44 protein-coding genes and 9 pseudogenes (1 of these 53 running past the window's edge) are annotated in these 57,671 nt (G+C 69.4%); 31 read left to right on the top strand and 22 right to left on the bottom strand.

Annotated features, from left to right (window positions below; all coding sequences use genetic code 11):
• The 5 genes from G3I41_RS37045 to G3I41_RS24325 all read left to right on the top strand — a co-directional run.
• A protein-coding gene (locus tag G3I41_RS37045) for a DUF6531 domain-containing protein (RefSeq protein WP_239081808.1) crosses the window boundary here: on the top strand, positions 1-1,344 show its 3' portion. It extends 504 nt beyond the left edge of the window; only the last 1,344 of its 1,848 coding nucleotides appear in the window; its start codon lies off the left edge, out of view; the stop codon is at positions 1,342-1,344.
• A 13-nt stretch (positions 1,345-1,357) separates the two neighbouring features.
• Positions 1,358-1,552, top strand: a complete 195-nt coding sequence (locus G3I41_RS37040; RefSeq protein ID WP_239081807.1) for a hypothetical protein — start codon at positions 1,358-1,360, stop codon at positions 1,550-1,552.
• Positions 1,501-2,850, top strand: a complete 1,350-nt coding sequence (locus G3I41_RS37525; RefSeq protein WP_275408444.1) for an RHS repeat-associated core domain-containing protein — start codon at positions 1,501-1,503, stop codon at positions 2,848-2,850. The genes G3I41_RS37040 and G3I41_RS37525 overlap by 52 nt, the downstream gene beginning before the upstream one ends.
• Positions 2,851-2,916: 66 nt before the next feature.
• Complete coding sequence (locus G3I41_RS24330; protein WP_164402516.1) at positions 2,917-3,126, top strand: hypothetical protein; 210 nt, start codon at positions 2,917-2,919, stop codon at positions 3,124-3,126.
• A gap of 415 nt (positions 3,127-3,541) precedes the next feature.
• Positions 3,542-4,141, top strand: coding sequence for an isochorismatase family cysteine hydrolase (locus G3I41_RS24325; protein ID WP_343242219.1), 600 nt, complete (start codon positions 3,542-3,544; stop codon positions 4,139-4,141).
• Between the two features lie 39 nt (positions 4,142-4,180).
• On the opposite strand, the pseudogene G3I41_RS24320 reads toward G3I41_RS24325, so the two are convergent.
• The 3 genes and pseudogenes from G3I41_RS24320 to G3I41_RS24310 all read right to left on the bottom strand — a co-directional run.
• Positions 4,181-6,026 (bottom strand): annotated as a pseudogene (locus G3I41_RS24320) (Helicase associated domain protein); the annotation flags it as partial.
• A gap of 371 nt (positions 6,027-6,397) precedes the next feature.
• Positions 6,398-7,600 carry a teichoic acid biosynthesis protein C gene (locus tag G3I41_RS24315; protein ID WP_239081806.1) on the bottom strand — a complete coding sequence of 401 codons (1,203 nt, stop codon included), beginning with the start codon at positions 7,598-7,600 and terminating at the stop codon, positions 6,398-6,400.
• A 430-nt stretch (positions 7,601-8,030) separates the two neighbouring features.
• Entirely contained in the window at positions 8,031-8,417 is a 387-nt protein-coding gene (locus G3I41_RS24310; RefSeq protein ID WP_239081805.1) for a transposase, read from the bottom strand.
• Positions 8,418-8,494: 77 nt separating this feature from the next.
• Between G3I41_RS24310 and G3I41_RS24305 the strand changes: the two genes are divergently transcribed.
• The 3 genes from G3I41_RS24305 (at position 8,495) to G3I41_RS37700 (ending at position 10,334) form a co-directional block, all read left to right on the top strand.
• Entirely contained in the window at positions 8,495-8,827 is a 333-nt protein-coding gene (locus G3I41_RS24305) for a transposase (RefSeq protein WP_164402514.1), read from the top strand.
• A 43-nt stretch (positions 8,828-8,870) separates the two neighbouring features.
• Positions 8,871-9,443: an IS3 family transposase gene (locus G3I41_RS37705; protein ID WP_203601580.1), complete on the top strand. Its 573-nt coding sequence runs from the start codon at positions 8,871-8,873 to the stop codon at positions 9,441-9,443.
• A 627-nt stretch (positions 9,444-10,070) separates the two neighbouring features.
• A complete protein-coding gene (locus G3I41_RS37700) occupies positions 10,071-10,334 on the top strand; it encodes an integrase core domain-containing protein (protein WP_343242221.1) in 264 nt (87 codons plus the stop codon).
• 28 nt (positions 10,335-10,362) lie between these two features.
• Here G3I41_RS37700 and G3I41_RS24290 read toward each other — a convergent pair.
• Together G3I41_RS24290 and G3I41_RS24285 are read right to left on the bottom strand one after the other, a co-directional pair.
• A pseudogene (locus G3I41_RS24290) lies at positions 10,363-10,557 on the bottom strand (DUF664 domain-containing protein); the annotation flags it as partial.
• 136 nt (positions 10,558-10,693) lie between these two features.
• The gene (locus G3I41_RS24285; protein WP_343242218.1) at positions 10,694-11,956 is read right to left on the bottom strand and encodes an MFS transporter; all 1,263 of its coding nucleotides are present in this window, start codon (positions 11,954-11,956) and stop codon (positions 10,694-10,696) included.
• 215 nt (positions 11,957-12,171) lie between these two features.
• On the opposite strand from G3I41_RS24285, the pseudogene G3I41_RS37020 reads away from it, so the two are divergent.
• Positions 12,172-12,339, top strand: a pseudogene (locus G3I41_RS37020) (transposase); the annotation flags it as partial.
• A gap of 21 nt (positions 12,340-12,360) precedes the next feature.
• Here G3I41_RS37020 and G3I41_RS24275 read toward each other — a convergent pair.
• Complete coding sequence (locus tag G3I41_RS24275) at positions 12,361-12,612, bottom strand: DUF6207 family protein (RefSeq protein WP_164402482.1); 252 nt, start codon at positions 12,610-12,612, stop codon at positions 12,361-12,363.
• A gap of 149 nt (positions 12,613-12,761) precedes the next feature.
• The gene (locus tag G3I41_RS24270; RefSeq protein WP_164402512.1) at positions 12,762-14,861 is read right to left on the bottom strand and encodes a HEAT repeat domain-containing protein; all 2,100 of its coding nucleotides are present in this window, start codon (positions 14,859-14,861) and stop codon (positions 12,762-12,764) included.
• A 566-nt stretch (positions 14,862-15,427) separates the two neighbouring features.
• On the opposite strand from G3I41_RS24270, the gene G3I41_RS24265 reads away from it, so the two are divergent.
• Genes G3I41_RS24265 through G3I41_RS24250 form a run of 4 tightly spaced genes read left to right on the top strand, consistent with a single transcriptional unit; the run spans position 15,428 to position 22,046 of the window.
• Positions 15,428-15,877 carry a hypothetical protein gene (locus G3I41_RS24265; protein ID WP_164402511.1) on the top strand — a complete coding sequence of 150 codons (450 nt, stop codon included), beginning with the start codon at positions 15,428-15,430 and terminating at the stop codon, positions 15,875-15,877.
• Positions 15,874-16,524: a hypothetical protein gene (locus G3I41_RS24260; protein WP_164402510.1), complete on the top strand. Its 651-nt coding sequence runs from the start codon at positions 15,874-15,876 to the stop codon at positions 16,522-16,524. The genes G3I41_RS24265 and G3I41_RS24260 overlap by 4 nt, the downstream gene beginning before the upstream one ends.
• Before the next feature lie 3 nt (positions 16,525-16,527).
• On the top strand, positions 16,528-21,240 hold the full coding sequence (locus G3I41_RS24255; protein WP_164402509.1) for a putative T7SS-secreted protein: 4,713 nt from the start codon (positions 16,528-16,530) through the stop codon (positions 21,238-21,240).
• Positions 21,237-22,046, top strand: coding sequence for a colicin immunity domain-containing protein (locus tag G3I41_RS24250; protein WP_164402508.1), 810 nt, complete (start codon positions 21,237-21,239; stop codon positions 22,044-22,046). The genes G3I41_RS24255 and G3I41_RS24250 overlap by 4 nt, the downstream gene beginning before the upstream one ends.
• A 102-nt stretch (positions 22,047-22,148) precedes the next feature.
• On the opposite strand, the pseudogene G3I41_RS37015 reads toward G3I41_RS24250, so the two are convergent.
• Positions 22,149-22,250, bottom strand: a pseudogene (locus tag G3I41_RS37015) (IS5/IS1182 family transposase); the annotation flags it as partial.
• A 248-nt stretch (positions 22,251-22,498) separates the two neighbouring features.
• On the opposite strand from G3I41_RS37015, the pseudogene G3I41_RS24245 reads away from it, so the two are divergent.
• The 4 genes and pseudogenes from G3I41_RS24245 to G3I41_RS37010 form a co-directional block, all read left to right on the top strand.
• Positions 22,499-22,981, top strand: a pseudogene (locus tag G3I41_RS24245) (class I SAM-dependent methyltransferase); the annotation flags it as partial.
• Between the two features lie 275 nt (positions 22,982-23,256).
• Entirely contained in the window at positions 23,257-23,577 is a 321-nt protein-coding gene (locus tag G3I41_RS24240; protein WP_239081804.1) for a hypothetical protein, read from the top strand.
• Positions 23,578-23,679: 102 nt separating this feature from the next.
• Positions 23,680-24,075 (top strand): hypothetical protein, encoded by a 396-nt coding sequence (locus tag G3I41_RS24235; RefSeq protein WP_164402507.1) that lies wholly within the window; start codon positions 23,680-23,682, stop codon positions 24,073-24,075.
• 967 nt (positions 24,076-25,042) lie between these two features.
• Positions 25,043-26,065 carry an ATP-binding cassette domain-containing protein gene (locus G3I41_RS37010; protein ID WP_343242217.1) on the top strand — a complete coding sequence of 341 codons (1,023 nt, stop codon included), beginning with the start codon at positions 25,043-25,045 and terminating at the stop codon, positions 26,063-26,065.
• A gap of 10 nt (positions 26,066-26,075) precedes the next feature.
• On the opposite strand, the gene G3I41_RS37695 is transcribed toward G3I41_RS37010, so the two are convergent.
• From G3I41_RS37695 to G3I41_RS24210, 4 genes are all read right to left on the bottom strand, one after another.
• Positions 26,076-26,441 carry an NAD(P)-binding domain-containing protein gene (locus G3I41_RS37695; protein WP_164402506.1) on the bottom strand — a complete coding sequence of 122 codons (366 nt, stop codon included), beginning with the start codon at positions 26,439-26,441 and terminating at the stop codon, positions 26,076-26,078.
• 498 nt (positions 26,442-26,939) lie between these two features.
• The gene (locus G3I41_RS24220; RefSeq protein ID WP_164402505.1) at positions 26,940-27,326 is read right to left on the bottom strand and encodes a nuclear transport factor 2 family protein; all 387 of its coding nucleotides are present in this window, start codon (positions 27,324-27,326) and stop codon (positions 26,940-26,942) included.
• A gap of 55 nt (positions 27,327-27,381) precedes the next feature.
• Positions 27,382-27,810 carry an SDR family NAD(P)-dependent oxidoreductase gene (locus G3I41_RS24215; RefSeq protein WP_164402504.1) on the bottom strand — a complete coding sequence of 143 codons (429 nt, stop codon included), beginning with the start codon at positions 27,808-27,810 and terminating at the stop codon, positions 27,382-27,384.
• A 360-nt stretch (positions 27,811-28,170) separates the two neighbouring features.
• Positions 28,171-29,052: a universal stress protein gene (locus G3I41_RS24210; protein WP_343242216.1), complete on the bottom strand. Its 882-nt coding sequence runs from the start codon at positions 29,050-29,052 to the stop codon at positions 28,171-28,173.
• A 181-nt stretch (positions 29,053-29,233) separates the two neighbouring features.
• Here G3I41_RS24210 and G3I41_RS24205 point away from each other — a divergent pair, with 181 nt between their 5' ends.
• Positions 29,234-30,148: a universal stress protein gene (locus G3I41_RS24205; protein WP_164402503.1), complete on the top strand. Its 915-nt coding sequence runs from the start codon at positions 29,234-29,236 to the stop codon at positions 30,146-30,148.
• Entirely contained in the window at positions 30,148-30,858 is a 711-nt protein-coding gene (locus tag G3I41_RS24200; protein WP_164402555.1) for a pyridoxamine 5'-phosphate oxidase family protein, read from the top strand. The genes G3I41_RS24205 and G3I41_RS24200 overlap by 1 nt, the downstream gene beginning before the upstream one ends.
• A 76-nt stretch (positions 30,859-30,934) precedes the next feature.
• On the opposite strand, the gene G3I41_RS24195 is transcribed toward G3I41_RS24200, so the two are convergent.
• Positions 30,935-31,792 carry a universal stress protein gene (locus tag G3I41_RS24195; protein WP_164402502.1) on the bottom strand — a complete coding sequence of 286 codons (858 nt, stop codon included), beginning with the start codon at positions 31,790-31,792 and terminating at the stop codon, positions 30,935-30,937.
• 186 nt (positions 31,793-31,978) lie between these two features.
• Between G3I41_RS24195 and G3I41_RS24190 the strand changes: the two genes are divergently transcribed.
• The 5 genes from G3I41_RS24190 to G3I41_RS24170 all read left to right on the top strand — a co-directional run bounded on the left by G3I41_RS24190 (position 31,979) and on the right by G3I41_RS24170 (position 39,944).
• Complete coding sequence (locus G3I41_RS24190) at positions 31,979-32,908, top strand: universal stress protein (protein WP_164402501.1); 930 nt, start codon at positions 31,979-31,981, stop codon at positions 32,906-32,908.
• A 147-nt stretch (positions 32,909-33,055) separates the two neighbouring features.
• Positions 33,056-33,514, top strand: coding sequence for an Hsp20/alpha crystallin family protein (locus tag G3I41_RS24185; protein WP_164402500.1), 459 nt, complete (start codon positions 33,056-33,058; stop codon positions 33,512-33,514).
• A 42-nt stretch (positions 33,515-33,556) separates the two neighbouring features.
• A complete protein-coding gene (locus G3I41_RS24180) occupies positions 33,557-36,244 on the top strand; it encodes a cation-transporting P-type ATPase (protein ID WP_164402499.1) in 2,688 nt (895 codons plus the stop codon).
• Between the two features lie 118 nt (positions 36,245-36,362).
• A complete protein-coding gene (locus G3I41_RS24175) occupies positions 36,363-37,445 on the top strand; it encodes a zinc-dependent alcohol dehydrogenase family protein (protein WP_164402498.1) in 1,083 nt (360 codons plus the stop codon).
• A 108-nt stretch (positions 37,446-37,553) separates the two neighbouring features.
• Positions 37,554-39,944, top strand: coding sequence for a glycosyl hydrolase family 65 protein (locus G3I41_RS24170; RefSeq protein WP_164402497.1), 2,391 nt, complete (start codon positions 37,554-37,556; stop codon positions 39,942-39,944).
• A 5-nt stretch (positions 39,945-39,949) separates the two neighbouring features.
• Here G3I41_RS24170 and G3I41_RS24165 read toward each other — a convergent pair.
• A pseudogene (locus G3I41_RS24165) lies at positions 39,950-40,942 on the bottom strand (nitroreductase); the annotation flags it as partial.
• Positions 40,943-41,211: 269 nt separating this feature from the next.
• Here G3I41_RS24165 and G3I41_RS24160 point away from each other — a divergent pair.
• The gene (locus tag G3I41_RS24160; RefSeq protein WP_164402495.1) at positions 41,212-42,072 is read left to right on the top strand and encodes a universal stress protein; all 861 of its coding nucleotides are present in this window, start codon (positions 41,212-41,214) and stop codon (positions 42,070-42,072) included.
• A gap of 102 nt (positions 42,073-42,174) precedes the next feature.
• Positions 42,175-43,905 carry a GAF domain-containing protein gene (locus G3I41_RS24155; protein ID WP_164402494.1) on the top strand — a complete coding sequence of 577 codons (1,731 nt, stop codon included), beginning with the start codon at positions 42,175-42,177 and terminating at the stop codon, positions 43,903-43,905.
• A gap of 3 nt (positions 43,906-43,908) precedes the next feature.
• Here the strand turns inward: G3I41_RS24155 and G3I41_RS24150 are convergent, their stop codons facing one another.
• Positions 43,909-44,595 (bottom strand): response regulator transcription factor, encoded by a 687-nt coding sequence (locus G3I41_RS24150; protein WP_164402493.1) that lies wholly within the window; start codon positions 44,593-44,595, stop codon positions 43,909-43,911.
• A gap of 133 nt (positions 44,596-44,728) precedes the next feature.
• Here G3I41_RS24150 and G3I41_RS37520 point away from each other — a divergent pair.
• Positions 44,729-44,881, top strand: a pseudogene (locus G3I41_RS37520) (response regulator); the annotation flags it as partial.
• A 188-nt stretch (positions 44,882-45,069) separates the two neighbouring features.
• Positions 45,070-46,131, top strand: a complete 1,062-nt coding sequence (locus G3I41_RS24140) for an ISL3 family transposase (protein ID WP_164402492.1) — start codon at positions 45,070-45,072, stop codon at positions 46,129-46,131.
• Positions 46,132-46,606: 475 nt separating this feature from the next.
• Here G3I41_RS24140 and G3I41_RS24135 read toward each other — a convergent pair whose 3' ends face one another.
• The 4 genes and pseudogenes from G3I41_RS24135 to G3I41_RS24115 all read right to left on the bottom strand — a co-directional run bounded on the left by G3I41_RS24135 (position 46,607) and on the right by G3I41_RS24115 (position 51,533).
• A complete protein-coding gene (locus G3I41_RS24135; RefSeq protein ID WP_203601589.1) occupies positions 46,607-47,077 on the bottom strand; it encodes a hypothetical protein in 471 nt (156 codons plus the stop codon).
• Positions 47,078-48,005: 928 nt separating this feature from the next.
• Positions 48,006-49,248 (bottom strand): annotated as a pseudogene (locus G3I41_RS24125) (helicase associated domain-containing protein); the annotation flags it as partial.
• Positions 49,249-49,840: 592 nt separating this feature from the next.
• A complete protein-coding gene (locus tag G3I41_RS24120; protein ID WP_164402489.1) occupies positions 49,841-50,662 on the bottom strand; it encodes an alpha/beta fold hydrolase in 822 nt (273 codons plus the stop codon).
• 109 nt (positions 50,663-50,771) lie between these two features.
• The gene (locus G3I41_RS24115) at positions 50,772-51,533 is read right to left on the bottom strand and encodes an SDR family NAD(P)-dependent oxidoreductase (protein WP_164402488.1); all 762 of its coding nucleotides are present in this window, start codon (positions 51,531-51,533) and stop codon (positions 50,772-50,774) included.
• Between the two features lie 189 nt (positions 51,534-51,722).
• Between G3I41_RS24115 and G3I41_RS24110 the strand changes: the two genes are divergently transcribed.
• Complete coding sequence (locus G3I41_RS24110) at positions 51,723-52,595, top strand: helix-turn-helix transcriptional regulator (protein ID WP_164402487.1); 873 nt, start codon at positions 51,723-51,725, stop codon at positions 52,593-52,595.
• 10 nt (positions 52,596-52,605) lie between these two features.
• Positions 52,606-52,753, top strand: a pseudogene (locus G3I41_RS37000) (IS3 family transposase); the annotation flags it as partial.
• A gap of 76 nt (positions 52,754-52,829) precedes the next feature.
• Here G3I41_RS37000 and G3I41_RS24100 read toward each other — a convergent pair.
• The 3 genes from G3I41_RS24100 to G3I41_RS24090 all read right to left on the bottom strand — a co-directional run bounded on the left by G3I41_RS24100 (position 52,830) and on the right by G3I41_RS24090 (position 56,679).
• The gene (locus tag G3I41_RS24100; RefSeq protein ID WP_164402485.1) at positions 52,830-53,177 is read right to left on the bottom strand and encodes a hypothetical protein; all 348 of its coding nucleotides are present in this window, start codon (positions 53,175-53,177) and stop codon (positions 52,830-52,832) included.
• 308 nt (positions 53,178-53,485) lie between these two features.
• A complete protein-coding gene (locus tag G3I41_RS24095) occupies positions 53,486-56,236 on the bottom strand; it encodes a DEAD/DEAH box helicase (protein ID WP_164402484.1) in 2,751 nt (916 codons plus the stop codon).
• Complete coding sequence (locus tag G3I41_RS24090; protein WP_164402483.1) at positions 56,185-56,679, bottom strand: hypothetical protein; 495 nt, start codon at positions 56,677-56,679, stop codon at positions 56,185-56,187. Before G3I41_RS24090 ends, G3I41_RS24095 begins: the two co-directional genes overlap by 52 nt.
• A gap of 360 nt (positions 56,680-57,039) precedes the next feature.
• Between G3I41_RS24090 and G3I41_RS24085 the strand changes: the two genes are divergently transcribed.
• Positions 57,040-57,336, top strand: a complete 297-nt coding sequence (locus G3I41_RS24085) for a hypothetical protein (protein WP_164398569.1) — start codon at positions 57,040-57,042, stop codon at positions 57,334-57,336.
• Positions 57,337-57,671: the final 335 nt, after the last annotated feature.

Below are 57,671 nucleotides of genomic sequence, written 5' to 3'. Positions count from 1 at the left end.
AACTCGCTGGGCGCACCGGCCGGGGCGATGTCCCAGCGGGCCTGGTTCACCTACGAGCGGCGCCTGGACACCTTCTTCACCGACGAGGTCGACTGGTACGACTCCACCGGTGCGACCGTGTCGTTCAAGAAGAAGAGCGACGGGACGTTCACCACTCCGGACGCATACTCGCGGGACCTGGTCAAGAACAGCGACGGCACCTACACGCTGACCGACCGCAAGTCCGGAACGAAGGACACCTACACCTCCTCCGGGACGCTGTCGAAGGTCACCGACCGCAACGGCGGTGTGATCACGGTCGCGTCGCACGGCGAGGGCGCCGGATTCAAGATCACCGAGAGCCGGTCGGGCCGGTGGGTGGACGTCACCAACGACGGCGGCGGCTGGTGGCACGTCACCGACCACACCGGCCGCCAGGTCTCCTACCACCTCGACGACCAGGACCGCGTCCACAAGGTCACCGACACCAACATGGCCACCGTCACCTACGACTACGACTCCTCGGACCGCATCGAACAGGTCACCACCCAGGAAAACCGCGTCACCCGCTTCACCTACGGCAGCGCCAACCGGGTCACCTCCATGACCAGGGCCGCAACCGAGGGCGGCAGCACCGGCCCCACCTGGACCTACGCCTACTCCGCGTCCTCGGCCACAGCAGCCGGGACCACGACGGTCACCGACCCCGAGGGCGACGCCACCAAGTACGTGCACAACGGCGACGGGGAAGTCACCAAGGTCACTGACCCGCTGACCCACTCCCGCTCCACCACCTACCAGGCACACATGGCCACCACCGCCGTCGACGCCATGGGCTCGGGCTCCACGGCTGGGAACACGACGACCTATGGGTGGGATGCCCGCAACAACCCGACCTCCGCGACCCTGCCCAGCGGTGCCACGGCCCAGATGACGGGGTGGCTGACGAAGGCGGGCATGGACGTGCCCGGCACGTTCGAGAGCCCGGACGACAGCAAGACGAACTACTCCTACGACGCGGTCGGCAACACCACCTCCGTCGCCGTCACCGGCACCGGTGGCGGCACGACGACCACGGACTACAACCCGTCCACTCCGACCTGTGGCGGGTTCAAGGGGCAGAAGTGCTCGGTCACCGACGCCCGGGGCAAGAAGACGTCATTCACCTATGACGCGAAGGGGAACCTGACGAAGGTCACCCCGCCCGCCGCGCAGGGCGCGACGACGATCACCTACAACTACGCGGGGCGCCCGGACGTGGTCAAGGACGGCCGCGGCATCCAGACCGTCTACGTCTACGACGACCGCGACCGCGACCGCGCCCAAGGTCTCCTCCACCAACGCCACCGTCCAGTACGCCTATGACGGCGACGGCAACATGACCTGGCGCAAGGACGCCACCGGCGAGACCGACTACGCCTACGACGCCCTCTCCCGCGAGATCTTCCGCTCCCTGCAGGACGACTCCGAGGCGACCCTCGCGTACACAGCGGCCGGCGACCTGGGCACCTACACCGACCCATGGGCGCCACCCACTACACCTATGACGACGCCGGACGTCTCGAATCGCTGAAGGACCCGGCAGGCCGCACCACCACCTACACCTACAACAACAACGACAAGCGCACCCACACCAACTACCCCGGCGGCACGGTCCAGAAGGTCACCCTGGACGAGGACGGCAAACCCACCGCCGTCAAGACCACCAACGGGTCCACCACCCTGGTCGACCTCGCCTACACCTACACGACCGGCGCCAGCGATCCCGGAACGAAGATCTACAGCCGCACCGACACAGCCGCGGGCCGCAAGACCGCCTACAGCTACGACAGCGCCGGACGCCTGTCCTACGCCAAGGAAACGAACACCTCCTCCGGTGCCCGCACCGCGTCCTGGCTGTACTGCTTCGACAAGGCCGGCAACCTCACCCACCAGGACACCATCGCCACCTCCTGCCCCGCCAGCCCGACCTACGGCTACGACGACGCCTCCGCACTCGAATCGCAGAGCGGTTCGACCACTGGCTGGTCCTACGACAAGGCCGGCAACGAAACCGGCGCCGCCCCGGCCGACGGGACTGCCCGCACAGGGGAGTCCTGGTCGGACTACAACCAGCTCACCAGCATCACCGCAGGCGGGACCACCTACCAGGCCAAGCACGCCGGAAGCACCAACGACGAACGCACCAAGCTCGGCGACACCTGGTTCCACCACACCCAGCTCGGCCTCGCCTCCACCACCACCGGATCCACGGACACGGGATTCGTCCGCGAACCCGAGGGCACCCTCAACTCCATGACCCGCAGCGGGAAGAGCTACTACTACCTCACCGACGCCACCGGCAACATCCTCGGCGCCGTCGACCAGGCAGGCACCCGCACCCACAGCTACGCATACACCCCCACCGGCACCACCCGCACTACCCCCGCCGAAGCCGTCCCCCAGCCCTACCGTTTCGCCGGCGCCTACCACGACCCCACCGGCCTCTACAAAATGTGCGCCCGCTACTACGACCCCACCCTCGGCCGCTTCACCCAGCCCGACCCCTCCGGCCAGGAAACCAACACCTACCTCTACGGCGCGGGCGACCCCATCAACCACACCGACCCCAGCGGACTTTTCAGTGTGGGGGATGCGCTCGGCGTTGCCGGCGATGCGATCACGGGCATCCAGCACCTTGATGATGGAGACACACGAGCCCTTTGGGGAGACGTGCTCGGAGTTGTGGCTGGAGGGGTTGCCGGCACGCTCTGCGAATCTGTTGCAGCGGCAAGTGCGCCCGCAACACTCGGTTCATCGCTCAGTGCATCACTGGGATGCTACGCAATCGGCTGGAGCGTTGGATCGATAGCGTCCAATGCTGTCAGTTAGCTTCTGACTTGCAATGGGTTCGGGCGTGCCCCCGAACCCATTGCAACTCCCAATCGAAGGAGCACCATGCCCAACGTTGGATGGACGGTCGAGCAGCGAGCGACCGTGAAGCGCTACATGCTTTTCGCTACGATTCTGTCAATCGTCGGAGTTGCACTTTCGATTATTCTCATCCTCATTGGAAATACTGGAGGCTGGATCGTTCTCGGAATGATTGTTTGCATGTACGGGGCCGCCTACATGTTCATCCGAAGCAAGGCGGAGAACCAACCCTGATCCGGACGCACGGGACACATCTTCGCGAACGCCGCCGACTGGCACGGCGGAGCCTGAGAAGCTGCATCTCAACCGATCATCGAACGTGCAAGTCGAACAGAGTTCCTGATCGGGTGACCTTCCAACCGTGCGTGCATGAAGGCAGGGCCTCCTGACAGCTCGGGGGTGTGGCCCCATCCGAGGGGTTCCGGAGGCCCTGTTGTCGTTGCTTTACGCGCCCGAGCCCCTTCACTGAAGGGCGGCGGCCAGAAGAAGCCGATTCCGCCGGTCGCCTGGCACGCGTTGCACACCTCCTGGGGTGTGGCCCAGACACGGCGGTCCAGGACGTTCTTCTGCAGCAGCGCGAAGAAGCCTCCATGGCCGCGTTGTCACCGGGCGGCATCGACCCGGCCCATCGATCCGATCATGCTGTGACGTGCCCTTCTTCGTCGAGGCGAACCCGTACGTGCGGGGCATCGTGCCGAACATCGGCCGCATCGCTGCAGCGCTGCGCATCGCCGACGGCTTGGTCGCGTGGGTGCTGCCGGTGAGCGAGGCGCCGCTCGGGAGGGTGAGTGGCGAGTTCTACGGTCCGGTCGTCAGTCAGACGTTCGCGGCGACCGGAGGTGAGGGGCCGCCGCGTACGCGTGTGTGGCACGCCTTCGGTGTCCGGCCGGACGACCTGGTGGTCGAGAAGACTGCGTACAGGGCCTTCTTCCCCGGCCGCTGCGTGCTGCCGGAGTTGCTGGCGGAGCGTGAGATCGACACGGTCGTCATCACCGGCGCGCTCACGAACGTCTGCTGCGAGTCCTCGGCCCGGGACGCGGCCACCAATGGCCTGGGCGTGCTGATGGTGGCCGACGCGAATGCGGCTCGGCGCGACCGGGACCACAACGCCACCCTGCACACGATCTACCGGTCGTTCGGCGACGTCCGGACCACGGACGAGGTCCTGGACCTGATCGGCCGTCGGACGCCGGAACTGCCGAACCACCACGGGCGGGGGCGTAAGAGGTGCCACCGGATCCGTGGGTGACGCGCAACAGCGCCCTGGCCCCCGGACCTCCAAGCTGCGTCAAGGTGCGGGAACGTCGTCAAGGGCCTCGCCGGGCACGGCGGCCGCGGGTGTGCCCGCCCACGGGATGCCGAGGTCGGCGAGGGCGGTGAGCGGGTCGGCACCCAGCCGGTCGCGCCGGGAGCGGGTGTTGGACAGCCATACACCCAGCTTGATGGTCACCGGCTCCGTCTCGCCGTCGACGAGGACGTCCACGACGGCGCCGCGCGGGACGGGTCGACCGGTACCCGCGTGCTCCACCCAGCGCGCAAGGGCTGCGAGTCCGCGCTGGAAGGCGGCGTGCGCTTTGCTGCCGATCTTCGCCGGGCCTCTGCTCGTGCGCGACGTCGCCGGGGCGGCCGGCGGCGCGGTGGCGCCCTGGATGCCGAGCTGGGTGAGCCGCTGGCGCTGTTTGGGTAGAAGCTGTGCCCAGGTGCCCGGCTCTTGTTGCCGCCACCGCCACGTACCGATGTCGTCACCCTCGAAGGTGACGCCGGGGGCGAGGTGGGGCAGGTGACCGTCGGCGTCGACGAGGTCAGCGAGGACGCGGTAGTGGCGTTGCCAGTCCAGCGGCCACGGACAGTCCAGTCTGCGTCGATCGCGGCGAGCTGCGCGGCTCGTTTCGCGGTTCGTTCCGGGTCCTTGCCAAGGCCGCCTTTGCGTCGGAGGTTGGCCAGTTGCTGTCCGATGGGTACGGATCCGGTGCCGGCCGGGTTGTCCCAGACCGCGTCCTGCCGCGGTGCGAGATGTCCCACGGCCCGCCGGTAGGACCGCAGCGCGGCGAGCTTGGCCTCCCACGCCTCCGCGCCGGGCTCCCACACCATCCCGGCCTCCGGCGCGTCCAGGAGCTCTTCGCGGTGAGGATTCCCCCACCCGCCGCGATTTCCGCTGCTGATGCACCCAGCGGCCAGGTGGAAACTACTTCGTCGCCCCGACTTCGACCTCGACGTCGTAGCGGACGGCGTGGAGGCCGGTGATCTCGTTCTCCTTCCGCCACCGCAGTAGGGCTTGGTAGCCCTCCAGCCACACCAGCGACTCCGGCCGGCAGACCCGGGTCCGCAGGAACGCCGAAATTGTCGCCGTGCCCCGGGGCTGGAGAAGTACAGTAGCGCGGATTCAGCGGCGGCATCGGTGCCCTTGTCGTGCTCGTGCTCCTCGCCGTCGCTTTCGCCGCCGGTTCCGACGATCCGCCCGGTCTCGTCGCGCTGGACGTGAATGGTGCGCTTGCCGCTGGTGAGGGCGCGGGAGGCGAGCTGCTCGACGAGGTGGGCGTCATGCGAGCGCAGACCCTGGACTACGGCGACCAAGGGGCGGAAGCTGGCGAAGGCGACCATGTCGGTGGGGTCCTCGCCGGGTTCCAGGAGGATCGCGACAATGATCCGGGTCACCTTCGTCGAGCCGTCCTTCTTGAGCCGCAGCGCACGGCCGATGTTCTGGACGATCTCCACCTGGGAGCCGCGGGTGTCCGCGAAGCAGATCGAGTCGACTCCCCGCTCGCCCGTGGTGTCCACCCCCTCGCCGAGGATGCGGCAGCTGGCGAGGAAGGCGCGGTGGACCCGGTGCCCGGTGGCGTCGATGCCGTTGGCGAACTGCCGCAAAGCCTCCCGGCGTTCGGATACGAGGTGGTCTCCGCACAGCCACGCCGACCAGACGCGGTCCGGGAGTACGTGGCGGCCGGCCTCGACGTAAAACTCCGCTTCGGACAGGGGGAGCTTGTCGGCGGCGGCCAGATCGGCGTCGGAGGCGTCGTTGACGTACAGCTCAGCCGCGGTCTCCGGGAACTTGTCCGCGAACGCGCGGACTTCTTCGACCTTCTGGTGGAAGGTCATGTGCGGAGGTTGTGCGCGGCGGCGTGCTCCGGGAGGGCAGCGGCGTTTTCCGCTTCTGTGCTCCTGGCGGTTTCGCCGGCGCGCTGCACCGCCGCGACCGCGACTCGATTGCCGAGGCCGGCCTGGATCGCGGGGAGCAGGTGGCCCGGCGAGACGAGGGACGGATCTCCGGTGCGGCCCCGCCCCCGGGCTGGGGGCAGGACCGACTGCCGAGTCGGAGTGCGGTGGACCGGGATGCGACGTACCTCTCCTGTGCCGGGCCAGGCGACTGGAGAGTAGTAAGCTCGGACCGACAGAAGAAGTACGGCGGGAAGATCTTTCACCGATCATCGCCGGCACGGCCTTCACCCGACGGCCACTTCACCTGCCTGCCTGCCGACGCCGGTGGTGTGCCGGCCGCCGACCCGGATCAGGACGGCTGGATCAGCCCCGCCTTTCCGTAGATCGTCGCCATGCGCGCCCCCGCCTTGCCCGAGGCGAAGCCCATCCCGATCTGGAAGATTCCAGGCTGGGCCGGGTCCGGAATGTACACGCCGAGCCCCTCCGGTTCGCGGTACTCCAGCGAGTAAGCGGCCGCCGTGTGGGCGGGGTTGACGGTCTCCTTGAAGGGGACGGGCGGCGCGGGGTCCAGGGCGCCCGTGGTGAGGTTGACCGAGGTGATGAATGTGTTGCCGACGCCCGGCGGGGAGATGACGACGCTCTCGTCGCCGACCTGCTGGGTAGAGTTGTAGCTGTTGCCGTGTAGCAGATAGAGGTACCGGCCCACGACCGTGTACCCCTGGAGGAATGGACTGCCATACGTGCTGAGCGGCCAGCCGGCCACCGCCGTGAGGCTCGGTTCGCGGAGGCTGGCGAGGGGTTGGGTCCAGACGCCGAGTCGGGCCAGGTCCAGATCGTGGACCTGGAAGACGAACGCCCCGTCGGTGTCGCGGAAACGGATGGCGAGCCGGCCGTAGACCGGGTCCACGGAGGCGGTGTACGTCGAGCTTCCCGGGACCGGTTGATATGTGGCGAGTCCGGCGGACCCGTAGTCGAGGACCTTACCGTTGACGAACGGGAAACGGGCCAGCCGCTGGCCGCGGCTGGTCCACTTTGTGTCGTCGTTCGGGTGCACCGGGTCCTTCGTTTTTTGGCCGTCCGTCTCGGTCCACAGATACGCGGTGCTTCCGACCGGCTCGACGCCGATGCTCATGCCGTGGCCGAAGCCGCGTAGGTACATGTAGCCGAGCGTGTTCCCGGACATGTCCCACTTGGTGATCGTCAGGTCGCCGTTCAGGTTGCGGTCGGCGGCGCTCACGGCAGCGGACTCGCCCGCGAGCTTCAGGCCGCCCTGCGTGACCTGCGCCAGGTAGATGTGCCCGTTGGCGTTGTCGTAGCCGAAGGACTGAAGAATCGTCGCGTCGCGCAGCGGCTTCTCCCGTATCCACTTGTCCGCCGCGCTGTTCAGGTCGAGCCGGGGCGAGGGCACCAGTAGCGCCGAGCCCGGCGTGGGGTGTGTGGCTGCGGAGGCTGTGCCGGTGCCGATCGACACGCAGGCAGCGGTGAGCGCGCCCGCGCCGCTCCATGCGATCAGGGAACGGCGACTGGGGTGGGTGAGTCTGTCGTGGGTCATGGTGCTCATCCAAGCCGGGCACCCGACCGCACTCAACCCACCCCCCGCTCAATTCCACCCAGCCGTCGCTTCCTTGTCGCACATCATCCGCCTGCTGTGGGCCGTCTTCCGAGCGAGTAGATCGGTCCGGTTGGGTCAGACAGCTGGCAGGAGTGGACCTCCAGGCGCAACGCATGGTCCGGCCCCAGTTCCGCCACCACGTTGACTCGATGGGAGGGAGCCCCATCGTCAGGCGGTGGACTGTCACGTAGTGCGACACCTTGCGCGCGGAATCGGTTTCGCAGCATGCTGGCGTCCACCGTGCCAGCCCTCGGCCCCCACTCCTGCGCCGGCTCTTCGACCATTCGATACACCGCGGAGGCATCTTGCTTGGCATCTGCGCGAAGAACCCGATCCTCCAATGGCGAGCATAGGTAGGGATATCGCGTACTCATCTGTTCGGCGGGCTCGACCTGCACGACCAACGAGCTCGTGCATGGTTGGTGGTAGCGCGTCGAGGACTGTGGATCTGCAGTTGTGTTCTCTTTCGCGTACCGCCGGCCTGCTGGTGGGCAAGCAGTCCGGCGACGGCCTGGATGGTGTCGGTCATGTGCTCTCGGCGGCCGTGGAGCCGTGCGAGGGATCGCCAGTTCTTCAGATGGCTGATGCCGTGCTCGTCCCGGATGCGGCGTGAGGAGTGTGCCACGTGCTGCCGCTCGTGCATCTCCTCGTACCACTCGGGAGCGTTCTTCTTGAAGTTGCGGTGCGGTGGTGTCACCACGCGGCCGCCGGTCTGTGCGCCCAGGCTCTGGTGGCTGGCATCGGTCAGGATCTCCACGGCGGGGGAGCCTCCCCCTGAGTGGTGGACACGCTGATACTGGATCTGCTTGATCCGGAGGAAGCGAGAGACCGCCGATGGCGATGAAGGATTACTCGGACGAGTTCAAGGCCGATGCCGTGGCCCTGTACGAGTCCACACCCGGGGCGACGTACAAGAGCATCGCCGCCGACCTGGGCAACAACAGGGCCACCCTGCGCGAGTGGATGCTCAGGGACCGGGAACGCCGAGGCGTCGGCCCGGCCGCCGCCCGAGCCACGCAGGCGACGCAGTCCGCGGACCCGGACGAGCGGATCCGACAGCTCGAGGCCCGGGTGGCCGAGCTCGGGGCGAACGAGCGCAAGCTCGCGACCGAGCGGGACATACTCCGCAAGGCGGCCAAGTATTTCGCCGGGGAGACGAACTGGTGAGGAGCCGCTTCCAGTTCGTCGACGACACCGGGACGCCTTCGAGGTGAAGCGGCTCTGCCAGGTCCTGGAGGTCAACAGGTCCAGCTACTACAAGTGGCGGGCCGGCCAAGAGGCCCGGGCCGCCCGGCAACGGGCCGACCAGCGCCTGGCGGCCAGGATTCGTGAGGTCCACGGCGAGTCCCGCGGCACCTACGGCTCTCCGCGGATGACCACCGAGCTCCGCGACCAGGGCCTGCACGTCAACGAGAAACGCATCGCTCGCGTCATGCGAACGTTCGCCACCACCGGCGTCCGCCTGCGCAGACGCGTCCGCACCACCGTCCCGGATCCGGCCGCCTCCCAGGCTGTGTGGCTCGTAAAGGCATCGCTGCAGGTAGAGCCCGCGGGAGAGGCGTTCGCTGGCGGCTGGGATGCTACGCGGGTGATCATCTCGACGGTGTATCGGATCACTCGTGCGTTGCTATCCGTGCCGGGCGTCCTGCTGCGCCGGCACACGGCCAAGGCGCCGAACTGCTGGTGCTGCGGCATGAGAACGCGGTGCTGCGACGGCAACTCGCTGGTCCGGTCCGTTACGAGCCCGCGGACCGGTTCTGGCCGGCCGCGCTGTCGTCGCTGATACCGCGGTGCGACTGGGGGCGGGTGTTCCCGGTCACCCCGGGGACGCTGTTGGCCTGGCACCGCAGGCTGATCGCGAAACGGTGGGACTACTCCGACCGACGTCGGCGCACCGGCCGCCCACCGACGGCGGCCGCGCTCAAGAAACTGGTGCTGCGTCTGGCGCAGGAGAACCCGCGGTGGGGTCACCGGCGGATCCAGGGTGATCTGGCCAGGTTGGGACATTCGATCGCGCCGTCCACGGTCTGGCAGATCCTGCACGCGGCTGGCGTCGACCCGGCCCCGCGTCGCACCGGCCCGAGCTGGCGGGAATTCCTGACCGTCCAGGCCGAAGGGATCGTCGCGGCGGACTTCTTCCACATCGACACGATCACCGGCAAGCGGCTGTATGCGCTGGCGTTCCTGGAACACGGCACGCGCAAACTGCACATCACCGGCGTGACCGCGCACCCGACCGCCAAGTGGGCGGTCCAGCAGGCCCGCAACCTCACCGCCGACCCCGGCACCCGCGTCGGGTCGGTCCGATTCGTGCTGCGCGAACGGCGACAGCAAGTACACCGAGCCCTTCGACGCCGTCTTCGAGGCCGAAGGCATCGACGTGCTGCTCAGCGCACCCCGAGCGCCGCGGATGAACGCCCACTGCGAGCGCGTCATCGGCACGATCCGCCGAGAGGTGCTCGACCATGTTCTGGTCATGAACGAGGCCCACTTCCGACGCGTACTTGCCGAGTACCAGCACCACCACAACGCCCACCGACCGCACCGATCACGAGACCAACGGCCAACCGAAGCCGCGCACCAGCAGCCGGACCGGTCCGTGGGTACGCCGGGCAAGCTCCTACGGACGCGCATCCTCGGCGGAGTCATCAATCAGTACCAGTACGTGGCTTGAGCTGCAGCGATGACTTTTCGAGCCCCACACGGTCGAAGACCTCGCCGAAGTATCTGGCCTCGACGCGGGCCACGTGTTTGACCAGGCCGAGGAGGTTGGTCCCGGTCGCTGTCAAAGGTCTGCGGGCGTCGTATTCGGACAAGCCGTCGAGTTTCCAGAGCAGCGCGTTGCGGTCCCGCCGCAGTCTCCCGTGCAGGTTGTCCTTCGCGAATTTATCGATCACGCGGCATTAACCTTCCATGGGCTGTTCGTGGTCTCAAGATCCCGTACGTGGTCCGCAACGGCTCCACCCCGTGCGCCAATAGCGCCCGCAGCGGCCTGCCGCGCCCCCGCCCAGGCGGTAGCTCTCATTTGCCGGGCTACGGCCGAGCCTCCGCCCCTGCCCCCGCGTCCGCGCCGGCCGGCTCCGTGGCGCCCGCCGCCGACTCGGGGTGCGTGCGCGAGGCGCGCAGGGTCAGCGCGGCGGCGGCAAGCATGCCCACCACCGCGATGCCCACACCAGACAGGCGCAGCGCCCCGACCGCGCCGAGGCCGGCCACCAGCGGTCCGCCGAGTGCGGTGCCCAGGGGCACCGACAGCACCCGGACGGCGGAGCTCGCCGCGAGGGCCTGCGGCAGCAGCGCGCTGGGCGCCGAGCGCTGGAAGAGGGTGGTCGACAGCGACGAGTACGGCGGCCAGAGCAGCCCGGCCATCCCGAAGCAGACGACCGACACGGCCGTCGGGGCACCCAGGCCCAGGGGGAGCATCAGCGCGCCGAAGCCGATGACGATGCCGGCCGTCGTGGGCCCCAACTGCCACCGGCTGAGGAAGCCGGTGAGCACCGAACCCAGCACCGCGCCGATACCGAAGGCCGTGTAGAACGCCGCCAGCACACCGGCCGAGGCGCCCAGATCGTCCGACACGTGCAGCGGGAGCGCCACGTACACCGGGCCGAAGAGGAAGAAGAACACGAAGCTCAGGGCGAGAAGGCCGGACAGCGCGGGGATGCGCCGGATCACCGCGAAACCGGCCGTCCGCGAGGCTGTGTCGTCCTCGGGCTCCGGGACCGCGTCCTTGGGGACGGCGACGAGGAAGGTGACCGCAAGGAAGAGGAACGTCGTCGCGTCCACGGCCAGCACTGTTGCCGGGCCCCCGAACACGATCAGCAGCGTGGCCAGCGGCGGCCCCGCCACCGTGGCGATCGACCCCACACCGGACAGCACGGCGTTACCCGCCAGATGATCGCGTTCCGGCAGCACCCTGGCGATCAGCGTGTAGACACCCGCCTGCCCCCAGGCATGCAGCACGGAGGAGACCGCCAGCAGCGCGACGTACCCCTCGATGCGGAGCGCGCCGAAGGCGTGCAGCACCGGGATGGTTCCCAGCGCGCCCGCCCGCAACGCCGCGTCCCAGCCAGCCAGTTGGGTGGGCCGGCGGTGGCGCAGGAAGCGGCCGAGCAGCAGCGCGCCCACCGCCCCGGACAGCGTGTAGGCGGCCGCCGCCAACGCCACCCAGACGCCGCGGTCCGCGGCCGGCGCCAGCTCAATCGCCAGCCAGCTCACCGCCACCACGGCCATGCCGTCACCCAGCGAGGAGACGGCGCACCCCGAGAGGACCCGCCGCAGCGTCGTGTGACTGATCACTGGCCAGTACGGCGAAGAGCGCATCACACGGCTCAGGTCCGGGCCCACGGGCTACCTCCACACATCAACGGAACCGACCCCACGACCCTTTCCCAGGGAACGGCAGGCGAGGTGGGTCTTCTCTTTCGGCATAAACGTCGCGCCCGGCGACACGAACGGGCCCCGAAGTCCTAGCTCAGACACCAGCCGCAAAGTAGGTGGTCAGGACTTCACAGCTGCGGTCTTCTTCGGCTGGCGACGCCGGCAAGAAGATCGTCGGCAGGAAGCGAAGCATCGTCACCGACACACTCGGCCTTCTCCTCACTGTGCTGGTGACCGCAGCCAGCGTGCCGGACTCGGTGGCCGGGACCGTACTGCTCGACCAAGTCGCCGCCAACCACCCGCGCGCAACGCGTGGCAGGAGCTCACAGGGCGCCGCCCGCCGAAGTAACCCGACGCCCCTCACCCACCCCCGGCCCCGGAGCGGCGGATGCCCGCGTAAACCCGGCCGTCACACCGGCGCGGCCCGGTACCCGCCGCACCTGGGCCGGGCCCGAGGTCGCCCAGCGCTCCTCCAAACGGGTCACCACCACACGGAGCGTGTCCTCGTCGGCCGCGATGATGTCCAGCACCACCAGGCCGGGCTCGCTGATGTGCTGCTCGCTGATCTCCTTCATGCCGTCCCTGACGCCCAGCCGATGAGCACGGTTCGTACCCGTCTGACCCTTCACCCATCCGGCGGACCGGGTGCGCGGCTCGGCCGCCGGGGCAATGGGCCCCGTCCGCGGGCGGAGGCACTTCCGACACTTCCCGCAGGGGGGCTTGCTCAGATGCGGGCCGTCACGGAGCGGCAGGCCGCCAGCAGGTCCTCGTCGTGGGGGATGCTGCGGAAGCGGCCGCTGCGGCGCAGGAGTGTGAGCTCTTCCCGGACCCGGGGGAGGGCCGGCCGGGCGGCCGGCCCCATGCCGTTCAGGCGGGCCAGGACGTGGTTGGACGTCGAGTCGTTCTCCGCCCACGCTGTCAGGAGCGTCTCCACGACGGCGGGCGCCTCGGCGTCGCCGCCGATATCCCACAGGGCGGCCGCGGCGTAGACCCGGGTCCACTCGTAGCCCGCCGTCAGCATCTTCCGCAGACGCGGCAGGGCCGGTGCGGCAGCCGGCCCGATCCGCCCCAAGGCGGCGGCTGCCTCGTCGTCCGCGTGGGTGTCAAGAAGCTCAACCAGCCTCGGCACGACGCCGGCCGCGTCGCCCTCAAGTTCCCACAGTGCCGCCGTCGCGGCCGCCCGGACGGTGACGTCCTGCGCATCGGCCAGCGGGCGGACCACATCCAGGGCGAAGACGGCCTCAGGGCCGAAAGAGGCAAGGGCCTTGAGGACGGAGGCGGCCGTATGCCACTGCTCCGCACGCACGGCCGCGGTTACGGCGCTGGCCAGCGCCGGTGCAGCCGCGGGGTCACCCAGCTCTCTCAGGGCGGACACCAGAGCATTGGCACTCATCGACTGCGACGCATCCGAGAAGTCCACCTGCGCCAGGAGCTTCGACAGCCTCGGCGTGAGATCACCGGCAGCCTCACCCAGGTGACCGGCCACCTGCACGGCACGCCAGGCGTCGGTGCCCCCGTCCAGCGCCTCCAGCACACAGTCCAGCGCCCGCAGATCCCCCAGAGACGCCAGCGCCCTGACGGCTTCCTGGTGAGCGCGGCGAACCAGCCGCTCCCGGGCCGCCCACACGCCCGGCCCGTGTTCCGCCCGGGCCGCCTCGACATAAGCGGCGAGGGCCTCCCGGGCCGGCTCGCTCACCGGCACGAGCGCCCCGAGAGCCTTCGCCGCGGCAGCCGAGGTATACGGGTCCTCGGGCAGGAGACACCCCGCGATCAGCACCACCAGGCCGGTGTAATCCCCACGCCACTGGCCGATCAGCTTCCTCGCCATGCCGATCGCGTCGTAACGCACCCCAGGGTCCGCGCTGCACAACTGCTCGGTGAGCAACGCGGTGCGCTCCAGCACACGATTGTCCAACACCGTGTGAAACGACTCCAGCAGGGCGCTCGTCGGCGCGTGCACCCGGCCGTACCGCTCCAGATCCTCGAACGCCCCAGCGACCTGCGGCGGCATCCCCGATGAAAGCGCCGTGCTCGCGGCGACAGCCGGCTCCGTCTCGGTCCGACAGGACGCATCGTCATCCCCGCCGGTCTCCTCCGGCGCGATCTCCCGGATCACCCCGACCGCCGCCGGCACAACAGCGTCACCGAGCTCCCCCGGAGTGCACCGGACCCTGTGCACGAGAGCAGCAAGCCGCACCTCGGGCACTTGTGCCGTGTCACCGGCCAGATCCTCCAGCCAGCCGGCGGCCGCACCGTGCACGGCCGCATCCCGCAGCGCCACCGCAGCCACCGCCCTCACAACGAGCAGCCGCTGCACCATGCCGCTCCCGGGAAGCAGACTGCGCAGGACCTCCAAAGCGCGTGCACCGTCGGCGAGGAAGAGACCCAGTCCCTCGATCGCGGGCCGCCGCACCTCCTCATCGGGGTCCATCACCCAGCGGACGAAGACCTCGGCACGCTCACCTATCACCGCCAACGCCTCCACATGGGCTCTGGACTCGGTACCGTCCGGCGAGAAGTACACCCCTTCGGGATCCCTATCCAGGCACTCTTGCCCGATGCTGAGCAGCAACTCGATGACCGAGCCCCGGTCAGGGGTCGCGGGGCTGTCGGCCATCTCGAACAGGAACGGCAAGCTGGCCGCCGTGCACGGATAAACATCCCCCTGATGATGCGCCGCACTGTAGAAGTCGCTGAAGGCCTCGTCCCGGACACCGGATTCCGGCGAGACCATCCCTCTCAGCCAGCCCGGAACATCGCTTGCCGGACCGTAAGCGTGGCCCATTGATGCCCAGTTCACGCTGTCGATTTCGTTGATCGTCATGCGGGGCACTATGCCGCAGGGCACTGACACCACCTGAAGCCGCGCCAGGGCGCAACACATGGAGGAGGGAACCCCCTCGCCGGCCAGCGTCCTACCGGCGGTGACACACCTCCCCGGCAGGGAAGCGGGACCGGGGACCCGGCGCTGTCGGCGGCGGCCTCTACGCTGCCGGCTATGGCCCGCTCCTGGACACGACTGCACGAGCACCTCGGTGCCGCCCCCCGGCCCGCTGGACCCGCAGCAATGACAACCCCACCCGCACCCGGAAGACAGGCACCCACCGTGTTCCATGAGACACCGATCTACCACCGCCTCATCGCGGAACGAGGAGACATCCCCGCCCAGGTATGCGGCGAAGCCCAACAGCTGCAATCCGCCCTGGAACGCGACACCTGCCCTGCCCCACAGACGAACCCACCCGGGCACCCCACCACCCAGCTGACACCCAAGCCGACAGACCGCGCACCGCACCGATCGAAAGCAGCCACGGTCCTGGAATCGTCGATGGTGGCGGGGGTGGTGCCCTACGGTGTTTGGGGCCGATAGCGGATGCGAACGGGGGTTCCATGGCTGAGGGGACAGTGCTGGCGGATCGTATAGCCGATCAGCGGGCCGGGGTGGGTGATCCGCGGGCGCTGCTGGGGGAGTTCCGGCGGGCTCTGGTGCTGGTGCCGTTGGCCGGTGGTGGGTTGTGGACCGCGGAGTTCGGCGGGGTGCGCTGGGTGTGCGGGTTCACGGACGAGGCAGCACTGGCGCGGTTCGCGCAGGGGCGGGGTTCTGTTCATGACGCCGGGGCGGCTGGGCGCTCTTGGGAGTTCGCGAGGCTGCGGGGAGCTCGGCTGCTGGACGAGGTCGCACCGGCGATGGGGGTGCCGGCGGGGGTCGCGGTGAACATCGCTGATCCCGAGGGGTCCATGTTCTTCTCGCCGGTGACGGGGGTCGTGCCGGACGCGGTAGCCGTAGATGGTGAGAACGCGGTGCACCCACGGGGCGGCGACGGGGGTCGTGAGCGGTGAGTGGCGGTGGCACGGGGGATCTGCACGTTGATCCGGGGAGTGTCCAGAAGATCACCAGTGGGCTGCGCGCGACGGTAGACGAGCTGAAGGAGATCGGTTCCGGCACCGGGGCGGCGCTGGGCAAGGGTGTGTCGGGGCTGTCGATGACCGGTATGGAGGCCGGCCATTACGAGTTGTCGGTGACCTTTGAGGACTTCTGTGAGCGGTGGGAGTGGGGGGTCCGGGCGCTGGTCCAGGACGCCAACGCCATCGCGGCGAAGCTGGGTCTGTCCGCGGGTGTGCTGTGGGAGGAGGAGCAGTACATCGAGGGCACGTTGAAGATCGTGGTCAACGCGGGCGTGGGAAATCCGCACGCGTCCGAGGACGACATCGTCAGCCAGGGGTGGGGTGAGGTGCTCACCCCGGACTACCTGAGCCCGGACTACAGCGTGGAGTCGTTCGAGCGGGCCGGCGACGAAGCCGGGCAGACCTGGAAGGACACCGGCCGGGCGCTGATGACCGAGGGCACCGGCGGCCTGCACAACGACGTGGTGAACAACCTGCTCGGACGCGACCAGGAGGCCTTCGACCAGGGCGTGGACGAAGCGTTCGGGCCCTCCCCGGAGGAGCGGGCCCGGCAACAGCAGCAGGACAACGGGGGGAACTGATCCATGGGGCTCGGAGATCTTGTCAGCGACCTCACACCGGACGTCATCGAGGACGCCGTCGAGGACGGCACCAAGTGGGTCGGTGACCGGGTCGAGGACGCCGGGGACTGGACGGCCGACCGGCTGGAGGACGTGGGCTGGGACTCCGGCGCGGACTGGGCACGTGAGCAGTCGCGTTCGGTGGCGAACCGGATGGGCGCCGAGGTCGAGGAGATGGATCTCGGGCAGACCGAGGACAAGAAGAAGCTGGTCTATGGCAGCCCGTCCGAGATCCGCTCGACCGCCACGCACCTGAAGAACCTGCAGAGCTCGCTCGACAAGGTCGGCGGTGGGCTCAAGGGGCTGGACGCCGCCGAGCTCAAGGGGAAGACGGCGGACGCCTTCCGGGAATCGGTGTCCGTGGAGCCGCCCCAGTGGTTCAAGGCCGCCGACGCCTTCGAGAAGGCCGCGGGCGCGCTGGAGTCGTTCGCCGGCACAGTCGAGTGGGCCCAGGGTCAGGCCCAGTTGGCGATCGACAAGTGGAAGGCGGGCACCAAGGCATCCGAGGAGGCGATGGACGCCCACAAAAAGAAGTGCGACACCTTCAACAAGGCCGTCGACACGTACAACGCCCTGCCCGCCGACAAACGCGACCCCTCCACGCTCCCGCCCAGACCCGGGGAGTTCACCGACCCGGGCAAGGCGCGCATGGAGGAGGCCCAGCAGCTCCTCGCGGAGGCGCGTACGCAGCGCAACACCGCGGCGGAGACCGCCCGCACCGCGGTGGCCGCTGCCCGTGACGCCGCGCCGAAGAAGCCGAAGTACGCCGATCAGGTGGCCGACGGGCTTGCCGAGACCCAGATCATGAACACGCACTTCACCGGCGGGATCGCCAAGGGCACGGCCGGGCTCCTCAACTTCGTGCGCACCGTCAACCCGATGGACCCGTACAACGTCACACACCCCGCCGAGTACGGACTCGCGCTGAACAACACCGCCGCCGGACTCGTCCAGGTCGCCAACGACCCCTGGGGCACCGGCAAGCAGATGGTCACCGACTTCATGAAGGACCCCGCCGAAGGGCTCGGCCGCCTCGTCCCCGACCTGGTCCTCACCGCCGCCACCGGCGGTGGCGGAGCCGCGGTCAAGGGAGCCCGGACCGCGAAGGAACTCGCCAACGTCGCACAGGACGCGAACAAGGCCCGTCGCCTGGTCGACGACGCCCCCGAAGGCACCCACAACCGCACCGACGGCGAGCGCACCACGAAGGGCACCGACCCGGTCGACCTCGCCTCCGGCCGCATGTTCCTGCCCCAGACCGATGTGGTCCTGCCCGGCGTCCTACCGCTCGTCTTCACCCGCCGCGTCGAATCCGGCTACACCGCAGGCCGCTTCTTCGGTCCCTCCTGGTCCTCCACCGTCGACGAACACCTCGAAATCGACGCCAACGGCGTCATCCACATCACCGACGACGGCCGCCTCATCCCCTACCCCCACCCCGCACCCGGCCTCCCGACCCGCCCGGAATCCGGCACCTCACGCAGCATCCTGGAACGCGACGTGTCCGGCGACTACACCATCACCGACCCCGACAACGGCCTCATTCGCCACTTCGACGCCCCGCCCGGAACCGCCCCCGGCGAAGACGGCACCGCCTGGCTCGGCGAGATCAGCGACCGCAACAACAACACCATCACCTTCGACCGCACCGACGATGGCACACCCCTCGCACTCGTCCACTCCGCCGGCTACCACCTGCAGTTGGCACTGGCAGACGGTCTCGTGACAAGTCTGACGCTGCTCACCCCCACGACGGACGAGAACGGACTCACGCCCGCCGATCCGTATGCGAGCATCCCCCTGCGCACCTACGGTTACGCCGACGGCAACCTCACCACCGTCACCAAGCCATCCGGCGCCACCCTCACCTTCAGCTACGACGAACGTCGCAGGGTCACGGCGTGGATCGATTCCAACGACAGCCGATACAGCTATGCCTACGACGACCGGGACCGCGTCGTCGCGGAGGGCGGCGAGGCAGGCCACTTCCAACTCACCCTGGCGTACACCGCATCCGACCCGTCCACCGGCAACCGGCTTACTACCCTCACCACCGCCGACGGCCGCTCCACCGATCATCTCGTTGACAGCAGGTGCCGGGTCCTAGCGACCACCGACCCATTGGGCAACATCACCCGCGACACCTTCGACGCCTCCGGGAACCGACTGACCCACACCGACGCACTGGGACACACCACGACGTTTTTCTACGACGAGGCCGGCAGAACCGTCGGTGTCAGGCGGCCGGATGGCACCGAGTTGCGGGCTCAGCGGGACGAATGGGGCCTCATCACCACGCTCACCCATGCGGACGGCAGTCGATGGCATCAGGAATTCGATGAACGTGGCAACCGCACAGCACTGACCGACCCAACCGGCCGCACGACCTCCTACTCATACGACAACTACGGTCGGCTCGTCTCTCTTACCGAGGCGGACGGAGCTACGACCGAAGTGCTCCATGACCCCGCAGGGCTTCCGGTCCGTGTCACCGACTCGCTCGGCGCCACCACACACTTCCAATACGACGTCTTAGGCCGCCTGGTCCACATCACGGACCCGCTGGGGTCCGAGACCGTGTGCCAGTGGACGCCTGACGGTGAGCTTGCCAGCCGTACGCGCCCCGACGGCGCAACAGAATCGTGGACATATGACGGCGAGGGCAACCGCACCAGTTACACCGACCCTATGGGGCGGTCCACCCACTTCGAATACACCGGCTTCGACCTCCTCACCACCCGCATAGATCCTGACGGAGCACGCTACGCGTTCCAGCACGACAGTGAACTCCGTGTCACCCAGGTCACCAATCCTCAGGGGCTGACTTGGGCATACACCTATGACTCCGCCGGTGAGCTCATATCGGAAACGGACTTCGACGGCCGCACCTATGCCTATACACGTGACCCAGCAGGGCAGGTTATAGCCCGTACGAACCCGCTCGGCGAGGTAGTCGCTTACCAGCACGACGCGCTGGGCCGCATCATCCGCAAATCCTCCGCCGGCAAGGAAACGACCTACGCCTACGACGACGCGGGACGCATGGTCCGGGCTGTCGGACCGGACGGTGAACTGACCCACCAATACGACCGAGGTGGACGCCTCCGAACAGCGATGACCGACGGGCACGTCATGACCTACACGTATGACACCCTTGGCCGCCGTGCGCGACGTGTGACGCCCACTGGCCGGTCCACCAGCTACGGCTACGATGCCGCTGGCAGACTCACTCGTCTCAACGCGGGCACCCAGCGCATCAACTTCACCCTTGATGCGGCAGGCCGCGCACTGACACGCACCTTCGGCGACACACTGACCCTCACCGCGACCTTCGACGAGGCCGGCCAACTCTCCACTGAGCGGCTGACCCACGGCGCCCGCGCTCTGGTAAGCCGGACCTACAACTACCAGCTCGACGGACATCTCACAGACCTCGACGACACCCTGCGTGGGCGTCAATATTTCGATCTTGACGTGATCGGTCGAGTCACCAAGGTCACTGCTGCGAACTGGACGGAGACGTACGCCTACGACTGCGCTGGTAATCAGACGACCGCCTCATGGCCGGCTTCTCATCCGAGCAGCGAAGCCACCGGGCCCCGTGCGTACGTCGGCACGACCATCAAGCTTGCCGGAAGGGTCCGTTACGAGCACGATGCTCTTGGTCGCATCACCCTGCGCCAGAAGACCCGCCTCTCCAGAAGGCCCGACACCTGGCGATACTCGTGGGACGCCGAGGACCGCCTCACCGCCGTCACTACGCCGGATGGGACACGATGGCGCTACCGGTATGACCCGCTGGGCCGGCGCACCGCCAAGCAACGCCTTGGCGACGACGGATTGACCGTCGTCGAGGAAGCCCGCTTCACCTGGGACGACGCTACCCTCTGCGAGCAGACGACCATCTCCCCGAGCTTCCCCCGCCCGGTCGTTCTGACCTGGGACCACCAGGGCACACGCCCCATGGCTCAGCACGAACGCATCATTGCTGCGGACACCGATCCGTCGACGACAGACGAACGCTTCTTCGCGATTGCCACGGACTTGATTGGTGCTCCCGCCGAACTCGTTGACGAGTCCGGGAATCTCGCCTGGCGCTCTCGGGCAACACTCTGGGGCACCACTGCCTGGGGGAAAACCGACAGTACTTACACCCCACTCCGTTTCCCCGGCCAATACCACGACCCCGAGACCGGCCTCCACTACAATCTAAACCGGCACTACGACCCCGAGACTGCTCGCTATCTCACCCCGGATCCGCTCGGCCTCATACCGGCACCCAACGCATTCTCCTATGTAAAAAATCCTCACTCTTCGTCCGACCCGCTCGGCCTCGCCCCCTGCCCTCGCGGCGGCTGGGAAAAGAAGGCAGATTTCTCGAGTCAGAAAGTAATGAGCAAGAAATTTCATGCACATGGCGACGATTTTTTGGATGTGAAAGGAAATCTGAATGGAGCAAACCTGAAGCGATTCGAAGAAAGTATGCGCTCTCATATGACCGCGGACGGAACGAAAATTTATCGCTTTAATTACAGAGATCAAGGGTGGGCTGTAGGCTTCATTAATCCAGCCACCCAAAAAATGGTGATGCTCCACGCGGATGGGAAATTTTGGTCGGCCTGGAGATTGGGAGACAGGCAATTTGCAGACATCATCGACAAGGGATTCCTTTGGTGACTGATTACAGTATTCAGGGCGACGCAAACTCAGATCAGCTGGAGATCTTGTCCGGCCCCGGGGGTTACAGTTCGGCCTGGCTGGCCGTTGGCCCCAAGCTCGTCGTTCCGGTGCCTGCTGGCTCGCACGTGGACGACGCTCTTGTCCAGCGCATCACTGACGGCTGCCGCACGGATGGAGCGGACGCTGTGCTTGTGATGGCGATCGGGTCTGAACCTGCTAGCCGAACCTGGCGTCTGATTGCGCCAGACATAGCGGCCTCGGAATTGGCTGGAGTCGGTCCGCCCCTCCTCCTCGCCTCTTCGGACCGGCAGGGTGCGATTTTTTTTCCCCGCCCTGGGTACGTACTAGTGGCAGGAACAGCAGCATTTCTCGCGGGCGCCGTCCCAGAAGGGATCGACGGAGGGCGAGCCCGCTTCGGACGATACGTTCGCGCGGCAGCCAAGCGATGGCCAGAACTCAAGGACATCTCGCAGTCATTTCCCCCCCGCCATATTGCCTGGGCCCGCGCACGGGAAATTCCTGCCGGAACAGGCGCTGCCCGTCAGGTAAGTCTGATCCATGCCTTCACCGTCGGGTCCATCAGCGGAGCGGACTTCGCCCGCAGTTGGCTAGACGCCCGCCGCACTTCCCAGGACAACGGCGAGAGGCTCCGCGATCCACTCCTCACGGCTTTCGATCAGATCTTCTCGCTGTTGGAAGACTATTCTATCGATCCGGCCCTCAAAGATCCTGACGACCTATCAGATGAAGAGCTGATGGATGCGGTGCGAAGGACCATGGAGCATACCGATGAATTTTGGTGACCTGCATGTCCGCACTCTTCCCTGAACCAAAGATCCCGATCACTTTGGAGACCTCGATGCCATTGGGTGGATCACCCTGGGTGACAATGAACCTTTCCATCCTCACTTTGACCTGGTCAAATGCAGGATGAGGACAGTCCGGACGAGTGCGGTGATGCGTGTGGTCGAGCACCGAAGATTGCGGAGGAGTCTCTAGTGCCGCATCAGACAACGTTCGCGCTGTAGCACCGCTGAAAGACTCGTCGAAATAGTCCCTCCGCCGCAGCTGAGGGTTGCCCCAATCCGCCCCTTGACGGCTGGCTGGGCGGACGCCGGCTCGGGGGCTGGGATGGGTGGCTTGCCGGTGACCACCAGGGCTCGCAACAGCCCTTCTCAGTCGTCGCCGTAAGCCGAGTGACCTGGTCCTTTGTCATTCTCGCTCCTATGGTCGACATCGGTCGAAAGGGGGGCGGATGGACCGGACCGTACGCACTGTTGAGGACGTTCTCGCGCTCCTGGACGGGCTCTTTGCATCTGAATCCGGGGCTGGCCGGTTGGCGACGGGTGACGGCGAGGACTTCTGGGACCGCATCTATGCCGACCGCTCCAGGCCGGTCCCGTTCTTCGTGTCGAAGCCGGACGAGAACCTGGCCGCCTGCCTCGACCAGGGCCTGATTGCTCCCGGCCGGGCCCTGGACCTGGGATGCGGACCTGGCCGCAACGCCGTGTACCTGGCCTCGCAGGGCTTCGAGGTGGACGCTGTCGACCTCTCCCCGATGGCCGTCGCCTGGGGTGAGGAACGGGCTCGCGAGGCGGGAGTGGGCATCCATTTCCTGTGCGGTGACGCTTTCGCTCTCCCCGCTGCCGAGTTGAGCGGCCCGTACGACCTGGTCGTCGGCTCAGGGTGCTTCCACCACCTGCCGCCCCACCGCCGGGTCAGCTACCTGGCCCTGCTGGCCACGAAGTCCAGGGCATCCAGAGCCTTCGGGCACGTGCTCAAGTCAGGGGTATGACCTTGCACGAGCTCCTCGTGCAAGTCGGTGAGTTCCTGCAGACAGGCACGGAATCGGTCGGATCCAGAAGCCTGGGCGACCTGCTGGATTCTCACGATGGCCTGGGCGACACCGTCGATGGTCAGTGCCTCTCGCATCATGCGTCCTCCATCCCGTTTCGCTTCGCTGAGGATCCTCCGGAGTCCTCTGGTGGGCCGCCTTGTTGCCGCGGGGGATTCTTGCGCAGTGGGAACAGCCGCATCGAGACGGCCGCCGCCGTCCCGGTGACCCGTGCCTCCGGCCGCAGCCGAGTCGTAGTCGCCAGGGCCGTCAAGAACCAACGCCTGGCCTCAGCCGGCTACATGTGGAGCTTCGCCGCCCTGCGCTCACACGAACCGCGTGAGCACTACGACGGCCGAGGCGCCAGCGGCGAACGGCATACCGCGGCCCTGCGGAACCTGTTCAACAAGCTCCTCGGCTGCCTCTACCACTGCCTGAAGACCCGCACCCTCTACGATCCCGAGCGGGACTTCGCGCACTCCCTCGCGCTCGTCGCCTGATCGCCTGCGCGATCCCCATGGCTTCTGACACACCCTGGGGACGGCTGGCAGGCCCGCTGGAGAGCGGCCGACGCCGACCGCGGTAAGGACTGGACCGAACAGTTGCTTGCCCAGACCGACAACGGCCACAGTTACCAGGGGCGCCGCTCCACGCTGCTGAGCGGCCTGAACAGCATGTTTATCAGCCGCATCGTGCTACCTGACGACGAGTTCTTGCGCGGCTACAAGGCCATGGCGCTGTTCAAAGACATCCAGCGCATGTTCCCACCGGGGACGCTGGAGCACATACACCGCCACGGCAGCGGGCTGGGCATGACCGGCCGACACGTCGACGAGGGCCTGCGCGTGATCTCCAAGATGATCCTGTACACCGGCCGCGACCTCGCCCAGCTTACCGCTGAAGACGTCTTCGAGGCCCGCGCGTGGGACGCCGGGCCATCGGCTACTCCTACGACGGCACCCACAGCGCCTGGGACTTGCTGCGCGGCGCAGGGGTAATCCAGTCCAAGGACACCCTGAAGGACGCGCTGCGGCACGGCCAGCGACCCACCGCCGAGCTAACGAGCTCGTGCACGGTAAGCGGTGGGACGTCGAGCGCGGATCGGCGATCATGGTTGTGTGGTGGGGAACGCGACTCGCAGAGCTGCCGTGGTCCGGGGCCGGCCAATGCCAACCCGCCCCGGACCACGGCATCACTCGAACGAGTGCATACGGAGCAGCGAAGCTGACGGCAAGGTGCGGTGACCTGGGCCGACGGACGGGGGACGGAACAATCCCGTTGCCCGCCTTCCCCGTCCGGTTCCCTCATGGAGGGCGTGAGTTCTTCCCTTACCTCGCCGCCCGTCGCCGGCGCGGGCCAGCCGCCCATGATGCGCCTGGCCTCCGACCAGCACTTCGAAGCGAGCGCCAACCTGTCCACGGCCGCGATAGCGCGCCGGCTGCCCCGCACGCTACCTGCTCGACGCCGCCGCCCGCGCGGCCGCGGCCCGGCTCGCGCCCAAAGCCGTACGCGAAGCCGACCTCCAGGTCATCACCGCCGCCACCGCCGCCGAACTCGTCGCCTACGAGGACCCGGACTTCGAGGACGCCCACGCCGCCGCCTTCGGCGGCGCGGAGAAGACCGGCGACCTCATCCTCGACGCCCAACTGCTGACCTCCGCCGCAGCCCAGATGGCCGCCGCAGCGACCGTCGTCACCGTCCTGCACCCGGTGATGCTCCCTCTGCTGGTCCTCTCCGTCGTGCCCTGTGCGTGGGGCGCCGTACGCGGGGCGCGGATCGAGCACGCCGCCCACCACCGCAACCTCGCCGACTCCCGGCTGCGCAACGTGTTCGCTCCTACACCACCGAGCGGAACACCGCCGACGAGGTCCGGGCGGGCACCTGGCTGGATTCCTGACCCGGCAGTACCGGATCGTCTCCGGCCGCCTGGAAGCCGAACAGCTCAAAGCGACCCGGCAGGCACTGGTGGTCCAAGCCATCGGTGACGCGCTCACCGCGGTGAGCACCGTCGTCACTTGGGCCGTGCTCGTGCTCCTGGTGGCCAGTGGCCGCATGGAGCTCGCGGTCGCGGGGACCGCCGCTTTGGCGGTGCGGACCTCGGGAGCGGAGCTCGCCACGACGGTGCGGGCGGGGGCTCGGCTGTTCCGTACCTCGCTGTCCCTGGACGACTGGGCCCGTTTCCTGGCCGTGGCCAAGCCGTGGACGACCCGGCGCGGCACCGCGACCGTCGCCGAGGACGGGCCGCAGGTCATCACCGCCAAGGGCGTCTCCTTCACGTATCCCGGTGCCAACGCGCCCGCGCTCGACGGCATCGACCTAGACCTCAAGCGCGGCGAGGTCATCGCCCTCGTGGGCGAGAACGGCGCCGGCAAGAGCACCCTCGCCCGCATCCTGACCGGCCTATTCCTCCCCACCAGCGGGTCTGTGCGGTGGGGCGGGGTGGACCTGGCGGACGCCGACCCGGCCAAAGTGCTCGCCCAGGTCGCGCTCGTCCCGCAGGACTACACCCGCTGGCCCTTGGCCGCCCGCGAGAACATCACCCTCGGCCAGCCCCGCCCCGAAGGCGACACCGCCGTATACGCCGCCGCCGAGGCGGCCGGCGCCGACAGCGTCATCTCCGCCCTCCCACACGGGCTGGACACGTCGCTGGCTCGCTCCTGGTGGGGCGGACACGACCTGTCCGGCGGGCAGTGGCAACGCGTCGCGGTCGCCCGAGCCTTCCCCCGCGACGCCCCCGTCCTCGTGATGGACGAACCGACCGCCGCACTCGACGCCCGCGCCGAACACCGGATCTACACCCGCCTCAAGGCCCTCGCCGCAGGCCGGGCCACCATCTTCATCACGCACCGGCTGGCCAACACCCGCCTCGCCGACCGGATCACCGTCCTCGACCATGGCCGGATCTCGGAGACGGGCACCTACGACGAGCTGATCGACCAGGCCGGAGGCCTCTTCGAGATGCTGAAACTCCAGGAGGACCGGGACTGATCCGGCCCTGCTACCGCGAGCGCGAGCCCGTACGCTCCGGGCACCCGGGAGGGCCACGGCGAAGAAGACCACAGATCGAAGAGGACGACGAAGAAGCGTTCCGCTTCCTGACCCTGCCCCGGTCGAACGGCGTCGCAGTATGCCGACCGACGGAACCCAAAAGGACCTCCCATATAGGCGTGAACGTCAGCAGCCGCACAGCCGGGTGCTCGCCCTGCCACTGGCCGAAGGGCACGTTGCCCATTGCGTCGGGCTCGGCGCGCGCCAGGGTCTGCTCCACATCGCGGGTGCCGATGACCACGTCATGGCCGAGCGCGCTGAGGCGGCCCGCGAGAGCGCGTCCGAACATGCCGGTGCCCAGAACAGCGATCTTCATGAGGTTCTCCTCGAACGGTTTCACATGGATGACCGGCCCTCCCGGGGCATGAGGCCCGCGGCCGGACCCCGAAAACCGGGGCGCGTTCTATGCAACGGGAGACGGCCGTAACGAGGGAGCCTGCGCTGTGAGGGGTACTGGCAGGCCCCCCACGCCGCCGTCCTCGGGTGCTCGCGGCCCCGGCGGGAGCAGACGCGTCAGGGCCCAGTGCATGGGCAGGATCCGGCGGCGCGGTATCACCCCCGCGGCGGCGCTGCGGCGGCCGGACCAGCCGTCTCACGAAGCGCACCGCCTGCATTCATGCGCCACCTTCGACCAGGTCTCGGAGGCTGCAAAACGCACGAGCGCCGCCCCGATGCGTAACCGGGTGCGGCGCGAGCCCGAGAAGCTCTCGGGCTTTCGATGAGGCTGCGGCTTCGCAGTCACAGGGTGCGCACGGCGTTCGGCCGGCTCCGTGGTGGTGCACGGCTGCCGGTGCCAGCACACCAGGGCGACGGTTCAGCCGTTGACGAGGCGCTGGGCGACGGCGCTGTCGGCGGCCTGGGACATCCCGGCCAGCTTTCCGTCGCGGACCGTCCACTGTTGGATGAAGCGCACGGGCTCCGAGACGCCGCTCTTGGCCGGGCGGTAGTGACCGACCACGAACACACGGGCATCGCCCGAGGCGTGGTAACCCTCGACCTCGGTGTGCCACGAGTCGAACTGCGGCATGAGCTTGCCGAAGTAGTCGAAGACGCCTTCCACGCCGTGGTAGACGCCGCCGCAGGGGAAGCCGGGCGTGACGTCCCAGAGGAGGTCGGCGGAGGTCAGCTCCTGGATGACGGCCGCGTCGCCACCTGCTTCGCACAGACGGCGGACCAGCGCGGTGTTCGATGCAGCGGACATGATGGTTCTTACTGAGAGTGATGCGCGAGTAGGTGATTCGGGGAGGGTTCTGTCACTAGGGCAGGTGCTTGCCGTCCCGGAAGAAGAAGCCGGTGGGGCCGTCGTCGAGCAGGGTGGCGGCCCAGACGACGCCCTTGGCACCGTCGGCGACAGGGCGGGCCCATCCCTCGGAGCCCGGGCGGGTGGCGGTGACTCCGGGGCACACGGCGTTCACGAGGACGTTCGCGTCCTTGAGCTCCTTCGCCAACTTGATCGTGAGCCCGTTGAGTGCCGTCTTGGTCAGGGCGTAGGCCGTGATCGGCATCTCGCCGAACCGGCCCATCTCGAAGCCGGGGTAGTTGACCAGCCCGTAGTTGGGCTTCCAGAACGACCCGGCACCGCTGGACACGTTCACGATCCGGCGGTGACCGCCAGCGGCGTGGGGGGGCAGCATCTGCTGGGTGACGCTCCAGGTGCCGACGACATTGGTCTGGAACTTGAGCATCAGCTCGTCCAGATCCTTGTCCGCGCAGCGCCGTTGCGGGCTTGGCGCCGCCCTCGTCGGTGTCGGCGCGGCGCAGCCGCTTCGACAGCGTGATCGGGTGGACGCCGAAATCGGCAGCGATCTATTCCAGCGTGACGCCGGGCTCGCGATTGCGCGCGACCCGCCCGACGTCATCGCGTAACTCTTTCGGATACGGCTTGGGCACTGCAACATCCTTCCAGGCCGCCTCTCAGCAAGCCAGGTCAAGGTGTCACCTATCCGTGCAGCAGTCCGTCCCTCTTCCCCATGCACCAATCAACGAGCGATCAAGCCGACGCTTCAGCGCAGCCAACACTCGATCATCGGCCACTTTGAAAAGGCTCAGTCCTGGGGGATTACGGCGACCGGGGCGGGGGAGTGGTGCAGCACGGCGTGGGTGACGTGCCCGATGCGTGGTTCGTGCGGCCAGTAGCGGTTGGTCCGGCGGCCGACGGCGACCAAGGAAGCGTGGGCTCCGGCATCCACCAGGTGACGCGCCGGTGATCCGATCTCGCTACGCACGTCCACGGCCACCCGCGGATACTGCTCCGACCAGGGTGCGAGCAGGGACCGCACCATGCTCATTCCCTCCGCGGCGATGTCGGCGCGCCACCGCAGGTCTCCGCCGATGCCTTGTACGTAACCGACCGGCGGGTTCCAGCAGTAATGGATCTCCACGCCGGCCGAGCGCACGGCTGCCGCCTCGAAGGCGAAGCGCAGCACGCATTCCGTGGTTGGTCCGAGATCGATGCCGGCGACGACGGGAGCCTCTTCCCCCGCACCGTCCGCTACGGGGCCGGGCGCGGCCGGGTCCGGGCGGACGAGGACGACGGGCCGGTGGGCGTGGGCGACCGTGGCCATGGCGACCGAGCCCAGGATGAAACCCTTGAGCGCCCCGAGCCCGGCGGTGCCGAGCGCGAGGAGTTCGGCACCTGATGAGGCCCCGCAGAGCATCTCGGGCGGCGGCCCCGTGAGTTGATCGGCCTCGATCACCAGGTGCGGATACCGCTGCGCCAGCCGCGCCGCCGCTTCGCCGGGCAGACGCCGCGACCATTGCTCGGGTGTCTCCGTCCCCGAGAGAGGAGCGTGCGAGTAGGGCTGCCACTCCCACGCGCTCACCAGGCGCAGCGGGCACCCCCGCAGGACCGCCTCGTGGGCACCCCAGTCGGCAGCCGCGTCGCTCGCCCGGGTTCCGTTCAGTCCGACGGTCACTGGTCGTGTCACGACATACCTCCGCCAACGCTCGTACGGCCGGATGCCCCGACTAGTCATGATTCCGGGCTTACGGCTGCAGCGCATGAGCCGATGAGTACCCGTCCAGGACCCGTTCGGCCCCTCCCGGGCCCCCGGCGCCGGTGCGAGCGTGGCAGGAGGACCCCTGCGGTGGTGGAAGGAGGCGGGCCCGATGTGGTTGCCTGTGGTGGTGGGTGTCGACGGTTCCGACCCCAGCCTCGAAGCCCTGGACTGGGCTGCCGACGAGGCCGTCCGGCACGGCCTCCCGCTACGAGTCGTACACGCGTCCCTGTGGGAGCGGTACGAGGGAGTGGTGCCGGCCTGGACCGTCGAGCGCCCCACTGGCCAGGTGCTCGCGGAAAACATTGTCGCCGTTGCGGCCGAGCGGGCCCGGCGCCGTGCGCCGGACCTGGATATCAGCGCGGAGGTGCTGGCCGAGGACGCGGCCGGCGCGCTGCTGCGGGAAGGAACGGAGGCCGCGGCCGTCGTCGTCGGCTCCCGGGGGCGCAGCGGGTTCGCTGACCTCCTCCTCGGGTCCGTCGCCCTCGTCGTGGCAGCACGGTCCCGGAGTCCGGTGGTCGTGGTCCGGGGAGACCGGCACGCCCTGGAGTCACGGCACGGACGTGTCCTGCTCGGGGTCGGGGAGCACGACGAGCACTCGCCCGCTCTCCCCTTCGCGTTCCGCGAGGCGGCCGCACGGGAAGCGGAACTCGACGTGGTCCGCGTCTGGCGCCACCCGGGCCATGAACCCGCCGCGCACCCGCTCTTGGCGGGCGGCGGGGCGGGCCACTACGAGGGAAGGGCCGCCGAAGAGCTCGACCGGGCACTTGAGCCCCTGGCCCGCGCGTACCCCGGGGCCCGGCCGCGCCCGAGCACGGTCGAGGGCGTGCCCCACCGGGTGCTGACGGAACGGTCGGCGGCAGCGGACCTGCTGGTCGTCGGAGCGCGACGCCGGGAAGGGGTTGTAGGGCTGGAGCTGGGCCGGGTGGCCCACCGCTCGCTGCATCACGCCTCGTGCCCGGTCGCCGTCGTTCCGCACAGGGCTCCGGCGGCAGACGCCGAAACGGGAGCGGAAGGAGACGCATGATGAGGGCGACCCGTGATGGGCACGGAGCGGGAGATCTTGGGCGTCGCGCGGCCGCCCGGCGCGCCCAGCTCGGTCTGTCCCTGGAGGAAGTGGCAGACCGGGCGGGCTCCACGCCGAGCTACCTCGCCTACGTGGAGGAGCAGGTGCCTTCTCCGGGACCTGCTTTCCTCGTCCGGCTCGCGGATGCACTGGAGACGACCGTGCAGGACCTTGCCGGGTTCAATACGGACCTGCCGCAGGGAGGGGCGGCACCGGGCCACCATCCGCGGATGGAGGAACTCGACGAGGCCGAGTGCTGGGCACTGCTTGACGGCCACGGTATCGGCCGTATCGCGCTGGCGGGGACCGAAGGCCCCGTCGTCTTCCCCGTGAACTACCAAGTCGCGGACGAGCGGATCGTGTTCGTGACCGCCGCCGAGTCGGGACTCGCGCAGGCGTCATCGGCCGGCACCGAAGTCGCCTTCGAGCTGGACCGGCTGGACGAGGCGTTCAGTCAGGGGTGGAGCGTCCTGGCCGTCGGCTCGACCCGTACGCTCCCGGCCGGGCCCGAGTCCGAACGCGTGCGGAGCATCATGATCTCCGGACCCTGGGCAGGGGACAGTCGTACGACGGTGGTGACGCTTTCCCCGCGACGGCTCACCGGGAGGCGGATCCTGGTTCCCGGCGCGCCCGGTACTGCCACGCCCGCCCAGAGTACGGACGGAGGCTGACGGCTGGCCCAAGACAGCGGCCGAGGCCCTCGGACTCGGGGTCCGAGGGCCTCGGCGTGTCGTCGTGCTGTGTCGATCACGTGAGCGGCACGATCACGACCGGGGCCGGGCTGTGGTGGATGACGGCTTGGGCGACGTGCCCGAGGTGCGGTCCCAGCGGCAGCCGGCGGGAGCGACGGCCGACGACGACCAGTTCGGCGTCGCGGGACGCCTCCACCATCTGGAGCGCGGGCGAGCCCACAACCGCCTTGGCGGTGGCCTCCACCTCCGGGTACCGCCGGTGCCACGGCTCCATCAGGTCAAGCAGCGTACGGGTCAGGTGCTCGCTCTGGTCCACGCCGAGCGCCGGGTCCATGAGCGCGGCATAGCCGTACGAGGCCGGCAGGGTCCAGCTGTGCAGGAACCTCAAGTCCAGGTTCCGGCGAGCGGCCTCCTCGAAGGCGAAGGCGAACAGCGCGTCGGGCGCGCGATCGACGTCCACGCCCACGAGCATGCCGCCCGGCGCAGCGATCCGTTCGTCCTGCGCCCGCACCAGCACGACCGGGTTCAGAGCGGCACCGACGACGGCGAGCGAGACCGAACCCGCGAGGAAGCCGGTCATCCTGCCGAGCCCTCGCGATCCGAGGACCGTGAGGTCCGCCGTGTTCGCGGCAGCCGTCAGCTCCTCGGCCGCCCGCCCCTTGCTCTGCGCGACGGAGACCTCCATACCGGCATGCTCGGCGCGCAGGCGGTCTGCGGTCGCCCGGAGCAGTCCCTCGGCACGTTCGGCCGCCTCGGTGAGCTGCGCCAGCGGGATCTCCGGGTTGGCGGGCAGTTCCTCGATGTGCACCAGGGCGAGCGGCACCTGCCGCACCCTGGCCTCCTCGGCCGCCCACTCCACGGCGGCGAGGCTCTCATCGGAACCATCGACTCCGGCGATGACCTGTGCTGTCATGACGCACCTCCTCGTGCGGGACCACACAACTCAGCCTGCCTTTCCCTCCGCCCGGCCAGCAGGGCCGAGCAGGTCTCGATCGGGCCCGAACGGCCCATCCCCGCCGGTGCACGACGCTGCGAACGTGGAAGCTGCCGTTCCCCAGAACCGCCACCCGGCCCCGGGGCGCACCGTCGAGGAGAAGCCATGAGCAGCGCGATAACCGCTCGTACGGGCCGACTCCGAGAACCGGGCAGCGACGTCGTAGTGGGCGTCGACCCCCGCAGGCCGTCCGTGCCCGCCCTGTTCTGGGCCGCCGACGAAGCCGCCCGGAGGGGCGTCCGGATCCGCCTGGTGGCAGCGGTGCAGGGCGGCCCCCACCTCATGGGCGACGACCTCCCCGGGCACAGCGCCCGGCGCGCCCGCGCCGCGTCGGCCCTCGCCAACGCCGAGGACTTCGTACGCGAACTCCACCCCGACCTGTCACCGGCGACCGAACTGATCGACGGGCCGCCGGTCACCGTGCTGCGCGAGCGGGCGGCGGACGCGGCCCTCCTCGTGCTCGGCGCACGCCGCGCGCACCGACCCGCCGAGGCCCTCACCGAGGGCTTGGTGGTGCCGTCGCTTGCGGGGCGCGCGGACTGCCCCGTCGTTGTCGTACGGGCCCCGGAGCACACACAGGTCCATCCCCGCACCGTCGCCGTCGCGGCGGACGACACCCCCGAGGGCCGGGCCGCCGTCGCCTTCGGCGTGCGGGAGGCGCAGATGCGCCGGGCCCGCCTCAGGGCCGTACGAGTGCTGCCGCCCTCCGCATCGGCTTGCGGTGACGAGGACGCAGCCCGGCGGAGGCTCTCCGAGTTCGAACGGACCTGGACGGAGCGTCACTCCGGGCTCGACATCGTTGCGGAAGTCCTGAACGGGCGGCCGGTCGAACAGCTCGTACTCGTCTCACAGTCCGCTCTCGCGCTGGTCGTGGGCCGTCCACTGGGCGGGCCCGGTACCGCTGACCGGCTTGGTCCGGTGATCCAGGGCCTTCTGCGCCACGCGGAGTGTCCGGTCATCACCGTACCCACTCCACCACTGCGAGCCGACCGGCCCCCGACCGAGTCGGCGCCGGGGCTGCTCAGCCCCTCGTGAATGAGCCGTCCGGCCCCCCGCCCGACCCCGCACGGTCGCTGTCCCGGCCAGGGGCGGGTGGAACGCTGGAGGAACGGGGCACGGAACCATCCGTCCCGTGCCCGATCCGTATGCCGGGAGTTCCCGGCGGGAACGAGGGGCAGTGCCATGGCGGAAAATAGGACAGGACACAGCAGACACCGGTTCGCTCCGGACTTCGACGACTGGTTCGGCAGGGGGTTCCCGGGACTGCCCGGCTGGCGTCCGGGCAGCGCACCGCACTCCATCCCGGTCGAGGTCACCCAGCAGGACGGCGTGTACGTGCTGCGCGCCGAACTGCCCGGGATGGAACTCGAGGACATCCACGTCAGCGTGGATGACAACCTCGTCACCGTGAGCGCGGAGCACGACGAGACGGACCAGGACAAGGAGCACTCGGAGTTCCGCTACGGGTCGTTCCGCCGCACCGTCCGCCTTCCCGACGCGGTCCCGGCGGACCGCATCGACGCCACTTACACGGACGGCCTCCTGACCGTCCGCGTTCCGATGCGGGGCCGGGAGCAGAAGCCCGGACAGATCGTTCCTGTCAGGCGCGGCCATACGGAGGACACAAGAGGGGCAAAGTGACGGCGGACCCGTGCTGACCACCCGCGTGAGCGGGTGGCGACGATGAACGGCCATTTCAGCGGACATGCCGGACCGGGATCTCAGGATGCCGGCGCCCCGCCGTCGTACGATCCCAGGGAGCCGCTGCCGCGGCTGCGGCACGAACTGGCCACCGGCCCCGAGGGCCTTTCGGCCCGGGAAGCGGCCCGTCGTCTCGCCGTCCACGGCCCCAACGAGGTGCGTAGCCGACAGCAGTCCTCGTTCGTGCGAGAAGTAGCTGGGCAGCTCACCCATCCCCTGGCCCTGCTCCTGTGGGCCGCCGCCGCGCTCGCCTTCGTCGCGGACCTGGCGGTCCTCGGCTGGGCGATCCTCGCGGTCGTCGCCGTCAACGCGACCTTCGCCCTCCTCCAGGAGCGCCAGGCAGAGCGGGCGGTCGAAACCCTCGCCCGGTACCTCCCCGAACGCGCACTCGCCGTACGGGACGGCCGTCCGCTGACCATTGAGGCCCGCGACCTGGTCCCGGGCGACGTGATCGTCCTGGACGAGGGCGACAAGATTCCTGCCGACGCGCGAGTGATCGAGGGAGGCGTCGAAGTCGACCTGTCGATGCTGACCGGAGAGTCCGTGCCCGCCGAACGGATGGCGGCCGAAGCCGTCCTCGGCGTCCCCCTCAGCGAAGAGCCCAACCTGGTCTTCAGCGGCACCACATGCGTCGAAGGCCAGGCAACGGCGATCGTCTTCGCCACCGGTGCCGGCACCGAACTGGGGCGCATCGCCGCGCTCAGCAGGCGTATCCGCCGCGAGGCGAGTCCGCTCGAGCAGCAGGTGAAGAAGGTCGCCTGGCTCATCGCCGGCGTGGCGACGGGCATGGGCGCGGCATTCCTCGCCGCCGGGGTGGCCGTCGGACTCCCCGTCACCGACTCCCTGATGTTCGCCATCGGGCTCCTCGTCGCCAACGTCCCCGAAGGGCTGCTGCCGACCATCACCCTCTCCCTCGCGGTAGGGGTCCGCGCCCTGGCGCGCCGTGGAGCACTGGTGAAACGGCTGAGCGCCGTCGAGACACTCGGCTCGACGAGCGTCATCTGCACCGACAAGACCGGCACGCTGACCCGGAACCGTATGACGCTGCGCGCGTTCTGGACACCAGCCGGCGGCGAGGAGAAGGGACCCTGGGAACGGGACCTGGTACGGGCGGCAGCCCTGTGCACCACGGTCACCCGTGAAGCGGACGGTGAGCTGCATGGTGATCCCACCGAATCCGCACTCCTCCTCGGCGCCACGGACCACCACACAGCGGTCGACCCGGAACTGCGGGACGCGCGACGGCGCGCCCACTTCCGCTTCGACCCGCGGCTGCGCCTCATGTCGGTGGTCCAGGCCGACGACATCAGCCGGATCATCGTCAAGGGGGCACCGGAAGCCGTCGTCGACCGCCTGAAACCCGGCTCGCCCACGGAAGAGACACGGGCGGCAGCGCGACGCTACGCCGAGCAGGGAATGCGCGTACTCGCGGTGGCCACGCGCGAGCTCGCCCCCGGCTCCGATCCGCCCACCGACCGCCGGGACGCGGAGTCGGCGCTCACCCTGCTCGGCCTCGTGGCGCTGTACGACCCGCCGCGCCCAGAAGTGAGGGCCGCCGTCGGCCGCTGCCACGAGGCAGGAATCAGGGTGCACGTGGTGACGGGCGACAACGGGGCCACGGCTGCGGCGGTCGCACGCGAGGCGGGCATCGGAGTGCCGGAGCTGAAGGTGGTCGACGCGTCGGAGTCCCTCACGGACGACGAACTCGACCGGGTGCTGAACGACGGCTGCGAAGTCGTCTTCGCCCGTTCCTCGCCGGAGACGAAGCTCAAGGTCGCGGACGCCCTGCGGGCCCACGGGAAGACCGTCGCCATGACCGGCGACGGGGTCAACGACGCCCCCGCGCTGCACCGCGCCCACATAGGCGTGGCGATGGGGCGCTCCGGTACCGATGTCGCCCGCGAGGCCGCCGCCATGGTCCTGACGGACGATGACTTCACCACCATCGTGGCCGCTGTCGAGTCCGGGCGCCGCGTCTACGACAACGTCCGCAAGTTCATCGTGTACATCTTCACCCACGCCACCCCGGAGATCATCCCCTTCCTCGTGTTCGCGCTGACGGCGGGCGCCGTGCCCCTGCCGCTGACCGTTCTTCAGATCCTCGCCATCGACCTCGGCACCGACACCCTTCCCGCGCTCGCCCTCGGCCGGGAGCGTTCCGAGCCCGGTGTCATGGAGCGCCCTCCGAGACCACGGGGGCAGAGAGTGATCTCCCGCGACATGCTCGTGCGCAGCTGGGGCTTCCTCGGTTCGACGTCGGCCGTTCTCGTCATGGCGGGCTTCTTCTACGTCCTGTGGCGCGCCGGCTGGCAGCCGGGCGACCCCACCGGGCCCGGCAGCGCCCTGCACCACGCCTATGTGACAGCTACGACCGCCACCTTCGCCGGCATCGTCGCCTGCCAGATCGGCACAGCCTTCGCCGCCCGGACGGACCACGCGGCACTTCGCGCGATCGGCGTCTTCTCGAACCCGCTCCTGCTTGCCGGAATCGCCCTCGAGCTCGCATTCACCGCTGCTCTCGTCTACGCGCCTCCGCTCCAGCACCTCTTCGGCACCGCCGCGCTCCCGCTGGACGTGGTGCTCCTACTGGCCTCCTTCCCGCTTCTTGTCTGGGGCACCGACGAGTTGCGGCGCGCCCGGCGACGCCGCAGAGGTGCGGGACGCCGGTGATCTGGGCGGGCCCGAGCGGACCCGGACCGGGACCGACCGGCCCATGCGCCGCCGGGGACGACGGCCGAACCTGGAAGAGGGGACAACCCGTACGCCATGCAGGAGGAAGGTGGACAGCATGAGAGCCGCTGTCTTTCAGGGACCGGCCGGCATCGCCTGGCAGGACGTCCCCGACCCGGACATCGTGGACCAGAGCGACGTCGTGGTGCGGGTCGACCTCGTCACCATCTGCGGAACGGACCTGCACATACTCAAGGGCGACGTGCCCGAGGTGACACCGGGCCGGGTCCTGGGCCATGAAGCGGTCGGCACCGTGGTCGAGGCTGGCCGGGACGTGCGTACGGTACGGCCCGGCGACCGGGTCCTCATCTCGTGCATCACCGCCTGCGGGCGCTGCCGGTACTGCCGGGAAGGCCGCTACGGGCAGTGCCGCGGCGGAGGCGGCTGGATCCTCGGGCACACCGTCGACGGGACACAGGCCGAGTACGTCCGGGTCCCCTTCGCCGACCTGTCAGTCCACCCGCTCCCGACCGCCGTGGACAGCGCGGACGCCGTCCTGCTCGCCGACATCTTCCCCACGTCCTACGAGGTGGGCGTCCTCAACGGCCGCGTGCGACCCGCCGACACCGTCGTCGTGGTGGGGGCCGGACCGATCGGCCTCGCCGCGATCACCACAGCACGCCTGTACAGCCCGGGCAGGATCGTCGCCGTCGACTTCGCCGCCTCGCGGCTGGAAGCGGCGCGGGCGCTCGGTGCCGACGCCACCGTGGGCGCCGACGAAGACCCGGAACAACTCGTCGCCGACCTGACGGACGGGCAGGGCGCGGATGTCGTCATGGAGGCGGTGGGCGTGCCCGAGGCGTTCGAGAGCTGCACCCGCATGGTCCGGCCGGGCGGCCACGTCGCCAACATCGGGGTGCACGGCAAGCCCGCGACACTCCACCTCGAAGACCTGTGGATCAAGGACGTCACCCTCACCACGGGCCTCGTGGACACCGCGTCCACCCCCATGCTGCTGCGCATGCTGGCGGCCGGGCGGCTGCCGACGTCGCAGCTGGTCACCCACCGCTTCGAACTCGGGCAGATGGAGGAGGCATACGACGTGTTCGGCCGGGCGGCCGACACCGGAGCGATCAAGGTCGCGCTCGGCGCCCCGCAGCACACCGCCATGCAGGTCCCCGCCCCTCCGGCCGTCCCATGAACGACGTCCGTACACCGCGCTCTTCCCGGACCCCCTGCGCGGGGAGGGCGCCGGCCCGGTCGTCCCCGGCCTTCCGGCCATGATGCGGAACGTCTGGAGCGAGCAACGGTGAGCACCGGGTGGACATGGGGCTACGACCGCTACGACCCCGAACGCGAGCGGCTGGTCGAGTCGTTGTGCGCACTCGGCAACGGGCGGTTCGCCACCCGGGGCTCCGCACCCGAATGCCCCGCCGGACGCGTCCACTACCCGGGCACCTACCTCGCCGGCTGCTACGACCGGCGCGGCTCGGCCGTCGCGGGCCGCACGGTAACGAACGAGGACATGGTCAACCTTCCCAACTGGACGGTGGTGCGCTACCGCTGCCTCCCGGACGACGGGCCGCCCGGCAACTGGCTGACCCCCGACTCCACGGACCTGCGCCACCACCACGTGCGGCTGGATCTGCGCACCGGCACACTCACCCGGCAGCTGTTCTTCCGGGACGCCGAGGGACGCTCGCTGCGCGTCGTCCATACCCGGATCGTGCACATGGGAGACCCCTACCTGGCCGCCCAGCGCAGCACCTTCCGGGCCTACGGATGGCGCGGCAGCATCGAGGTGGAGTCCGTCCTCGACGGGGCGGTCACCAACGCCGGAGTGGACCGGTACCGGAATCTGGAGGGCCGCCATCTCACCGGCCACCGCAGCGGCTTCGAACTCGGCGGCACCGCCTGGCTGACCTGCCGCACCCACGACCCCGGCACCCGCCTCGCCCTGGCGGTCCGCACGGTCACCACACCCCCTGTGCCCGCCGCGCGGACGGCCACACCGACCGCCCCCGTGCAGACCTACCGCCTGCCCGTCGCCCCGCGTCACGCGGTGAGCCTCGTGAAGACCCTGGTGCTGCGCACCTCGGCCGACCGCCCGGCCGGCGACCCGCGCGCGGAGGCATGCGCAGCGGCCGCCCGCGCCGCCGCCTTCCCCCGCCTCTTGGCCACGCACAAGGCGGCCTGGCGGCGTCGCTGGGAACAGGGTGAGCTCCACGTACCGGGCGAGGCCGGCCGCATCCTGCGCCTGCACGTCTTCCACGTACTCCAGACTCTGTCCCCGCACACCGCCGACCTCGACGCCGGCGTCCCCGCCAGGGGGCTGCACGGCGAGGCGTACCGGGGCCACGTCTTCTGGGACGAGCTGTTCGTCCTGCCCTACCTGAACCTGCACTTCCCCGAGGTGGCGAAGGCGCTGCTGATGTACCGCCACCGCCGGCTCCCCGCCGCGCGCGCGACGGCCCGCGACATCGGGGCCCGCGGCGCCGTCTACCCGTGGCAGAGCGCCGGTTCCGGGCGGGAGGAGACCCAGGAGCTACACCTCAATCCGCGCTCCGGGCGATGGCTGCCCGACCACTCACGGCTCCAGCGGCACGTCGGCTCTGCCGTCGCCCACGACGTGTGGCGGTACGCGCAGACCACCGGCGACCGCGCCTTCCTCCACTCGGCGGGGGCCGAGATCCTCCTGGAGGTGGCCCGCTACTGGGCGGGCGCCGCCCGGTACGACCCGGAGCTGCGCGGATACCGCATCCGGGGCGTGGTCGGCCCCGACGAATACCACGACGCCTACCCCGGAGCGGCCGTGCCGGGCATTGACGACAACGCGTACACGAACGCCACCGCGGCCTGGGTCCTCGCCCGCGGTCTCGATCTCCTGGCCGAACTGTCATCCGCGCGGCGCGCCGAACTGGCGGGTCAACTGTCCCTGGACGGCGCGGAACTGACGCGGTGGGAGGACGTCTCGCGTCATCTGTACATTCCGTTCCACCACGGGGTGATCAGCCAGTTCGAGGGCTACGGGGACCTGGAGGAACTGGACTGGGACGGCTACCGGGCCCGCTACGGGGACATCCGCCGGCTCGACCGCATCCTGGAGGCCGAGGGCGACACCGTCAATCGCTACCAGGCCACCAAACAGGCCGACACCCTCATGCTCGGCTACCTCTTCCGGCCCCGGGAACTGCACGAGCTGTTTGCCCGGCTCGGCTACCGGCTGGATGACGACTCCTGGCGTGCGACCGAGGCGTACCACCTGCGCCGCACCAGCCACGGTTCGACGCTCAGCAGTCTCGTCCACGGCTGGCTGAGCACGCGGAACAAGGGGGCGGACGCCTGGCGCTACTGCGAGGAGGCCCTGCTCGGGGACGTGGCCGACCTCCAGGGCGGCACCACCGGCGAGGGCATCCACCTCGGGGCCATGGCGGGGACGGTCGACCTGGTCGAGCGCGGCATCACCGGCCTGGAGGCCGGACCCCAAGGGCTGCGGGTCATGCCCGTGCCCCTGGCGCAGATCCCCCGGTTCTCCTTCACGATCTGCTTCCAGGGCCACCGGGGGGTCCGGGTCCGCGTCCTGCCCGGACGGCTCGCCGTCCGCGTACCCGAGTCGCCCCGGGGCCCCGTCCCCGTCCTGCTCCCCGACGGGCGGAAGGTCTGCGTCGCACCGGGGGAGGAGCGCTGGTTCCTGCTGTGAACGTCTCAGACGAAGGACAGGACGTCGGAGACCGGCCGCCGCGGGGTCGCCCGCCCGCGCGGACCGTACCCCAGCCGCAGCAGCATCTGGACGAAGCCCGACGCCGAACGCGGGTCCCGCGACAGCGCACGCAGCTCGGGCCACTCCAGCGGCTGGGACATGAGCGACGTGGACAGGCCGTCCGACGTGGCCTGCAACAACACCCGGTGCAGGGCCTGCCCCGCGTCCAGCCAGTCACGGGGCGCATCCTCCCGCGTACCGAGCAGGGCGAACCCGGGACGCCTCTCGAAGCGGGCGGAGGCACGCGAAGGACCCCGGCGCGGAGGCTCGAAATCCCGCACCGGCGAGGTCACGTCGAGCTGCCGGGGGCCGAAAGCGTACGCGGGTATCCCCTGCACCCCCGCGTCCTCGCCCTCCGTATGCGTCCACGCGGCGACCTCCGCGCGCACCAGCGGGTCGGCGGCCTCCAGCCGCTCAGCGTCGCGTACGAGCTCCATGAGGGCGTCGGTGAACCAGTCACCGGGGACGTCCAGGCGGCAGCCCTCACGGGCCGCGGCGGCCCTCAGCCCCGCCATGATCTCGGCTGGCACGGGCTCCTCCGTGAACGGGAAGCGGCTGGTGTGCCGCTTCCGGAGCGCCGGATGGAGCGCGGCGAGCTCCGTCCAACCGGCGGGGGCGGACAGGTGTACGTCAGCGAGGTGCCAGGGGTCGTCCGGCGCGGGCAGCAGTTCCGCCTCCGCATCCAGATCCCGGTGTGCGGCAGCCACCCGCAGACCGAACAGGGCCGCGCCGCAGCCCAGGTGGAGGGCCCGGCGGTCCGGATCGGCGCGCGGCATCTCCCGTGCCCGGTCACCGTGGAGCTCGACGGTGTCCGTGGCCGTCCGGTGGACGAACCGCCACGGTTGTGCGTTGTGCATGGACGGAGCGAGGGTCGCGTCCTCGACCAGCGACGCCACGAGGGTCCGGTTGAGAGCGTTGGCGGTCACGGCTTGTCCTGTCCGCCGACCACGGTGCCGGGGCCGGCCTGTGCGAGGAGGTAGGCACGTGTGCCCGTATCACCACGGTCCCCGAACCCGCGAGCGGGCGGCGAGGGCCGTACGGGCCACGCCGCGGGCCGGTCGGGCTCGTCTGCCGGGGGGCGTTGGGACGTTTGGCCCCGGTCCCGCCCCTGGGCGGCCCTTCGGGCGCCGCGTCCCGGGTGCCACGGTGGAGGGAGACCGAAGCAAGGCGGCCGTGACGGGCCTCGTCCCCGGGACAGGAGCGGATCATGAGCAGCACGACGGAACACCGTGAGATCGTCGTCGGCATCGATCCGTCGAGGGACTGGCGCCTCACCGTGGCCTGGGCGGCCGACGAGGCCCACCGGCGCCACCGGGCCCTTCGGCTGGTCGTGGCCGTGCCCCCGCAGCACGACACCCACCACGTGGACGACACCCCCCGGCACATGGCCCGGGCCCTGGAGGGCAAGGACGCCGTGAGCGCCGCGGCGGACTGGGCCCGGGAGCGGCGGCCGGGCACCGGGATCGCCACGTCGGTGGTCGATGGCTTCCCGGCGCAGGTCATGGCGCGCCTCGCGCAGGACGCGGCCATGGTCGTACTCGGCTCCCGGCATCTCAGCCGGACCGAGGAATACCTCAGCGCGGGCACGCTGGTCGTCCCCGTCACCGCACAGGCCCGCTGCCCGGTCGTGGTGGTGGGCGAGGCCGAGCACAGCACCCAGGAGCCGCCGTATCTCGTCGTCGGTGTCGACGGCAGCGAGTCCTCCCTCGCGGCCCTCGCGTTCGCCGCCCAGGAGGCGGACCTCCGCCGGGCGGAGCTGCACGCCGTCGCGGTCTGGCAGCCCCCCGTCTTCTCCCTCCGCTCCAGCGACACCATGTTCGAGGCCGAGCGCAGACAGCTCTCGGAGATCACCGCGGGCTGGGCCGAGAAGTACCCCGGTCTCCGGCTGACGCACGAGGTCCGCGTCGGCTCGCCCGTCGAGATCCTGGCGGAGGCGGGCGAGCACGCCCTCGCCCTGGTCGTCGGCCGCCGGGGCCGGGGCGGCTATACCGGCATGCGAGTCGGCTCCGTCGTCCACGGCCTCCTGCACCGCGCCCGCTGCCCGGTCGTCACCGTCCCGGCCCGGTGACCCCCGCCCTGGTCCGACAGGAAGGCGCGAGGCATCGGGGCTACGGTGAAACGGGACGGACGGGACCGGCGCTCGCCAGGTCTGACGCAGCCGGAGGTGCCGATGGGTCCGGAGGAGACCCGAAGCGGCGGAGCACGGTCTCCGCGCCTGGGACTCGATGAACTCCTGGGTGAACTCCAGGAACGGCTGGACGAGGTCCGCAGCACCCGGGAAAAGCTTGGCGAACTGCTGAAAGCCGTCATGTCGGTCGGCCAGGATCTCGACCTCTCCCAGGTCCTGCGCACCATCGTGGAATCCGCCGTGACGCTCGTCGACGCGGAATACGGCGCCCTCGGCGTCATCGGCGACGACCAGCGGCTCTCCCAGTTCCTCACCACCGGCATCGATGACGAACTCCACGAGCGGATCGGCGCGCTGCCCTCCGGCCACGGCATCCTCGGAGAGCTCATCCGGCACCCCGAACCACTGAGCCTGGACGAGCTGGCCGACCACCCCGCCTCGTACGGCTTTCCGCCCCACCACCCGCCGATGCACTCGTTCCTCGGCGTACCGATCCGGGTCAGGGACGAGGTGTTCGGCAACCTCTACCTTACGGAGAAGCGCCGGGGCAGCTTCGACGACGAGGACGAGGCCGTGGTGACGACGCTGGCCGTCGCCGCCGGAATCGCGATCGAGAACGCCCGGCTGTACGAGCAGGGGCGCCTACGCCAGCTCTGGCTCGCCGCCGGTGCCGACTTCACCAGCGCGCTGCTCTCCGGCTCACGGGAGCGGGAAGTCCTCGATGGCATGCTCGACCGGGCCGTGGACATCGCCGAGGCCGACCTGGGCGTGTACTACCTGGTCGGCACCGACGGTTCGCTGCGCGGGTCGATGGCGAGCGGCGAGGGCGCCGGCCGGCACCGGGAGGTCGTGCTGCCCAGCATCGAGGGCACCCTGGCAGCCGCAGCACTCGCCGCGGGCGGGCTCGTCCTCCTCGCGGACATCGAACGGGACGAACGGATCACGGTCCAGCCCGAGCGCTGGACGGGCTTCGGCCCGGCGATCGCCGCGACTGTGGGTACGAAGGACCGGCTGAGCGGTGTGCTCATCCTGCTGCGGCGCAGGGGGCGGCCCGCCTTCACCAGCACCGAGATCGCCGCGCTGCCCGCCTTCACCGGATCGGCGGCCCTGGCCCTGGAACTGGCCGAACGGCGTCGTGACGCCGAGCAGGTGAGCCTGCTGGAGGACCGCGACCGTATCGCCCGGGACCTGCACGACCTCGCGATCCAGCGCCTCTTCGCCACCGGCATGACGCTGCAGAGCGCCCGGCGTTTCGTGGAGCATCCGGTGGCCAGGGACCGCGTGACCCGCGCCATCGATGACCTCGACACCACCATCAAGATCATCCGCTCGACCATCTTCGGCCTCCGCGAGCACTCCGAGCCCGGAACCGATCCCAAGCTCAGAAGCCGCGTCGTCGGTGCGGTCGACGCCGCCGCTCCGACGCTCGGCTTCGCACCCGCGCTGCGCATGGAGGGACTGCTGGACACCGAAGTACCGGCCGGTGTGGGCGACGAGGCGATCGCGGTGGTGACCGAAGCGCTGACCAACGTGGCCCGTCACGCGAAGGCCCGGGCCGCGGAGGTGGCGGTCGTCGCGCACGGCGGCGCCTTGACCGTCACGGTGGGTGACGACGGGGTGGGCATGCGCAACGGCGGCAGACGAAGCGGCCTGCGCAACCTGAGCGAGCGCGCGGAGCGGCTGGGCGGCGGCCTCGACGCGCACACCCGGCAGCCACCCGGGCACGGGACGACACTCACGTGGTGGGTCCCCCTGGAAGAGACGGCGAACTGACGGCTATCCGGACTCGGCATCGTTCTCGTGCACATGCGCGGCGATGACCGCGGCCTGGACACGCCGCTCCACGCCCAGCTTCCCCAGAAGCCGGGAGATGTGGTTCTTGACCGTCTTCTCCGAGAGGTACAGCCGCTGTGCGATCTGCCGGTTGGTGAGCCCCTCGCCGATCAGCTCCAGAACGGAGTGCTCCCGCTCCGAGAGCCCCGCGAGCCGCTCGTCCTCCGGGGACTTCCGCTCCTCGGGCTCCCGCAGCGAACGCATCAGCCGGGCCGTGGTCGCCGGATCGAGCATCGACTGTCCCGTCGCCACCGTGCGGATCGCCGACACCAGATCGGACCCGTTGATCTGCTTCAGCACGTATCCCGCCGCCCCCGCCATGATGGCGTCGAGCAGCGCGTCCTCGTCGTCGAAAGAGGTGAGCATCAGACAGGCCAGCCCCGGCAGCCCGGAGCGCAGTTCCCGGCACACCCCGATCCCGTCACCGTCGGGCAGGCGCACATCGAGGACCGCCACATCGGGCCGCAGGGCCAGCCCTCTGGTGAGACCCTGCTCCGCCGTCGCGGCCTCTCCCGCCACTTCCATGTCGGGCTCGTCATCGATCAGGTCGCGCAGCCCCCGGCGTACGACTTCGTGGTCGTCCACCAGGAAGACCCGCGTCGGCGCTCCGGATGCCGGCGGACCGGACATGATGGCCTCTCTGCTCGACGGATGCACCCACCCTTCACCAGAATTGTCCGCCATCGCGCGCCTTCTGCACACCGGTGGGGCCTCGACCGGATCTGATCTGTACAGGCGATGGGGCACGGTTGCGGACCATGTCGTCGAAGGGCTGCAGGTCCTGCGTTCCCTGAGACAGACGGATCCCGGCCCGTGCGTGCTGTTTCTGACCGCTCGCGACGAGGTGGACGATCGGATCGCCGGGATCGCCGCCGGGGGTGACGACTACGTCACCAAGCCGTACAGCCTGGAGGAGGGGGGAGTGCTGCACGGATAGGTGACATCTGACCTGGCTTGCTGAGAGGCGGCCTGGAATGGCTTTATCGAGCAGTAGTGGTTCCGGTCCAACTTCTGTGGTGCGCCTACTCCCTGTAACGGTTGATCTTTCCAGTGCGTTTTCCGAGATCGTCCGGAAATGGCTGGCGACGGTGATGGTTCTGGGCTGTGCGCGAGGTACTGCTCCAGTTGGAAGAGTTGCTCTCCCTGTCGACTTCGGAGATCGGGGTGGTGTCGGTGCAGGATGACGTGATCCGGGTCGGTGTCAGACCCCTGACGGCCGAGGCTCGCTGCCCGGGGTGCGGGAGCTTGTCGGGGCGGGTGCACGGTTCCTACCTGCGGTTTCCCGCCGATCTTCCCGTGGCAGGGCGGCGGGTGGTGCTGCGGCTGCGGGTCCGGCGGTTCACGTGCGAGGACGCCTCGTGCGAGCGGCGGACGTTCGTCGAGCAGGTCACGGGCCTGACCCGCCGACACAGCCAGCGAACCGAACGAATGCGGTCGGCGCTGGCCGAGGCCGGCCTCGCCCTGGCCGGTCGCGCCGGTGCCCGGCTGGCCGACGTCTTCGGAGCGAGGGTTAGCCGGAACACGCTCCTGCGGTTGGTCAACGCTCTCCCGGAACCCCAGCCACAGGTCCCGCGTGTGGTCGGCCTCGACGAATACGCGATGCGCAAGGGCCGTATCTACGGGACCGTGCTGGTCGACGTCGAGACCCGCAGACCGGTAGACCTCCTGCCGGATCGCGAGGCAGGCACTGTCGCGGCCTGGCTGGCCGAGCACCCGAGCATCGAGGTCGTCTGCCGCGACCGCGCCCCGTTCTTCGCCGAGGGCGCCAGCATGGGCGCGCCTACCGCGGTACAGGTCGCCGACCGATTCCACCTCTGGCGCAACCTCGGCGAAGCGGCCGAGCGGTGCGTCTCCGGCCATCGCGCATGCCTGCGTGCGACCTTCGCCGAGTCGGCGCCGGAGAAGACTCCGGCTCCGGAACAGGCCGAGAGCGGGTCGCCATGGCCCACCGGGCACCGATTCGCCGACCGCACCCGCGCCAAGCACGCCACCGTCCACGCGCTACTGGCCGGCGGCCACAGCAGACGCTCGATCCAGCGACAGTTCGGCACGACCTACCGCACCGTCCAACGGCTGTCCGACGCCACGAGGCCGGAAGAGCTGTCCAGGGGCAGGGGCAGTGGCAGAACCGCAGGACCAAGCTCGACGACTTCAAGCCGTACCTGAACGAGCGGTGGGCCGAGGGTTGCACGAATGCCTGGACCCTCTGGGAAGAGATCAAGACGCACGGCTACCGCGGCGGCTACGGAGCCGGCCGCGCCCACCTCCGCCCGCTCCGCACTACCCCGACCGCTCCGGCAGCCCGACCGCCGTCACCGCGGACCGTGGCCGGGTGGATCCTGACTCGCCCTGACACCCAGCCAGAGAACAACCGGCTCAAGCTGAAGTCAGTGCTCGCACGCTGCCCTGAATTGGACGCGCTCACCGGTCACGTCCGCGCGTTCGGAAAGATGATCACCCAGCTCCAAGGGGACCAGCTCCCGCAATGGATCCAAGCGGTCCGCGCCCTACCGAGCCTCCACAGCTTCGCCAACGGCCTGGAACGAGACCTTGCCGCCGTCACCGCAGGCATGACCCTGCCCTGGAGCTCGGGCGTCGTCGAGGGCCACGTCAACCGGATCATTTTGTGGAATCAGCGATGTCAAGCCGTGTGCATGTGCATCACGTCGAGGTAGTGCGGAACGCGGTGGTCCCGGCCAGGCAGGCTGAAGACAGCGCAGACCTCGGCGGGCTGGGTGAGGATGCTCGACTGCTCGTCGAAGGTCAGGACAGGGTTGACCTCGTGGTGGCAGCCGGCGGTGTCGAGGGCAGTGACTAGTTCCTCGCGGAGCACGGTGGCCTGGGATGACTCGGAATCGGGCAGGACGAGCGGCGGGAGTTTGGCGGTCGAACCAGGCCAGAGGTTGATCCAGATTCCGCTCACGGCGCGCTGCGTGACCACGAGCTGCAGCCCGTTCCAGGAGTAGGGGTAGCCGTCGATATCGGGCCCCTTCATGATGTGGGCGGGGTGCGGGCGCCCTGGGCCGAGGAGGTCTTCAGCCTCGGTCAGGAGCATCCCGCAGTGAAGAGGGCCGATCCGGCCGGTTCGGGCGAAGTCGACGAGCACGTTCATCAAGGCCACGGCAGTGACTGTGACACTCTCTTGGGCCTGTGCGCCTCCGATATCAGCGCGGTGCGGTGCCTGCCCCGCCCTGTCGGACGTCTACGAGCGGCAGACAGCCGCTCCGCCCACAGCGCATGGAACAGCGCAGGAAGGACCACCATCGGATCCCCGGCGGTCCTGCGCACTCCCTCCCACAGCGGCGTACGCCCGGCGAACGACTCCCCCAACGCCGCCGCCAGCTGCTGTCCCCCGTAGTACCGCGGATGCCGGTACCCGGCCAGCAGGCCACGTTGCGCCGGTACACCGGATCGACCGGCCCCAGCACCCAGTACCGCCAGCCCACTGCAGCACACACTTCGCCGAGCACCGCTGCCAGGGACCGCTGCCGTGGCGAAAGCTCCTCGCCGGCGAGGCAGTCCGCCAACACCCCCTGGCCGTCAGCGAGCCGAAGCATCATCTGCGGGACATGCGTACGCACCTCGTCCCGCTCCCGCCATCGCAGTTCCAGTGGCTGGCTGGCCAGATACGTCACGCGTGGGTCGCGGTCGAGCAGCATCACATGCAGCCGCATCGGCCCGGAGCCGTAGTGCACCAGCCGTCCGGTGGTCGCCGCCCACCACCATCCCGGCGCCGTGCGCTTGCCCTTGCGGACAGGAAAGGGCTTCAGGGGCGGACACTGCTCGAAGGGCACTTCGGCGGCCGCCGCGGACCACGGCGAACACTCCGTCGTGCCGCCCGCAGCCATGAACCGCACGTCCACGGCCCCGATATCGCCCGGCCCCGCTCCTGTCGCATCCCACTCCACGTTTCGCACACAGGGCCAAACGCTTATCGGCTCATCCGGTAATGGGCATAACAAGCCAACCGGGCGCGCCAGCCGCAGGCCCGTCCGCCGGTTTGCCCGGGCGTCCGTGACCACGGGGGCGCGCGACCGCCATCAGCCGTGTTCGGGATCTGCTGCCCAGGCGTAGCCGAGCTCGGCGAAGGCTGCTCGCTGCTGAGCATCCAGGCGGTCACGTCTGGCCTTGTGGTTGCTCAGAAACACACCCAGCCTGATCAGCGAACCGTCCGGCAGCTTTTCAACGTGCGCACTTCCGACAACAGTTCTTCCTTCCCGCGCAGAGTACTGAGCCAGGGCTGCCAGACCGCGCTGGAAGGATGACGCCGTCCCAGCGCCCTCGGCTGCTGGGACGGGGGCGGGTCGTTCGGCGGGCTCCACGCCCAGCTTGGTCAGTCGTTCCTTCTGCTCGGTCGACAGGTGTGCCCAGGCGCCCGGGTTCTTCTGCCGCTGTAGCCACCGTCCGATGTCGTCGCCCTCGAAGACGACGCCTGGTTCGATGGTCACCGGGTGGCCGTCGGCGTCGACGAGGTCGGCGAGTACGCGGTAGTGCCGCTGCCAGTCCAGCGGCCACGCGCAATCCCAGTCCTCATCGAACGCCGCCAGCTGCTGCGCGCGCTCCTCAGCCCGGTCCGGGTCCTTGCCGAGGCCGCCCTTCCGTCGGAGGTTGGCGAGGTGCTGGCCGATGGGCACCATTGGCTTCGCCCTCGCCCCACACCGCACGGGGCGCGAGGTGTCCCATGGTCCGCCGGTAGGAGCGGAGCATGGCGAGTTTGTTCTCCCAGGCTTTTTCGCCGGGCTCCCAGACCATCCCGGCTTCCGGCGCGTCCAGGAGGGTTTTGCGCCGTTCCTCCAGCTCCCCGGCCCGCAGTGCCTTTCTCTGCTGGTGCACCCACCGCCCAAGCGGGAAGTCCTTCGTGACTCCCACCTCGACCTCGACGTCGTACGGGACGGCGTAGACGCCGGTGATCTCGTTCTCCGCTCGCCAGCGGATCAGGGCTTGGTAGCCCTGCAGCCACACCAGGGACTCGGGGCGGTAGACGCGGTTGCGCAGGAACGCGGAGATGGCGGCCGCGTCGCGGGGGCTGGAGAAGTGCAGCAGCGCGGACTCGGCTGCCGCGTCGGCGCCGTCGTGCTCCTGGCCCTCACCGTCGACGTCGCTTGCGCCGCCCCCGACGATCTGCCCGTCCTCGTCGCGCTGGACGTGGATGGTGCGCTGGCCACTCGTGAGTGCGCGGGAGGCCAGCTGCTCGACGAGGCGATCATCGTGCGAGCGCAGGCCCTGGAGTACAGCGACCAGTCCGGCATATGAAGAAGAGGGGACCATGTCGGTCGGATCCTTCAACTACGGCCATTACTGGTGCTGCCCGCACCCGGCGGAGTGACGGAAGCGGCCAGTCTCCGTCAGGCGGAACAACCTCGATCGCGCTGGCGGGCGGCTGGGGGACAACGGTGGCCTGCCACCTGCCGTTCCGCGGCCCGGTTGGTACGGCCGCACCCTCGCCCCCGGGGATCGGATCCCCCTCTCCGAGGACGCGGCAGCTGGCGAGGAAGGCGCGGTGGACCCGGTGGCCGGTGGCGTTGATGCCGTTGGCGAACTGCCGACCACACCCTGTGGCGCGTAACCGACGGCACAGCCACAGAAACAGCACGTCTGTTCTACGACAACCTGCCCCCCAACCTGGACGCGGAGCAGGCGGCCGCCGGCTCGACGGAGCCGTGTTCACCACGCTGCCCGGCCTCGGCAGTGCGGGAGCGGCGCCGCCCGCAGCAGCTCCACCCTGGACAGTGACGTCGACCCTCATGACTGGCTGGAGCCCACTGTCCAACGGACGGACGACATCGACAACGCGATCGAGTCCTGCACTCTCGAGGAGGAGAAGGTGTACTGTCCTCGCGGTGTCCGTGGGCCACCCGATCAGCGGTCACACAGCTCAAGCCGGGGCGAACTCAGCTGTCAGGCAGGCCAGCAGCCGCGCGGGGGCATCCTCCTGCAGGAGATGGCCGGCGCTCTGGATCCAGTGCAGCTCCGCCTGTGGAACCCGTTCGTGCAGCCACGCGGCGTACTGCGGGGGGAGGATGCGGTCCTCGCGGCCCCAGACGATCCGCACCGGAATCGAGATGCTGTTCAGCAACTGCTCGTACACGGCCGTGTCCGCCTGCCTGATCTGGCTGTACTGACGGTAGAACGCCGCCTGCCCCTCCTCCCCCCGCCACGGTGCGAGAAAGGCGTCGAGAATCCCCGGCCGGAACCCGATGTGCGTGGCGTGACGCAGGTGGGCGGCGACCAACGCTTCGTGCGCGTAGCCCGGAAGCTGCTTGAAGACCTCCTTGTGCTCCAGGAAGAGCCGGAAGAGCCCTCGCTCCCAGGGGCCTCCGCTCACCGCGTCGAAGAGGGTCAGGTCCCGGTAGCTCCTCCTCTCCAGCAGCAGGGTCCGTAGCGCCACCGCCCCGCCGATGTCATGAGCCACCACGCTGGGGCGCGACAGCCCCCAGTGGTCGAGGAGCCGGGCGAAGTTCTCCGAATGGGCCGCCAGGCTCAGGTCCTGGCCCTCGCGCTGCTCGGACTGGCCGAAGCCGAGATGGTCGAAGAAGAAGACCTTGCGGGTACGGGCGAGCGCGGGAGCGATGTCTCGCCACAGAAGGGAGGAGTACGGCGTACCGTGCACCAGTACGAGTGGCTCGCCGCTGCCCAAGGCCCCCCACCGGACCACTCCTCCGGGTGTCTCGAATCCCTCGTCCAGTGACCAGTCCATCGCTGCTCTCCTCTCCTGCCTCATGAGCACCACCTTCCACGCGGAGCATGCCTCGATGCCTCAGTAGCGGCAATGAGTGAGGAGGCCGTCGATCGGGAGGGGAGGGGTGTCAGCCTTGGCGGCTTGGGAGCATGGCCAGAGCTCGGGATCGCTGTGCGACGAGCTCGTCGTAGGTGCCGTCGCGCTCGGCCCAGCGGTGCACGAGGACGCCCTTCACGAGGATTTCGTGGGGGGTGGGGTCCTGCGAGAGCAGGTGCATGACCTCGGTGGCGAAGTCGTTGAGCGGCAGCGCGTGCGGGTTCACCTTTTCCTGTCCTGCCGTGGCGACGGCCGGGGGGACGAGCTCGACGACGCCAACACCGGTGCCGTCGAGTTGCGCGCGCAGTGCCTCGGAGTAGGCGTGCACCGCGGCCTTCGAGGCGGCGTAGCTGGGCATGGGCGGGAACGGCAGGAAAGCGATGCCGGAGGTGACGGTCATGAAGGTGCCGGTACCCCGCCGGACCAGGTGGGGGGTGAAGGCGTCGACGACTCGGATCGTGCCGAGCAGGTTGGTGTCGATCGTCGTCGCTGCCGCCTCGAAGTGCGCGGGGTCGCGCAGGTCCTCCAGCAGCATGACTCCCGACATGGTCACCACGGTGTCCAGCTCGGGGTACCGGGCGAGCGCGGCGTCACGGGCAGCTGTGACGGAAGCACTGTCGGTGACGTCGATGCTGATCGTGCCGAAGTCTTCTCCGGCAAGTTCCGAGAGTGCCTTAGGGCTGCGACCGCCAACGGCCACGGTGCTGCCTGCCGCAGCGAACCGCCGGGCCAGCTCTCGCCCGATACCCGAGGTTCCGCCGACGATGAGAACGGTGCGGTTGGAGAGATCCACGAGGTCTTCCCTTCAGTCCAGAGCGCCGCCGGCGTTCAGGCCCGCGGCGCAGGCTGTGCGGCTCTCTGTCTCGTTCAGAACGGTGCTATCGCAGTCTTGACGGCATTCGCCGGGTGTGGCAGGGCCCCCGTCTTCCCTGGTCCTGCCAGGGCCCCCTCTGGGACACGCGCACCGCGTTACGGTGTCGGTATGAAGGAAGAGGAACCCGGCAACCGGCTCGGCAGCTACCTTCGTGCCAGGCGTGAGCTGGTCTCCCCGGCGCAGGCAGGACTCCCGCCCGGGGGCAACCGCCGCGTGCCCGGCCTGCGCCGTGAGGAAGTCGCCCTGCTCGCCGGAATCAGTCCCGACTACTACCTTCGCCTGGAACGGGGCCGTGACAAGAACCCCTCACCACAGGTCCTTGAATCGCTTGCGCGGGTCCTGCAGCTCGACGGCATCGAGCGGACGTATCTGCTCGGCCTCGCGGCGGCACGCCCCAGGGCGCCGCGGCGCAAGCGGCCCGAGCACGTACCGGCGCGCGTACGCGAACTGCTCGCCCACCTTCATATCCCCGCGTTCGTCGAAGGGCGCGCGTTCGATGTCCTGGCCTCCAACCCCATGGCGGTCGCGCTCTCCCCCCGCCTGCAGCCCGGCCAGAATCGGCTTCGTTCTCTTCTCCTTGATCCTGAGGAACGAGCCTTCCACCAGGACTGGACGAAAGCCACCGCCGATTTCATCGCCGCCCTTCGCACCACCATCGGGGACGACACCGACAACCCCCGGTTCACCGAACTCGTCGGAGAACTCGCACTGTCCAGTCAGCGGTTCCGTACCCTGTGGGCCCGCCATGACGTCCGCAGTCTCGAGGGAGGCACGACCACCGTCCACCACCCCGTTGTCGGTGAACTACGGCTCCACCGCGACAAACTCGCCATCGGCGACGTCATCCTCGTCGTCTACTACCCCGACAAGGACAGCGACAGCGACGAGAAACTGCAGCTCCTTGCCGTACTCTCACACACCGAGTCCGTCGGTACTGCACACGACAGACCGGCGGACGCCCCGCGCCCGAAGACACGCTGACGACTACCTTGTCTGCGGGGCCAGGAAGGTCTGGCGTGAGCTGCACCGCCAAGGCCACATCGTGGCCCGGTGCACGGTCGAACGCCCCATGCGCGAGCTCGGCGTCACCGGTGCCCGTCCGCGGAAAGAAGATCATCACCACGATCCCGGACAGTTCAGCCTGGTCGGCGTCCGCGTCCAGGAGCCACCTGCCGTGCCGGATGCACACCCGGGATCAGAGCGGCATGTACCGCACTACCGGTAGGTCTGCCCCCCCGTGCGCCGCGCCGTGCACAGACGGCAGCCGTACGCCACCGGTCCGGCGGCCGCACCTCCGATCCGCCACACCGCCGCCGGAGCCCCGTCCTGTTCGGCGGGCAGCCTGGCATCCTCCAGATTCCAGGACGGCAATCCCCGTGCCAGCACGTGTTCGTCGACGCCGCACAGCTGGGCCAGCAGCCGCCTGCCCCCGGCGTTCAGCAGCACTTCGGCATCGGCCCGAGGAGCCCCGCCCTCATGTCTGGGCTGCTGGCTGCGCCACTTCCAGCCGGGCCGCAGCGACGCTGTCTCCAGCCCGTAGGAGGCGGCGACACGGCCGATCAATGAGGCCGTGGTCTCCTGCGCCAGGGGAGCAGTACGAAGAATTCCAGCAGGGGGGGGACGACCTTCTGGGATGCCAGGAACACGGATCATGTCGGGCCTCGGGCTTTCCTGTTGGCATATGCGTTGCGTGCGGACTGCAGCAGCGGGCAACGCCCGCCCTCCCTGCGGCCGGTCGAGGACGCAGGATCGGCTGGTGAGCACCCGCAACCACCAAGATCGTTTTTACACAATTGTGCAAGTGGGCTGGGCCCCGGGTTTTGGCGCTGGACGACTGTTCCGCGTGGAGGTACATACGGCATGCCGGTCTTCTACCGTGCCCAGGCCATGCCGAGGTCGGAGAGTGCGGCGAGCTGTCCGGCATCCAGCCGGTCGCGTCGGGCGCGGGTGTTGGAGAGCCATACGCCGAGCCGGATGGGTACCGGCTCCTTCTGTCCGTCGACGGTGATCTCGACGACGGCTCCGCGGGGGACGGGCCGCTGTCCTTCCTGCTCCCTCCACTGGGCCAGGGCGGTGAGGCCGCGCTGGAACGCCTGCTGCGCTTTGCTTCCCGCCTTCCTTGGCCCTGGCCCCTTTGTTGTGCGGGGTGCCGTCGGGTCGGGAGACGGGGCCTCGGGGCCCTTAATGCCGAGCTTGGTGAGCCGGTCGCGTTGTTCGGGCGTCAGCTGCGCCCAGGTGGCTGGCTGCTTCTGCTGCTGGAGCCACCGCCCGATGTCGTCACCCTCGAAGATGACGCCCGGGGCGACGTGGGGCAGGTGCCCGTCGGCGTCGACGAGGTCGGCGAGGACCCGGTAGTGCCGCTGCCAGTCCAGCGGCCAAGGGCAGTTCCAGTCCTTGTCGATCGCGGCGAGCTGCGCCGCCCGCTTCGCGGCCCGGTCGGGGTCCTTGCCGAGCCCGTTTTTCGTGCCCTTGCGGCGGAGGTTGGCCATGATCTGGCCGATGGCCACGGTCCCGGAGCCGGCCGGGTCGTCCCAGACCGCGTCCTGCCGGGGCGCGAGATGCCCCACGGCCTGCCGGTAGGAGCGGAGCGCGGCGAGTTTGGCCTCCCAGGCTTCCTCGCCGGGCTCCCAGACCATCCCGGCCTCCGGTGCGTCGAGGAGCTCCTCGCGGTGAGGGTCGAGCTCCCCGGCCCTTCGGGATTTTCGCTGTTGATGCACCCAGCGGCCGAGCGGGAAGTCCTTCGTGACCCCCACCTCGACCTCGACGTCGTAGGGAACGGCGTGCAGGCCGGTGATCTCGTTGTCCGCTCGCCAGCGGATCAGGGCTTGGTAGCCCTGCAGCCACACCAGGGATTCGGGGCGGTAGACGCGGTTGCGCAGGAACGCGGAGATGGTGGCCGCGTCGCGGGGGCTGGAGAAGTGCAGCAGCGCTGACTCGGCTGCCGCGTCAGTGCTGCCGCCGTCGTGCTCCTGGTCCTCGCCGTCGCTTTCTTCGCCGGCCCCGACGATCCGTCCGTTCTTGTCGCGTTGGACGTGGATCTGCCGCTTGCCGCTGGTGAGGGCGCGGGAGGCGAGCTGCTCGACGAGGTGGGCGTCGTGCGAGCGTAGGCCCTGGAGCACGGCAACCAAGGGGCGGAAGCTGGCAGAGGCGACCATGTCGGTGGGGTCCTCGCCGGGTTCCAGGAAGATCGGGACGATGATTCTGGCGACCTTGGTGGAGCCGTCGCGGTTGAGGCGGAGCGCCCGGCCGATGTTCTGGACGATCTCGACTTGGGAGCCGCGGGTGTCGGCGAAGCAGATCGAGTCGACGCCGCGCTCGCCGGTGATGTCGACGCCTTCGCCGAGGACGCGGCAGCTGGCGAGGAAGGCGCGGTGGACGCGGTGTCCGATGGCGTCGATGCCGTTGGCGAACTGCCGCAGGACCTCGCGCCGCTCGGTGACGAGGTGGTCGCCGCACAGCCATGCCGACCAGACCCGGTCCGGCGGTACGTGGCGGCCCGCTTCCAACTCGTAGAACTCCGCGTCGATCGAGGACGCGGGGAGCTTGTCAGCAGCGGCTAGGTCGTCGTCGGTGGCGTCGTTGGCGTACAGCTCGGCCGCGGTCTGCGGGAGCTTGTCCGCGAACGCGCGGGCTTCTTCAACCTTCTGGTGGAAGGTCATGACGGTGCGCAGGTTGTGCGCGGCGGCGTGCTCCAGGAGCGCGGCCTGCAACAAGGCGAGGCGCCGGCCGCGCCGGGCCTTTTCCGTCTCGCCGTGGACGGGGGAGGGGTCGCGGATTTCCAGGACGTCGATCTCGAATCCGGCAAGGATTTCGCGCTCGATGGCCTCCGACAGTCCGAGCTCTGCGAGCCAGGCGCCGTAGGTGCCGTCCGGGGCGTCCGACATCGTCGCGATCTCCACCTCCCGACCGTCCGCGCCCTTCTGCGGCCGGGGTGCGGCGAGGATGCGCGGGGTCGCGGTGAGGTAGAGCCGGAAGTCCGCCGGGATCCGCTGGTTGTCGTGGATCGCCGCCCACGGACGGCCAAGATCACCAGCGGTTCCGTGGGCCTCATCGACGATCGCGAGGTCGAAGCCCGCCATGCGCTGCCCGTACAGGCGCTCCCCGCCTGCCAGGGCAGCCTCCAGCGGTCCGCGGACCTTGCGCTGGGCCTTCTCGGGTGCATCGATGTCCTCGCGGTCCACGAGAGAGGCGTACGTGGCGAACACGACCACGGGTCCGTGCCCGGCCCACAGGGCGAGCTGGACCGGGTTCGTGGTCGTCCGCACCCCGAGCGCGCCCAGGACCGGGTCGTTCTCCAGCGAGCACACCGCGACCATCGGCGCCCGGTGGCCCACCGCCCGCCACGCCTGGGCGGTCTGGGCGAGTAGGTCCAGGGTCGGCACGGTCACGAGAATCCGTCCGCCCGCGAACGACTCCAGCGCGCACGCGGCGGCCGTGATCGTCTTGCCCGACCCGGTCGCGGACACCAGTGTGCCCCGCGCCCCCTCGGCGGGAACTGGCGATCTTGCAAAGAATTGGACCCATTCTCGAATAGCTGTTTTCTGGGTCACCTGATGTTCCCGGAGACTGATCACAGCATCCGATCCTTTCCTTTTCCGAGAGAAATCAGGTTTTTCCACCATGAGCTCACGGATGCACCGGCCCCGCCCGAGCCAGAGGCGGCTGTGGGGATGGGGTACCTGTCGAGGCCGCCGCGTGCGGGCAGTGCCTCTTCGAAGTCGCAGGCGGCCACGGCTTTGAAGCCACCGTGCCACAGTGCTTCGAGTACGGCAGTGATGGCCTGCACCACTTCCTCGGCCGGCGCTCCCTCGGGGGCCTGGCATTCCAGCACGGTCGGCCACTCAAGGAAGTCGAAAGGATGGGCACGCCGGCCTGTGACGTAGTCGTTGGGTTCCCCTGTCACGCATACCGGGCCGACGGTCATTGCAGCACCGGCGCCCTCCAGCGCAAGGGCGTCCCGGAGCCGGCTCACCACCCGCGTGGCGGCCACGGCGTTCACGTAGATCGAGGCGTCATTGCAGGGGGAGTCCAGGGCGGCGGGTGAAGGTCCGTGATCACCTGGCATGTGTACTTCCCGGGGTGGGAGCGAGGAAGCGTTGGAGGAGCCGCGTGGCCGGCTTGTGCCCGTAGTGCTCGGGCCATCTGTAGCGGAGTCTGCCCCCTGGCCGACGGCGGACGCGGGTCGGTCGGTTCCACCTCAAGAAAGGGGTTCGCCCTCGACACATCGGAACCCATCGCGCCCTTTTCTCTCCATCGGTCTTACCGGTGAGGGCAGCCGTTCCCCGCTACCGGATATCCCTGCTTTACACCAATGCTACATGCTGCATCATTTACGATGCAGACGCGTGCACCCACTCGACAGGACCTCGCCCAAGCCCCCGCCCAGCCCTGATCGGCATCACGCATCGGGGGTACACGGTGCCGCATGGCACCGAAGACTGAACGTATCCAGTTCCTGCGGAACGCACGGCAACTGCGCCGCGTCCGCTCCTTCTACGCTGCAGCCGTCCCGCTCTGGACGGTATCCGCCCTCTGGACCGGCTGGCAGGCCCCGGGAAGCCGTCAGATGTGGGTGTCCGTCCTTCTCCTGGCCGTCTTCACCGCACTGCTCGCCACAGCGACCCTCGCCCAACGGCGCCTGCCCATTCCCGCCACTGGCCGCCCCGCACACCACGCGGCCCCGCACAAGCTGCCAGGCACCAGCCGTCACGCCCACGCCTGAAAACCCATCACAGGAGTCCCCACAGCACCCTTCCCCGTAGCCAGCCGCCCGCGAAGCGGGCTTCAGGCCCGGGAGCGAAGCGGACGGGCCAGGGGTGGAGCGAAGCGGAACCCCTGACAGGCCGCCACGAAGTGGCGGCCTGTCAGGGCATCGCGAAGCGAGGCCCGTTCACTGCGTTCACGCAGCGAAGCGGAGAGAACGCCCCACGCGAAGCGTGGGCGGGGAGCAAAGCGAGCCGGCACCACAGCCCTTGGAGCGAAGCGGAAAGGGCGCGCCAAGCGAAGCGCGGCGCTTCGCTTGCTCATCGCGCAGCGATGAGGTACCCGCTCCGCGGG

It is taken from the genome of Streptomyces sp. SID9727, from assembly GCF_010550605.1.
Lineage (GTDB): Bacteria > Actinomycetota > Actinomycetes > Streptomycetales > Streptomycetaceae > Streptomyces.
This window is presented reverse-complemented; position numbering and strand designations above follow the sequence as displayed.

Excerpts from the sequence above, each read along its gene's own strand:
- G3I41_RS24305 (WP_164402514.1), top strand. The coding sequence starts at position 8,495 with ATGGCGATGAAGGATTACTCGGACGAGTTCAAGGCCGATGCCGTGGCC.
- G3I41_RS24095 (WP_164402484.1), bottom strand. The coding sequence starts at position 56,236 with ATGGTGGAAAAACCTGATTTCTCTCGGAAAAGGAAAGGATCGGATGCT.
- G3I41_RS24315 (WP_239081806.1), bottom strand. The coding sequence starts at position 7,600 with ATGACCCACGACAGACTCACCCACCCCAGTCGCCGTTCCCTGATCGCA.
- G3I41_RS24180 (WP_164402499.1), top strand. The coding sequence starts at position 33,557 with ATGAACGGCCATTTCAGCGGACATGCCGGACCGGGATCTCAGGATGCC.
- G3I41_RS37700 (WP_343242221.1), top strand. The coding sequence starts at position 10,071 with ATGAACGCCCACTGCGAGCGCGTCATCGGCACGATCCGCCGAGAGGTG.
- G3I41_RS37525 (WP_275408444.1), top strand. The coding sequence starts at position 1,501 with ATGGGCGCCACCCACTACACCTATGACGACGCCGGACGTCTCGAATCG.
- G3I41_RS24195 (WP_164402502.1), bottom strand. The coding sequence starts at position 31,792 with ATGACAGCACAGGTCATCGCCGGAGTCGATGGTTCCGATGAGAGCCTC.
- G3I41_RS24110 (WP_164402487.1), top strand. The coding sequence starts at position 51,723 with ATGAAGGAAGAGGAACCCGGCAACCGGCTCGGCAGCTACCTTCGTGCC.
- G3I41_RS24185 (WP_164402500.1), top strand. The coding sequence starts at position 33,056 with ATGGCGGAAAATAGGACAGGACACAGCAGACACCGGTTCGCTCCGGAC.
- G3I41_RS24255 (WP_164402509.1), top strand. The coding sequence starts at position 16,528 with ATGGGGCTCGGAGATCTTGTCAGCGACCTCACACCGGACGTCATCGAG.
- G3I41_RS24200 (WP_164402555.1), top strand. The coding sequence starts at position 30,148 with ATGAGGGCGACCCGTGATGGGCACGGAGCGGGAGATCTTGGGCGTCGC.
- G3I41_RS24090 (WP_164402483.1), bottom strand. The coding sequence starts at position 56,679 with ATGCCAGGTGATCACGGACCTTCACCCGCCGCCCTGGACTCCCCCTGC.
- G3I41_RS24155 (WP_164402494.1), top strand. The coding sequence starts at position 42,175 with ATGGGTCCGGAGGAGACCCGAAGCGGCGGAGCACGGTCTCCGCGCCTG.
- G3I41_RS24330 (WP_164402516.1), top strand. The coding sequence starts at position 2,917 with ATGCCCAACGTTGGATGGACGGTCGAGCAGCGAGCGACCGTGAAGCGC.
- G3I41_RS24085 (WP_164398569.1), top strand. The coding sequence starts at position 57,040 with ATGGCACCGAAGACTGAACGTATCCAGTTCCTGCGGAACGCACGGCAA.
- G3I41_RS24270 (WP_164402512.1), bottom strand. The coding sequence starts at position 14,861 with ATGACGATCAACGAAATCGACAGCGTGAACTGGGCATCAATGGGCCAC.
- G3I41_RS37695 (WP_164402506.1), bottom strand. The coding sequence starts at position 26,441 with ATGAAGATCGCTGTTCTGGGCACCGGCATGTTCGGACGCGCTCTCGCG.
- G3I41_RS24160 (WP_164402495.1), top strand. The coding sequence starts at position 41,212 with ATGAGCAGCACGACGGAACACCGTGAGATCGTCGTCGGCATCGATCCG.
- G3I41_RS24135 (WP_203601589.1), bottom strand. The coding sequence starts at position 47,077 with ATGAACGTGCTCGTCGACTTCGCCCGAACCGGCCGGATCGGCCCTCTT.
- G3I41_RS37040 (WP_239081807.1), top strand. The coding sequence starts at position 1,358 with ATGACCTGGCGCAAGGACGCCACCGGCGAGACCGACTACGCCTACGAC.
- G3I41_RS24150 (WP_164402493.1), bottom strand. The coding sequence starts at position 44,595 with ATGTCCGGTCCGCCGGCATCCGGAGCGCCGACGCGGGTCTTCCTGGTG.
- G3I41_RS24205 (WP_164402503.1), top strand. The coding sequence starts at position 29,234 with ATGTGGTTGCCTGTGGTGGTGGGTGTCGACGGTTCCGACCCCAGCCTC.
- G3I41_RS24175 (WP_164402498.1), top strand. The coding sequence starts at position 36,363 with ATGAGAGCCGCTGTCTTTCAGGGACCGGCCGGCATCGCCTGGCAGGAC.
- G3I41_RS24190 (WP_164402501.1), top strand. The coding sequence starts at position 31,979 with ATGAGCAGCGCGATAACCGCTCGTACGGGCCGACTCCGAGAACCGGGC.
- G3I41_RS24120 (WP_164402489.1), bottom strand. The coding sequence starts at position 50,662 with ATGGACTGGTCACTGGACGAGGGATTCGAGACACCCGGAGGAGTGGTC.
- G3I41_RS24215 (WP_164402504.1), bottom strand. The coding sequence starts at position 27,810 with ATGCTCAAGTTCCAGACCAATGTCGTCGGCACCTGGAGCGTCACCCAG.
- G3I41_RS24220 (WP_164402505.1), bottom strand. The coding sequence starts at position 27,326 with ATGTCCGCTGCATCGAACACCGCGCTGGTCCGCCGTCTGTGCGAAGCA.
- G3I41_RS24275 (WP_164402482.1), bottom strand. The coding sequence starts at position 12,612 with ATGAAGGAGATCAGCGAGCAGCACATCAGCGAGCCCGGCCTGGTGGTG.
- G3I41_RS24265 (WP_164402511.1), top strand. The coding sequence starts at position 15,428 with ATGGCTGAGGGGACAGTGCTGGCGGATCGTATAGCCGATCAGCGGGCC.